45 protein-coding genes (1 of these 45 running past the window's edge) are annotated in these 57,087 nt (G+C 66.8%); 13 read left to right on the forward strand and 32 right to left on the reverse strand.

Features of this window, described 5'->3' with window-relative positions; translation table 11 throughout:
• Positions 1–90: 90 nt before the first annotated feature.
• From AC3WUT_RS02365 to AC3WUT_RS02380, 4 genes are all read right to left on the reverse strand, one after another.
• Positions 91–2,292, reverse strand: a complete 2,202-nt coding sequence (locus tag AC3WUT_RS02365; protein ID WP_492345448.1) for a diguanylate cyclase domain-containing protein — start codon at positions 2,290–2,292, stop codon at positions 91–93.
• A 104-nt stretch (positions 2,293–2,396) separates the two neighbouring features.
• Positions 2,397–3,281 (reverse strand): 3-hydroxyisobutyrate dehydrogenase, encoded by an 885-nt coding sequence (gene mmsB, locus AC3WUT_RS02370; protein ID WP_492345449.1) that lies wholly within the window; start codon positions 3,279–3,281, stop codon positions 2,397–2,399.
• Positions 3,282–3,333: 52 nt separating this feature from the next.
• Entirely contained in the window at positions 3,334–4,494 is a 1,161-nt protein-coding gene (locus AC3WUT_RS02375; RefSeq protein ID WP_492345450.1) for an acyl-CoA dehydrogenase family protein, read from the reverse strand.
• Positions 4,495–4,595: 101 nt separating this feature from the next.
• Positions 4,596–6,095, reverse strand: coding sequence for a CoA-acylating methylmalonate-semialdehyde dehydrogenase (locus AC3WUT_RS02380; protein WP_492345451.1), 1,500 nt, complete (start codon positions 6,093–6,095; stop codon positions 4,596–4,598).
• A 164-nt stretch (positions 6,096–6,259) separates the two neighbouring features.
• Here AC3WUT_RS02380 and AC3WUT_RS02385 point away from each other — a divergent pair, with 164 nt between their 5' ends.
• On the forward strand, positions 6,260–7,153 hold the full coding sequence (locus tag AC3WUT_RS02385; protein WP_492345452.1) for a LysR family transcriptional regulator: 894 nt from the start codon (positions 6,260–6,262) through the stop codon (positions 7,151–7,153).
• 119 nt (positions 7,154–7,272) lie between these two features.
• Complete coding sequence (locus AC3WUT_RS02390) at positions 7,273–8,805, forward strand: methyl-accepting chemotaxis protein (RefSeq protein WP_492345453.1); 1,533 nt, start codon at positions 7,273–7,275, stop codon at positions 8,803–8,805.
• A 62-nt stretch (positions 8,806–8,867) separates the two neighbouring features.
• Here AC3WUT_RS02390 and AC3WUT_RS02395 read toward each other — a convergent pair whose 3' ends face one another.
• The 4 genes from AC3WUT_RS02395 to AC3WUT_RS02410 form a co-directional block, all read right to left on the reverse strand.
• Positions 8,868–9,287, reverse strand: coding sequence for a type II toxin-antitoxin system VapC family toxin (locus AC3WUT_RS02395; protein ID WP_492345454.1), 420 nt, complete (start codon positions 9,285–9,287; stop codon positions 8,868–8,870).
• Positions 9,284–9,532, reverse strand: coding sequence for a type II toxin-antitoxin system Phd/YefM family antitoxin (locus tag AC3WUT_RS02400; protein WP_492345455.1), 249 nt, complete (start codon positions 9,530–9,532; stop codon positions 9,284–9,286). Before AC3WUT_RS02400 ends, AC3WUT_RS02395 begins: the two co-directional genes overlap by 4 nt.
• 99 nt (positions 9,533–9,631) lie before the next feature.
• On the reverse strand, positions 9,632–10,072 hold the full coding sequence (locus tag AC3WUT_RS02405) for a nuclear transport factor 2 family protein (protein ID WP_492345456.1): 441 nt from the start codon (positions 10,070–10,072) through the stop codon (positions 9,632–9,634).
• A gap of 19 nt (positions 10,073–10,091) precedes the next feature.
• On the reverse strand, positions 10,092–12,116 hold the full coding sequence (locus AC3WUT_RS02410) for an oxidoreductase (protein ID WP_492345457.1): 2,025 nt from the start codon (positions 12,114–12,116) through the stop codon (positions 10,092–10,094).
• 127 nt (positions 12,117–12,243) lie between these two features.
• Here AC3WUT_RS02410 and AC3WUT_RS02415 point away from each other — a divergent pair, with 127 nt between their 5' ends.
• Positions 12,244–12,834, forward strand: coding sequence for a PadR family transcriptional regulator (locus AC3WUT_RS02415; protein ID WP_492345458.1), 591 nt, complete (start codon positions 12,244–12,246; stop codon positions 12,832–12,834).
• Here AC3WUT_RS02415 and AC3WUT_RS02420 read toward each other — a convergent pair.
• The 3 genes from AC3WUT_RS02420 to AC3WUT_RS02430 all read right to left on the reverse strand — a co-directional run bounded on the left by AC3WUT_RS02420 (position 12,807) and on the right by AC3WUT_RS02430 (position 16,220).
• Positions 12,807–13,598 (reverse strand): citryl-CoA lyase, encoded by a 792-nt coding sequence (locus AC3WUT_RS02420; RefSeq protein ID WP_492345459.1) that lies wholly within the window; start codon positions 13,596–13,598, stop codon positions 12,807–12,809. The two genes, AC3WUT_RS02415 and AC3WUT_RS02420, sit on opposite strands and share 28 nt — an antisense overlap.
• A 21-nt stretch (positions 13,599–13,619) precedes the next feature.
• Positions 13,620–15,119 carry a class I adenylate-forming enzyme family protein gene (locus tag AC3WUT_RS02425; protein ID WP_492345460.1) on the reverse strand — a complete coding sequence of 500 codons (1,500 nt, stop codon included), beginning with the start codon at positions 15,117–15,119 and terminating at the stop codon, positions 13,620–13,622.
• A 75-nt stretch (positions 15,120–15,194) separates the two neighbouring features.
• Positions 15,195–16,220 carry a Bug family tripartite tricarboxylate transporter substrate binding protein gene (locus tag AC3WUT_RS02430; protein WP_492345461.1) on the reverse strand — a complete coding sequence of 342 codons (1,026 nt, stop codon included), beginning with the start codon at positions 16,218–16,220 and terminating at the stop codon, positions 15,195–15,197.
• Between the two features lie 83 nt (positions 16,221–16,303).
• Between AC3WUT_RS02430 and AC3WUT_RS02435 the strand changes: the two genes are divergently transcribed.
• Positions 16,304–17,143: an IclR family transcriptional regulator gene (locus AC3WUT_RS02435; protein WP_492345462.1), complete on the forward strand. Its 840-nt coding sequence runs from the start codon at positions 16,304–16,306 to the stop codon at positions 17,141–17,143.
• 18 nt (positions 17,144–17,161) lie between these two features.
• Here the strand turns inward: AC3WUT_RS02435 and AC3WUT_RS02440 are convergent, their stop codons facing one another.
• From AC3WUT_RS02440 to AC3WUT_RS02460, 5 genes are all read right to left on the reverse strand, one after another.
• The gene (locus tag AC3WUT_RS02440) at positions 17,162–18,673 is read right to left on the reverse strand and encodes a chemotaxis protein CheW (RefSeq protein ID WP_492345463.1); all 1,512 of its coding nucleotides are present in this window, start codon (positions 18,671–18,673) and stop codon (positions 17,162–17,164) included.
• The gene (locus tag AC3WUT_RS02445) at positions 18,670–21,516 is read right to left on the reverse strand and encodes a PAS domain-containing protein (RefSeq protein ID WP_492345464.1); all 2,847 of its coding nucleotides are present in this window, start codon (positions 21,514–21,516) and stop codon (positions 18,670–18,672) included. Before AC3WUT_RS02445 ends, AC3WUT_RS02440 begins: the two co-directional genes overlap by 4 nt.
• Positions 21,517–21,766: 250 nt before the next feature.
• Positions 21,767–22,765, reverse strand: a complete 999-nt coding sequence (locus tag AC3WUT_RS02450) for a Bug family tripartite tricarboxylate transporter substrate binding protein (RefSeq protein ID WP_492345465.1) — start codon at positions 22,763–22,765, stop codon at positions 21,767–21,769.
• A 43-nt stretch (positions 22,766–22,808) separates the two neighbouring features.
• Entirely contained in the window at positions 22,809–23,519 is a 711-nt protein-coding gene (locus AC3WUT_RS02455) for a fumarylacetoacetate hydrolase family protein (protein ID WP_492345466.1), read from the reverse strand.
• Positions 23,520–23,577: 58 nt separating this feature from the next.
• On the reverse strand, positions 23,578–24,624 hold the full coding sequence (locus AC3WUT_RS02460) for a cupin domain-containing protein (protein WP_492345467.1): 1,047 nt from the start codon (positions 24,622–24,624) through the stop codon (positions 23,578–23,580).
• A 129-nt stretch (positions 24,625–24,753) separates the two neighbouring features.
• On the opposite strand from AC3WUT_RS02460, the gene AC3WUT_RS02465 reads away from it, so the two are divergent.
• Positions 24,754–25,260 carry a MarR family winged helix-turn-helix transcriptional regulator gene (locus AC3WUT_RS02465; RefSeq protein ID WP_492345468.1) on the forward strand — a complete coding sequence of 169 codons (507 nt, stop codon included), beginning with the start codon at positions 24,754–24,756 and terminating at the stop codon, positions 25,258–25,260.
• 134 nt (positions 25,261–25,394) lie between these two features.
• The gene (locus AC3WUT_RS02470) at positions 25,395–25,709 is read left to right on the forward strand and encodes a HigA family addiction module antitoxin (protein WP_492345469.1); all 315 of its coding nucleotides are present in this window, start codon (positions 25,395–25,397) and stop codon (positions 25,707–25,709) included.
• 28 nt (positions 25,710–25,737) lie between these two features.
• Here the strand turns inward: AC3WUT_RS02470 and AC3WUT_RS02475 are convergent, their stop codons facing one another.
• From AC3WUT_RS02475 to AC3WUT_RS02515, 9 genes are read right to left on the reverse strand one after another with little or no spacing between them, the layout of a single operon-like run.
• Complete coding sequence (locus AC3WUT_RS02475) at positions 25,738–26,829, reverse strand: CMD domain-containing protein (RefSeq protein ID WP_492345470.1); 1,092 nt, start codon at positions 26,827–26,829, stop codon at positions 25,738–25,740.
• A gap of 11 nt (positions 26,830–26,840) precedes the next feature.
• Positions 26,841–28,172, reverse strand: coding sequence for an acyl-CoA thioesterase/bile acid-CoA:amino acid N-acyltransferase family protein (locus tag AC3WUT_RS02480; protein ID WP_492345471.1), 1,332 nt, complete (start codon positions 28,170–28,172; stop codon positions 26,841–26,843).
• Between the two features lie 3 nt (positions 28,173–28,175).
• Entirely contained in the window at positions 28,176–29,744 is a 1,569-nt protein-coding gene (locus AC3WUT_RS02485; protein WP_492345472.1) for an ABC transporter substrate-binding protein, read from the reverse strand.
• A gap of 27 nt (positions 29,745–29,771) precedes the next feature.
• A complete protein-coding gene (locus AC3WUT_RS02490; protein ID WP_492345604.1) occupies positions 29,772–30,788 on the reverse strand; it encodes an ABC transporter ATP-binding protein in 1,017 nt (338 codons plus the stop codon).
• 17 nt (positions 30,789–30,805) lie between these two features.
• Positions 30,806–31,843: an ABC transporter ATP-binding protein gene (locus AC3WUT_RS02495; protein ID WP_492345473.1), complete on the reverse strand. Its 1,038-nt coding sequence runs from the start codon at positions 31,841–31,843 to the stop codon at positions 30,806–30,808.
• A gap of 5 nt (positions 31,844–31,848) precedes the next feature.
• Positions 31,849–32,766 carry an ABC transporter permease gene (locus AC3WUT_RS02500; protein WP_492345474.1) on the reverse strand — a complete coding sequence of 306 codons (918 nt, stop codon included), beginning with the start codon at positions 32,764–32,766 and terminating at the stop codon, positions 31,849–31,851.
• The gene (locus AC3WUT_RS02505; RefSeq protein ID WP_492345475.1) at positions 32,763–33,737 is read right to left on the reverse strand and encodes an ABC transporter permease; all 975 of its coding nucleotides are present in this window, start codon (positions 33,735–33,737) and stop codon (positions 32,763–32,765) included. Before AC3WUT_RS02505 ends, AC3WUT_RS02500 begins: the two co-directional genes overlap by 4 nt.
• Positions 33,734–35,236 carry a SidA/IucD/PvdA family monooxygenase gene (locus AC3WUT_RS02510; RefSeq protein WP_492345476.1) on the reverse strand — a complete coding sequence of 501 codons (1,503 nt, stop codon included), beginning with the start codon at positions 35,234–35,236 and terminating at the stop codon, positions 33,734–33,736. Before AC3WUT_RS02510 ends, AC3WUT_RS02505 begins: the two co-directional genes overlap by 4 nt.
• Positions 35,237–35,252: 16 nt before the next feature.
• Complete coding sequence (locus tag AC3WUT_RS02515; RefSeq protein ID WP_492345477.1) at positions 35,253–36,242, reverse strand: LysR family transcriptional regulator; 990 nt, start codon at positions 36,240–36,242, stop codon at positions 35,253–35,255.
• 338 nt (positions 36,243–36,580) lie between these two features.
• Here AC3WUT_RS02515 and smc point away from each other — a divergent pair, with 338 nt between their 5' ends.
• From smc to AC3WUT_RS02545, 6 genes are all read left to right on the forward strand, one after another.
• Positions 36,581–40,108 carry a chromosome segregation protein SMC gene (gene smc / locus AC3WUT_RS02520; protein ID WP_492345478.1) on the forward strand — a complete coding sequence of 1,176 codons (3,528 nt, stop codon included), beginning with the start codon at positions 36,581–36,583 and terminating at the stop codon, positions 40,106–40,108.
• Between the two features lie 33 nt (positions 40,109–40,141).
• Complete coding sequence (locus AC3WUT_RS02525; protein WP_492345479.1) at positions 40,142–41,227, forward strand: cell division protein ZipA C-terminal FtsZ-binding domain-containing protein; 1,086 nt, start codon at positions 40,142–40,144, stop codon at positions 41,225–41,227.
• A 151-nt stretch (positions 41,228–41,378) separates the two neighbouring features.
• Positions 41,379–41,717 carry a DUF1016 N-terminal domain-containing protein gene (locus AC3WUT_RS02530; protein ID WP_492345480.1) on the forward strand — a complete coding sequence of 113 codons (339 nt, stop codon included), beginning with the start codon at positions 41,379–41,381 and terminating at the stop codon, positions 41,715–41,717.
• 138 nt (positions 41,718–41,855) lie between these two features.
• Positions 41,856–42,485 (forward strand): hypothetical protein, encoded by a 630-nt coding sequence (locus AC3WUT_RS02535; protein WP_492345481.1) that lies wholly within the window; start codon positions 41,856–41,858, stop codon positions 42,483–42,485.
• A 315-nt stretch (positions 42,486–42,800) separates the two neighbouring features.
• Positions 42,801–45,350, forward strand: coding sequence for an NAD-dependent DNA ligase LigA (gene ligA / locus AC3WUT_RS02540; protein ID WP_492345482.1), 2,550 nt, complete (start codon positions 42,801–42,803; stop codon positions 45,348–45,350).
• Between the two features lie 2 nt (positions 45,351–45,352).
• Positions 45,353–45,898 (forward strand): peptide deformylase, encoded by a 546-nt coding sequence (locus tag AC3WUT_RS02545; RefSeq protein ID WP_492345483.1) that lies wholly within the window; start codon positions 45,353–45,355, stop codon positions 45,896–45,898.
• Positions 45,899–45,928: 30 nt separating this feature from the next.
• Here the strand turns inward: AC3WUT_RS02545 and AC3WUT_RS02550 are convergent, their stop codons facing one another.
• The 7 genes from AC3WUT_RS02550 to AC3WUT_RS02580 all read right to left on the reverse strand — a co-directional run bounded on the left by AC3WUT_RS02550 (position 45,929) and on the right by AC3WUT_RS02580 (position 55,970).
• A complete protein-coding gene (locus tag AC3WUT_RS02550; RefSeq protein ID WP_492345484.1) occupies positions 45,929–47,884 on the reverse strand; it encodes an acyl CoA:acetate/3-ketoacid CoA transferase in 1,956 nt (651 codons plus the stop codon).
• Positions 47,885–47,974: 90 nt separating this feature from the next.
• A complete protein-coding gene (locus tag AC3WUT_RS02555) occupies positions 47,975–49,366 on the reverse strand; it encodes a GntP family permease (RefSeq protein ID WP_492345485.1) in 1,392 nt (463 codons plus the stop codon).
• Positions 49,367–49,613: 247 nt separating this feature from the next.
• Complete coding sequence (locus AC3WUT_RS02560; protein WP_492345486.1) at positions 49,614–50,021, reverse strand: response regulator; 408 nt, start codon at positions 50,019–50,021, stop codon at positions 49,614–49,616.
• 251 nt (positions 50,022–50,272) lie between these two features.
• Entirely contained in the window at positions 50,273–52,867 is a 2,595-nt protein-coding gene (locus tag AC3WUT_RS02565) for a [protein-PII] uridylyltransferase (protein ID WP_492345487.1), read from the reverse strand.
• A gap of 55 nt (positions 52,868–52,922) precedes the next feature.
• Positions 52,923–53,741, reverse strand: a complete 819-nt coding sequence (gene map, locus AC3WUT_RS02570) for a type I methionyl aminopeptidase (RefSeq protein ID WP_492345488.1) — start codon at positions 53,739–53,741, stop codon at positions 52,923–52,925.
• 69 nt (positions 53,742–53,810) lie between these two features.
• Positions 53,811–55,103: a YncE family protein gene (locus tag AC3WUT_RS02575; RefSeq protein ID WP_492345489.1), complete on the reverse strand. Its 1,293-nt coding sequence runs from the start codon at positions 55,101–55,103 to the stop codon at positions 53,811–53,813.
• Positions 55,104–55,133: 30 nt separating this feature from the next.
• Positions 55,134–55,970, reverse strand: coding sequence for a creatininase family protein (locus tag AC3WUT_RS02580; RefSeq protein WP_492345490.1), 837 nt, complete (start codon positions 55,968–55,970; stop codon positions 55,134–55,136).
• A gap of 220 nt (positions 55,971–56,190) precedes the next feature.
• Between AC3WUT_RS02580 and fic the strand changes: the two genes are divergently transcribed.
• Positions 56,191–57,087, forward strand: the 5' portion of a protein-coding gene (fic, locus tag AC3WUT_RS02585; RefSeq protein ID WP_492345491.1) for a protein adenylyltransferase Fic. It continues 222 nt past the right edge of the window; 897 of the gene's 1,119 nt are visible here — the first part of the coding sequence; it begins with the start codon at positions 56,191–56,193; its stop codon lies off the right edge, out of view.

A 57,087-nucleotide genomic window follows, 5' to 3' on the forward strand; every position in this document is an offset into this window, starting at 1 on the left:
CCACATTATCCCGGAGTGCCGCAGACCTTCGTTGAAACCGGGCTTGAAATCGCCCTGCAGCGCTGGCGCAGGTGCCTTTTTGCTCGGGTGTCAGTTGACCATGACGGTATTGCCCAGGCTCTTATACGGGCCGGCGTCGCGCGGATGCGGCAGCTCGCTTTCGGTCACCAGCGGTTTGGCGAGGTCACGGGCCATCGCCACGATGGCCTGCAGCAGCGCCTGGTGGGGGCCTGGGTGTTGGGCTGCGCTCAGCAGGCCGGGGGCCAGCAGCCACTCGTCCACGGGCCACTGGGGCAGTTCAAGCACCCCCGGGTAGCCCAGCCCGACGTCTTGCAGGCACAGGCGGAACCCGGCCGCCCGCAAGCTCTGCAGTCGACGCCATGCGCTGGTCGGGTCGCTGGCGGCCCAGGCCAGGTCATGGGTGCTCAGGGCCAGGCCCAGCACCTGCCCCGGCAGGGGGTGCCGCTGCAGGCAGTCTTGCAGCCAGCGCACCGCATGGTCCTGGCGCAGCAAGGGGGTCAACAGGGCCAGTGTCAGCGGCAAAGGGGCCGAGGTTGGCGGTGCCGGGCCCTTTTCAAGGTGTTGCCATCGGCTGACCCGGGCGATCAGTTCTTCGTCCAGTTCAAAGCTCAGATCGGCGCGGCGGGCCACTTCCTGCGGCGGCGCTCTGGGGCCGGCGGTTTCAATCCATCGCAGGGCCGCCCGATGGCCCCCTGGCTGGCCGTCGGAGCGTTGGCGATGGCGCAGGTCCAGGCTCAGCCAACGGGTCAGCGCCGAGAGGCCGAGGTCACTGCGGGCCAGCAGCCTTTGCCGGGCCTGCTGGCCCAGCCCGGGGGCGTACCAGCAGGGGCGACCCGGTGCTTCGTGGCGGGCCTGGCGCACGGCCAGGCTGACGCGGCGCAAGCCCTGGGTGAGGGGGTCGTCTTCGTCGCCGCTCAGCGGGGTGGCCGCCAGCAGCACCCTGACCTCGCTCAGGGGCCGGGTGGGGTGGCCGGCGTACCCCATCAGGGCCTGGTACACGCGCCAGGCGCAGGCCTCGACTTCAGATGCCGTCAAGTGGGCCGGTAGCAGGGCCACGAATTCGCTGCCACCCAAGCGGAACAGGTCGGTACCGGCTTCGGGCAGGTGCTGGCTCAAGGCCTGTCCCAACTGCTGCAGGCAGGCGTCGCCCGCCTGCGGACCCCGCAGTTCATTGAGCTGGCCCAGGCCATCGAGTTTCACCATCAGCAGGTTCCAGGCTTGGCCTTGCACCGCCTGGCCCGCCATCAGGCGATCGTGCAGTGCCGCGCGGTTGGGCAGGCGGGTGAGCGTGTCCAGGTACACAAGGCGCTCGATCTGATCAGCCGCCCAGCGGCTGGCGGTGATGTCCTTTTTGAGTTCAAACCAATGTGTGATGTCGCCATTGGCGCGTCGGATGGGACCGATCTCGACGTCTTCCAACACCCGGCGACCATCGGGCAGCAGCACGGATTGCTCACCCCGCCAGGTTTGGCCCCGGGCCATGGCTTCGTGCAGGCTGTGGCGTTGCTGGGTGCTCAGGCCCGGGGTGGACAGCAGGTCGGCAGGCAGGTTGTGGAAGGCGGCCGCATTCAGGCCGGCCCGGCCAATGAAGGCGGGATTGACGTATTCGATGCGCCGCTGGGTGTCCGTGATCACGATGCCGATGGGGCACTGCTCGATCAGGCTGACCAGTTTGTGGATTTCTTCATCCTGCGCCTGCCAGGCACTCAGGGTGGCCTGGGCCCGCAGCAACTGGCGCTGGTAGCTCAGGCGCGACAGCAGCGCAATGCTCAGGGCCACGGCCATGTTGGTGAGCACCACCAGGTGCGGGGCGTATTCGCGCTGAAAGCGGGCCGGCGGCAGCCAGCCCCGGGCTTCAAACCAGGGCAGGGCCAGCATGTAGCCCGTGTTGAGGGCCGCCACGGCCAAGGCGCTGCGGGGCCCCAGCAACCAAGCGGCGCTGGCGACCTGGATCGGCAGCGAGAGGATCAGTGGTCCGTTCAGGCCGCCGTTGTGGAAGACCACCTCCAGTGAAATCAGCCATTGCCCCCAGATCAGCACATGGGCTGCTGCCTGCACATGGCCGAGATTGACCAGCAGCAGGCAGCTTGGCAGCACCAGCAGGATGGCCAGGCGGATGCGGGCGATCTCTTCGAAGAAGCGGGTGTCGTAGACATAGCTCATGGCCAGACACGACGAGACCATCAGCAAGCCGGTGATCCAGATCATCAGAACCGTGTCCTGACGGGCGAAATCAGCCTCGGGCTGGAGATGGGGGGGCAGATCGGACATGGGGCGGCGCAATGAAAGAGGGCCCACTTTAGAAGTGGACCCTCCCGTGAGGCCGCACCATTGCCAGGTGCTGAACAGTTAAATGGATTCAGCCCGATGGGGCTTCAACCCTTCTGAAACAGACGGATCACGCTGGAGAAGTCCAGTGCCCCCTGGCCGCCCAGGCTGTGGGCGGCGTAAAGGCTGCGCGCCAGGCCGCCCAACGGCGTGCTGGCCTTGACCGCGGTGGCGTTTTCCTGGGCCAGGCCCAGGTCCTTGAGCATCAGATCGGTCCCAAAGCCGCCCGCGTAGCCCTTGGAGGCCGGGGCCGTCTCCATCACGCCGGGCATGGGGTTGTATTTTTCGAGGGCCCAGTTGCCGCCCGAGCTGCGGCGCATGATCTCGGACAGCACTTTGGGGTCCAGCCCGTTGGCCACGCCCAGGGCCAGGGCCTCGCTGGTGCCGATCATCAGGATGCCCAGCAGCATGTTGTTGCAAATCTTGGCGGTCTGGCCGGCGCCTGCGCTGCCGGCATGGAAGATGTTGGCGCCCATTTTTTCGAGCAGAGGCCGGGCCAGTGCCAGGCCCGCGTCATCCCCCCCCACCATGAAGGTCAGGGTGCCCGCGATGGCGCCACCCGTGCCGCCCGACACCGGGGCGTCGATGCAGGGCAGGCCGAGGGCTGTGGCCGCCTGGGCCACTTTTTGCGCGCTGGCGGCGGCAATGGTCGAGCAGTCGATCACCAGCGTGCCCGGGTTCAATTGCTTCAGCAGGCCGGTGTCGCCCAGGTACAGCGACTCGACGTGCTGGCTGGCGGGCAGCATGCTGATCACCGCCTGGGCACCGCGCACGGCCTCGGCGGCGCTGGTGGCAATCGTCAAACCCTCTGCCGCAAACTTGTCGCAGGCGGGTTTGGACAGGTCAAAAGCCTGCACGGCGTGGCCGGCCTTGAGCAGGTTCAGGGCCATCGGGCCGCCCATGTTGCCCAGGCCAATGAAAGCGATCTTCATGTGTGTGTCTCCGTCGTCGTTGGGTTGTCGCGGTACCGTGGTTCGGTGGGGGTCAGCGGATGGCGTCCGGGGCATCGCCGTCAAGCATGCGGCGCGAGATGATCACGCGCATGATCTCGTTGGTGCCTTCCAGGATCTGGTGCACCCGGGCGTCGCGCAGCAGGCGCTCCAGCGGGTACTCGCGGATGTAGCCGTAGCCGCCATGCAGTTGCAGGGCCTCGTTGCAGACCGTGAAGCCCACATCGGTGGCAAAGCGTTTGGCCATGGCGCAGTAGGTGGTGGCATCGGGGGCCCCGGCATCGAGTTTGCTGGCGGCCAGCCGCACCATCTGGCGAGCGGCCACCAGTTCGGTGGCCATGTCGGCCAGCTTGAACTGCAAGGCCTGAAAGCTGGCAATGGGTTTGCCGAACTGCTGGCGCTCCTGCATGTAGCGCTGGGCCTGGGCCAGCGCCCCCTGGGCGGCACCGACCGAACAGGTGGCGATGTTGATGCGCCCGCCGTCCAGCCCCTTCATGGCGATCTTGAAGCCCTCGCCCTCGGCGCCCAGCAGGTTGTCGGTCGGGATGCGCACGTTGTCAAAGCTGATGGTGCGGGTGGGCTGGCTGTTCCAGCCCATCTTGTGCTCCTTCTTGCCGTAACTGATGCCCGGCGCATCGGCGGGCACCACCAAGGCCGACACACCTCCTGCGCCAGGGCCGCCAGTGCGGGCCATCAAGACCAGCACATCGGTGCTGCCCGCCCCCGAAATGAAGGCCTTGCCGCCGTTGATCACATACTCGAAGCCCACCCGCTCGGCCCGCGTCTTGAGCGAAGCCGCGTCGGAGCCGGCGCCGGGCTCGGTCAGGCAGTACGAGGCCAGCTTCTGGCCGCTGCACAGCAGGGGCCCCCAGTGATCGCGCACCGCGGGGGTGGCCCAGGTGCCCAGCATCCAGGTGGCCATGTTGTGGATGCTGATGAAGGCCGTGGTGGAGGGGTCGACCGCGGCCATCTCCTCGAACACCAGCGTGGCATCGAGGCGGGGCAGGGCCAGGCCGCCGGCGGCCTCGGGGGCGTACAGGCCGCAAAAGCCCAGCTCGCCCGCCTTGGCGATGGCCTCTTTCGGAAAAATGCCAGCCTCGTCCCAATGCGCCGCATGCGGCGCGAACTCGGCTTCGGCAAAGTCGCGGGCGGTTTGTGCAAAGGCCCGCTGTTCTTCGCTCAGTTCAAAATCCATGGAAGACTTTCAGAACCCAAAGTGCTGTTTTACCCCGAGAGGGACAGGAAAACGGCGGGCGGCCCGGCGTTTTCCTGCGAGGAAGTTCCAACAGGGTGGTCTCACTTCAAGCTGATGGTCGTGTTGACGCCCTGGCTCACCGTGCTGTCGTCGAACCAACGTGCGGTGATGGTCTTGGTCTGGGTGTAGAACAACACCACCTGCTTGCCATAGGGGCCCAGGTCGCCCAGCTTGGAAGCGCGCGAACCGGTGAACGAGAACATGGGCACCGGCACCGGGATCGGCACGTTGATGCCCACCTGGCCGACGTCGATGTCCTCCTGGAACTTGCGCGCCGCGGCACCGCTTTGCGTGAAGATGGCCGTGCCGTTGCCGTTCGGGTTGCTGTTGATCAGCTCGATGGCTTCATCCAGGGTTTCGGCCCCGGCCAGGCAGAGCACCGGGCCGAAGATTTCCTGGTCGTAGATGGCCATGCCGGGTTTCACACCGTCAAAAATGGTCGGGCCTACGAAGTTGCCTTGTTCATAGCCGGGCACCTGGGGCTTGCGGCCGTCCAGCACCAGGGTGGCGCCGTCGGCCACGCCGCGCTCGATCAGGCTTTCGACCCGGTCGCGGGCTGCGCAGGACACCAGCGGGCCCACATCGGTGCCTTTTTCGGTGCCGGCGTTGACCTTCAGCGTCTTGGCTTTGTCGGCCAGGTCGTTCACCCACTGCCGTGCTTCACCCACCAGCACCACCACCGACAGCGCCATGCAGCGTTGACCGGCGGCGCCGAAGGTGGCACCGGCAATGGCGTTCAGGGTCTGCTCCTTGTTGGCATCGGGCAGCACGATGGCGTGGTTCTTGGCGCCCATCATGCATTGCACCCGCTTGCCGGCCAGGCTGGCCCGGTTGTACACATGGGTGCCGACCTTGGTCGAGCCCACGAAGCTGATGGCCTTGATGTCAGGGTGATCGCAGATCGCGTTGACCACCTCTTCGCCGCCATGCACCACGTTCAGCACGCCAGCCGGAATGCCGGCCTGCAGCGCCAGTTCGCACAGGCGCATGGTCACCATGGGGTCTTGCTCGGAGGGCTTGAGGATGAAGGTGTTACCGGTGGCGATGGCCATCGGGAACATCCACAGCGGGATCATGGCCGGAAAGTTGAACGGCGTGATGCCGGCGCAAACGCCCAGCGGCTGCAGCAGGGTGTAGGTGTCCACGCCACCGGCCACGTTGTTGGCCAGCTCGCCCAGTTGCAGGTTGCCGATGCCCGCTGCGTGCTCCACCACCTCCAGGCCACGGAACACATCGCCTTCGGCGTCGGGCAGGGTCTTGCCTTGCTCGGCGGTCAGGATGGCGGCCAACTCGGCCATGTTCTCGCGGATCAGTTGCTGGTACTTCAGGAAGATGCGGGCCCGGGCCCCGATGGCCGTCTTGCGCCAGGTCTTGAACGCGGTCTTGGCGCTGGCCACCGCGGCGTTGATCTCATCAGGCGTGGCAAAGGGCACGCGAGCCAGCACCTCCTGGGTGGCCGGGTTGACCACATTGCGCCACTGGGTGGTCTTGGACTCGACGAATTCGCCGTTGATCAGCAGTTTGACGGTGGGGGTGCTCATGGTCGCTTGTCTCCAATGTAGGTAGGCGGTTGCTTTGCCGTGCATGTTAGGTTTGCGAAATTATTCAGGCAAGAGGTAAATTCGCATCACATCATTGCAAATTTGCACAACACGGACGGGCGTCAATTCAGCCGACGTCCTCCAAAAAAGGCTCGCCTTTCACCATGGACTGGAACAACCTTCGTTATTTCCTCGAACTGGCCCGCACCGGCACCCTGGTGAATGCGGCGCGGCGCCTGGAGGTGGACCACACCACGGTGGCGCGGCGCCTGCAGGCGCTTGAAAAAGAAGTGGGCACGCCTTTGTTCGCCCGCGAGGCGGGCGGCCACCGCCTGACCGAGGCCGGCCGGCAGTTGTTGCCCCAGGTCGAGGCCATGGAGGCCGCGGTGGCCCAGGTCGAGCGGGCGTCGCTGTCGACGGCCGAGGGCCCTTCGGGCCTGGTCAGGCTGGGGACCACCGAGGGCTTTGGCACGGTGGTGCTGGCCCCTCAACTGGCCCGGCTCAGCCGCCAGTACCCGGCCCTGTCGATCGACCTGCTGGCCCTGCCACGCCTGGTGCACCTGTCGCGGCGCGAGGCCGACATCGTGATCTCGCTGGAGCGGCCCAAGCGCGGGCCGGTGGTGGTGACCAAGCTCACCGACTATGTGCTGCAGCTCTATGGCTCGCGCGACTACCTGGCGCGCCAACCGGCCATCGAAAGCCGGGACGACCTGCGCCTGCACACCTTCATCAGCTATGTGGACGACCTGCTGTTTTCCAAGGAGCTGCAGTTGCTGGACGAGTTGTACCGCCCCGAGCGCTTCGCCCTGCGCAGCACCAGCATCCTGACCCAGTACGAGGCCGTGAAGGCGGGCGCCGGCTTGGCCGTGCTGCCGGCCTTTGTGGCTGCACGCGACCCGGCGCTGTTGCCGGTCTTGCCAGGGCAGGCCCGCTTCACCCGCACCTTCTGGATGTCCATGCCCGCCGAGGCCAAGCACCAGGCCCGCATGCAGGCCACCTGGGCCTTTGTGCGCGAGACGGTGCAGGGCTTGCAGGACTGGATCAACCCGTCCGCTTGACAGCGGGGGCTGGTGAGGGTTTGCCACGGGTGGACAGGCGGGCACGCTCGTGACATCTTGTGACAACGCGTCGCGCAGTTGCAGCGCGGTTCATTCCCAAGAAGATAGGAGCCTCGGCCATGAAGACACGCCAGAGAATCCTGCTGATGAGCCTGGCCTCGCTGCTGGGCATGGCCTTGATCAGTGCCACGGGCCTTCAAGCTCTGCGCCAGACCCTGGTGGAGGGCAAACAGGAGCAGATCCTGAAAGTGGCCCGATTGGCCCAGGGCGTGGTGGCGCAGTACCAGCAACTGGAAAGCGCCGGCAAGCTGAGCCGTGAACAGGCTCAGACCCAGGCCCGCGAGGCGCTGACGGGCATGCGCTTTGAAGACGACTACCTGTTTGTGCGCACCCTCGACAACGTGATGCTGGTGCACGCCGACCCGCGTCGCGTGGGCAAGGTGGACAAGGGCTCTCGCACCGATGATGGCCGCCTGACCTCCGAGGTCTACCGCGACGGCCTCAGCCGCGCCCGCCAGGTGTTCATGACCGCCTACGTGGCCCGGCCATCCGCGACCGACAAGAGCGAAGTGCCCAAGCTGCTGGGCGCCATCCTGGACGAGCGCTGGGGCTGGGTCATCGGCAACGGGGTGTTCATCGACGACATTGACGCGATCTACCGCAGCTACCTGTTGCGCTTTCTGGGTCTGGGTGGCGTGGTGCTGGCCGTTTTGCTGGGCCTGGGCTGGCGCACCCATCGCGTGCTGCAGCGGCAGCTTGGGGGCGAGCCCGATTACGCGGCCACCATTGCCCGGGGCATCGCCGCAGGGCGGTTGGACCAGTCCATCGTGCTGGAAGGGCCCGCTGAAAGCCTGTTGGGTCAGATGCAAACCATGCAGCGCTCGCTGCGCGACGTGGTGCAAGAGGTTCAGCAGGGGGCGTCCACCATCCGCCAGGCGGCCGAGGAGGTGGCCCAGGGCAGCCAGGACCTGTCCAACCGCACCGAGCAGGCGGCGGCCAGCCTGGAGGAGAGCGCCTCGTCGATGGAACAACTGACCGACAACGTTCAGCACAACGCCGAGGCGGCACAACAGGCCCGTCAACTGGCCTTGCAGGCCAGCGATGTGGCCAGCCGAGGGGGCTCGGTGATGGCCCAGGTGGTGAGCACCATGGCCGAGATCAATGATTCATCGCGGCGCATCGGCGACATCATCGGCGTGATCGATGGCATTGCATTCCAGACCAACATCCTGGCGCTCAACGCGGCTGTCGAGGCGGCCCGTGCCGGTGAGCAGGGGCGCGGCTTTGCCGTGGTGGCCAGCGAGGTGCGCAGCCTGGCAGGCCGCAGCGCCCAAGCCGCCCGCGAGATCAAGGCCCTGATCGCCGATTCGGGCAGCCGGGTCGAGAACGGCAGCCACCTGGTCCAGCAGGCGGGCTCCACCATGGACGACATCGTGAAAGCGGTGGACCAGGTCAGCGTCATGATCCAGGACATCTCGGAGGCCGGCGCGCAACAAAGCCGCAGCCTGGGCGAGATCGGCAGCGCGGTGTCGCAACTCGACCAGATGACGCAGCAGAACGCGGCCCTGGTGGAGCAAAGCTCTGCTGCAGCCGCCAGCCTGCAGGAGCAGGCCCAGCGGCTGACGGGGACGGTGGGGCATTTCCATTGCTGAGGTGGATGGCCCGCCGATGCCCGGCTGATGGCCGGGTGTGCGCCCACCGCGAGAACAGGCTCTCAGGCTGACCCGGACCAGGGGTTGAACAGATCGATGCCCAGGCCTTCGAAATCACGGGTGTGGCGTGTCACCATGCACAGGCCGTGAGCGGCTGCGGTGGCCGCCAGCAGCGAGTCGATGGTCGGCAGGGGTCGGCCAGCCTTCGCCAACAAGCGGCCCCAACGATCGCCGACAAGCTGATCCACCGGCAGGATGCGCCCTTGGAAGTAGGCCGGAAGCTCGGTCTCCAGCCAGTCGTTCAAGATCTGCCTTTTCGGAAGGTCCTGCAGGCTGTCGATGCCTTTGCGGATTTCTCCGAGGGTGAGGACGCTGAGGAACAAGGCGCGAGACGGGCGTTGTGATATCCAGTGGGCGACGGCGGGGTTGGGGGCCTTACGCCGCAACTCGGACAGCACATTGGTGTCCAGCAGATAGCTCACCAGGGAACCTCGGGTACGGTGTCCTGTTGCCGTGTCAGGTCCAACTCCAGGTCCGGAAACGGCGCCTGCTGCATGAATTCCACGAGAGACTGATGTCGACCTGAGAGCGATTCATATTGCTTTTGGGATAGCAGAACCGCCACCGGGCGCCCGTGCAGGGTGATGTCCTGTGGGCCTTCGGTTTCGGCCTTCTTGACGACTTCGGAGAAGCGGGCTTTGGCTTCTTGAACTTGCCAGATGGACATGGGTGCCTCCGTGAATTCTGACCAGACAGGTCATAGTTTATCGCCATGCCATGGGCAGGTGATTTCGGTGCCCTGTCCGTCGGTCAGTTCGTCAGTTCGTCAGCCTTTCAGCTTGTGCGCCGGCAAGCGTGCCGCCAGTCGCTCGCCCATCTCCGCGCCCAGTGCCTGCAGGCCGCTCAGCGGGCGCACCATCACCTCAAACTCGGTGATCAGCCCTTGGGCGTCAAACTGGATCAGGTCGATGCCCTTGAGCGCCTTGCCCTTCACGTTGGCGCTGAACTCCAGCACCACGCTCAGGCCATCGTCGCTGGCCAGTTCTCGGTGGTAGGCAAAGTCTTCAAACACTTGCATCACCGTGCCCAGGATCATCTCCAGCGCGGCCGCCGGGCCATACGGCGTGTGCGCCATCGGCGAGCGGAACACGGCGTTGGGGTGCAGCAAGGCGCTCAGGCCGCTGAGGTTTTTGGTTTGCACCATGGCGTGCCAGCGGGCCAGGGAGGCCTGCACGGTGGGGTTCAGGTGGGTCAAGGTGTTGATCATCGCAGTCTCCTTTGAGGGTTCAGATTTGGGCGGCGAGGGTGGTGCCTTGGTGGATGGCGCGCTTGGCATCCAGTTCGGCGGCCACATCGGCACCGCCGATCAGGTGCACGCTGCAGCCGGCGGCCCGCAGCCCTTCGTACAACTCGCGCTGGGGTTCTTGGCCGGCGCAGACCACCACGTTGTCCACGGGCAGCAACTGGGGTTGGCCGTCCACGGTGATGTGCAGGCCTTCGTCGTCGATCTTCTGGTAGGCCACTGAATTCGTCATGGCCACGCGGCGCGCCTTCAGGGCGCTGCGGTGGATCCAGCCCGTGGTCTTGCCGAGTTGGTCGCCCACCTTGCTGTCCTTGCGCTGCAGCAGGTGCACCTGGCGTGGCGAGGCCTCCACCTGCGGGCGGGCCAGGCCGCCGGCCTGGGCATAGCTTGGGTCGATGCCCCATTCGGCATAGAACTTGGTCGGGTTCTGGCTGGCGCTGTCGCCCGCATGGGTGAGCACCTCGGACACATCAAAGCCAATGCCGCCGGCCCCGATCACGGCCACCGAGCGGCCCACGGGCTGGTGATCGCGCAACACATCGAGGTAACCGAGCACCTTGGGGTGGTCGATGCCCTCGATCGCCGGGGTGCGGGGCACCACGCCGGTGGCCAGCACGATCTGGTCAAAGCCCCCAGCCTTCAGGCCGGCCACATCGACGCGGGTGTTCAGGTGCAGAGCCACCTTCGTCAACTCAAGCTGGCGTTGGAAGTAGCGCAGGGTTTCATGGAACTCCTCTTTGCCCGGCACCTGCTTGGCGATGTTGAACTGGCCGCCGATCTCGGCCGCGGCATCAAACAGGCTGACCTGGTGGCCACGCTCGGCGGCGGTGACCGCAAAGCTCAATCCGGCCGGGCCGGCGCCCACCACGGCGATCTTCTGCGGCTGGGCCGTGGGCTCGATCAGCAACTCGGTCTCGTGGCAGGCCCGGGGGTTGACCAGGCAGGAGGTGATCTTGCCGCCAAAGGTGTGGTCTAGGCAGGCCTGGTTGCAACCGATGCAGGTGTTGATCTCGTCGGCGCGGTTGTCGGCGGCCTTTTGCACAAAGAAAGGGTCGGCCAGCAGGGGGCGGGCCATCGACACCATGTCGCAGACGCCGTCGGCCAGCAGTTGTTCGCCGACCTCGGGGGTGTTGATGCGGTTGGTGGCCACCAGCGGGATGCCCACATGGCCCTTGAGCTTGCCGGTCACCCAGGCGTAGGCCGCGCGCGGCACCTTGGTGGCGATGGTGGGGATGCGGGCCTCGTGCCAGCCAATGCCGGTGTTGAGGATCGTGGCCCCGGCGGCTTCGATGGCCTGGGCCAGGGTGATCACCTCGGCCAGGGTGGAGCCGCCCTCGACCAGGTCCAAGGCCGACAGACGGTAGATGATGATGAAGTTCGGGCCCACCCGCTCACGCACCCGCCGCACGATTTCGACGGCAAAGCGGATGCGGTTTTCGTAGGGCCCCCCCCATTCGTCGCTGCGGTGGTTGGTGCGCGCCGCAATGAACTCGTTGATCAGGTACCCCTCCGAGCCCATGATCTCGACGCCGTCATAGCCCGCCCACTGGGCCAGGGCGGCGCAATTCACAAAATCGGCGATGGTCTGCTCCACCTCTTCACCTGACAGGGCCTGGGGCACAAAGGGGTTGATGGGCGCCTGAAGTGCACTGGGGGCCACCAGGCCTTTTTGATAGGAATAGCGGCCGAAATGCAGGATCTGCATGGCAATCTTGCCCCCCGCCGCGTGCACGGCCTCGGTCACCGTGCGGTGCTGCAGGGCTTCGGCCTCGGTGCTGAGCTTGGCGCCGCCCTTCATGGGGCGGCCCGCGTCATTCGGGGCGATGCCGCCGGTCACCATCAAGGCCACGCCACCGCGGGCGCGCTCGGCGTAGAAAGCAGCCATGCGCTCAAAGCCGTTCGGCACCTCTTCGAGGCCCACATGCATGGAGCCCATCAACACGCGGTTCTTGAGGGTGGTGAAGCCCAGGTCCAAGGGCTGCAGCAGGTGAGGGTAGGGGTGGCTCATCGTCGGTCTCCGTTTTAATTGCAACTGGTTGCATAAAATTCTAGAGGCAAAATTGGTCTTTGTGCAACCGGTTGCATAAACGGTGGCCCAAGCGCCCCAAAAGCTGTGTTGAGGCAAAATCTTCCCCATGTCCCTGCCCCATGCCTTGCTCACGGCCCTGATCGAGCGACCCAGTTCAGGTTTTGACCTGGCGGCCCGTTTTGACAAATCGATGGCCTATTTCTGGCAGGCCTCACACCAGCAGATCTACCGTGAACTGGGCCGGCTGGAAGAGGCGGGCTGGGTGCGCTCCAGTGCCGACGAAAGCGCCCGGGGCGGGCGCAAGGTCTACGAAGTGCTGGACGCGGGGCGTGAGGAACTGCGCCGCTGGGTGGCCGAGCCCGCCGACCCGCGCCCCCTGCGCGAGGAACTGATGGTGCGCCTGCGGGCCGATGCCGCCGTCGGCCCCTGTGGCCTGGAGCCCGAAATTGCCCGTCGGCTGGCCCTGCACCAGGCCCAGTTGGCGGTCTATCAGGCCATCGAACAACGCGACTTTCCAGTGGGCGGTGACCAGCGAGCCCAGCGCCTGCAGCACCTGGTCCTGCAGGCCGGCATCATGGTGGAGGCCATGTGGTGCGAGTTCTCAGAGCGCGCCCTGGCCATCCTGAATGAACCCGAGCCTGAGGCCGGCGAGGGCTCACCTGCAGCGGATCAGGCAGCAGGCCCGCCATCCCCGTGAACAAAGGGGATCGCGTGCTCCACCGTGTCCCAGATGAAGCGCCCTGAGGGCGATTTCTGTTCTTCCACGATGTGGGCCACCAGCCCGGCCGCACGCGAGATCACGGCAAAGCCGCGCATCACGGCGGTGGGCACGCCCAGTTCGCCCAGCAGGGCGGCCACGGCGCCGGTGGCGTTGATCGTGACGGGGCGGCCCCAGACCTCGTCCACCGCTTGGGACAAGGTCATCAAGGCATCCAGATGGGCCCCCTTCAACTCGGGCTCGGCCCGGCCCAGCTCGATGAGCTTGTAGGCGCGCGGGTCCACCGGTTTGTGCAGGTGGTGGCCGAAGCCGGGCACGGCCTGTTTGCGCGCGCGGTGCTCACGGGCGATGGCCAGCGCTTCGGCGGGCCCATCCGGGGCGGCCAGGATGCGGTCCAGCAAGCGGGAGCCGTTCTCCATGGTGCCCACAAAAGAGCTGCCCACGGCCAGTAGACCGGCCGCCACCGCGCCCTGCAGGTTCTCGGGGGCGCTCATGTAGATCAGGCGGGTGGCAATGGCGCTGGGGGTCAGGCCGTGCTCCATCAGCACCACCAGCACCACGTCGGTGATGCGCACATCCACCGGTCGCAGCGGGCGCCCCAGGATTTGCATCAGCATCACCTCGGTGAAGCCTTTTTGGCCCATCAGGTCTTCGACCAGATCCGCATCGCGGTAATGCAGGCTGGTCAGGGTGTGGCGGCACAGGCCGGTGGTCGGGGTGTTCTGGGCTTGGGGGGTCGTCATGGGGATTCCTTTGGAACAGTTTCAGGCAGCGGGGCTCAGCGCTTGCTGGCGCACCTCGGTCTTGAGCACCTTGCCCACGGGTGAGCGGGGCAGGCTGGCATGGAAGTGGATGCGCTTGGGGGTCTGCACCGGGCCCAGGCGCTCACGCACATAGGCGATCAGCTCGGCCTCGCTGGGCAGGGGCAGGGCATCGGGGCGCAGTTGCACTGCGGCCTGCACCGATTCGCCCCACTTGTCGTCGGGCACGCCGAACACCACGCATTCGTGCACGGCCGGGTGCTGACCCAGGGCGTTTTCCACATCCACCGGGTAGACGTTGAAGCCACCGGTGATCACCACGTCACGCAGGCGGTCCTTCAGGAACAGGTAGCCCTGTTCGTCGATCAGGCCCCGGTCGCCGGTGTGCAGCCAGCCTTCCACCAGAGTTTCGGCGGTCTTTTCGGGCAGGCGCCAATAGCCGCTCATGAGCAGGTCGCCGCGCGCCACCACCTCGCCGATCTCGCCGGGCGGCAGGATCTCACCGCTGGGCGACATGATGGCCACGTCGCTGAACCAGGCGGTGCGCCCCACCGCAGCCCAGTGACGCTCGTCCTCGAAATCGTCCGGGCGCATCACGGTCAGGATCTGCGGCGCCTCGGTCTGGCCATAGGTGGTGCCCAACACCGGGCCGAAGAATTCGCGCACGGCGCGGATCTTCTCGGGCGGCATGGGGGCCCCGCCATAGATCAACTGGCGCAGTTGCGGGTAGTCGGCCCGGCTGCTGCCGGGCAGGGCCATCAGCATGTAGATCAGGGTCGGGGGCATGAAGCACACCGTGCCGCCACGCTCGAGAAAGGCCTGGCGCACCGCCTCGGCCCCGCCCTGGGCCAGCAGCACATGGCAGCCGCCCTGGGCCAGCACGGGCAGCAGGTAGGTCGAGGTGCCGTGCGTGATCGGGGCGGCCACCACATAGCGCGTGTGCTCGTCAAAGCCCCAGGCCTGGATCTGGTTGACGATGTTGGCCATCCAGGCCCGGTAGGGCTGCATCACGCCCTTGGGCAGGCCGGTGGTGCCCCCCGTGAACTTGATGGCCTGGGTGGCCTGATCAGGTTGATGGAAGTGAGGCTCGGGCGCTTGGGCATGGCGCTCGATCAGACGGGTCAGTGCGGCCCCACCCAGGGCGATGCGGTGGCCCGGGGCCTCGCCCAACAGGGCGGTGCCGGCCTCGTCGAGCACCAGCACGCTGGGCTCGGTGGCGTCGACGATGCGGCGGATTTCGGGCGCAGTGCTCTTGGGGTTCAGCGGCACCCAGGTCTTGCCGCAGGCCAGCACGGCCAGCAGGGCCACGATGTGGTCGGCGCTGTTGTGGGCACAGATGGCCACCCGGCTTTGCTCGTGCGGGTCGGCCGCCAGCAGGGCGGCGGCGACGGCGCGCACGCGGCGGGCCAACTCGGCATAGGGGATGCATTGATCCGGGGCATCGATGGCGATGCGCTCGGGCCAGCGCCGGGCGGCGCGCCAGAAGAAATCAATGGGGTACATATCGGGTTCTCGTGAACGGTGATCAGTGAACGGTGATCAGTGAGTGGGGGCAGAGAGTGGAGGTTGGTGCGCGGCTCAGTCGGCCTTGGCCCCGGAGGCCTTGACCACCTCGCGCCAACGCTTGATCTCGTTGGCGACGGTCTGGCGCATCTGCTCGGGCGTGCCGGGCAAGGGGGTGGCCGCCATCTCTTGCAGACGCTGGCGCAGCTCGGGCTGGGCCAGCGATTTGTTCAGCGCCTGGTTCAGGCGCTCCAGCACGGCGGCCGGGGTGCCGGTGGGCGCGGCCAGGCCAAACCATGACTGCACCTCCAAGCCCGGGTAACCCGATTCGGCCAGCGTGGGCACATCTGGCAGCAGCGGCGAGCGCTGGGCGCTGGTGACGGCAATGGCCCGCAGACGCCCGGCCTTGATGTGGGGAAGCGCCGAAGGCATGTTGTCGAACATCGACTGCACCTGGCCACCGATCAGGTCGCTGATGGCGGGGGCGCTGCCTCGGTAGGGCACATGCAGCAGGTTCAGGCGGCTCTGCATCTTGAAGATTTCCCCCGACAGGTGGATCGACGAGCCGCTGCCCGATGAGGCAAAGGTGATGCCCTCTTTGTTCGCCTTGGCAAAGCGCTGGTAGTCGCCCACCGATTGGATGGGCAGAGTCGGGTTGACCACCAGCACGTTGGGAATGCTGGCGATCAGCCCGATGGGCTCGAAATCCTTCACCGGGTCATAGCCCAGGCGCGGATACAACGACGCGTTGATGGTGTTGGCAATCGTGTAGACGTAAAGGGTGTAGCCATCGACTGGCGCGTGGCTGACGGCCTCGGCCCCCACATTGCTGTTGGCGCCGGTGCGGTTGTCGATGGTCACCGGCTGGCCCAGCTGTTCGCTCAAGCGCTGGCCGACCTGGCGTGCGATCAGGTCGGTGGCGCCGCCGGCTGAATAACCCACCACCAAGCGGATTGGTTTGACCGGCCAATTGAGGGTTGGTGTCGCGGTGCCCGGCTGGGCGGCCACCAGGCCGGGCAGGCCGCTCAGAGCAGCCTGGGCGAGCAGGCCCACGATCAGGCGGCGGCCAGACTTGCGGGGGCACAAGGGTTTGAGGTTCATGGTTTTGTCTCCGAGGGTTCAAATCAGCCGCTGGCGTGTCTGGGGCACACTGCGCGGCTGGGCTCAACACCGGATTGTTCTGAATGTCCACGAAACGCATGCATGAAAACGTTCACCTGGTGGACGAAGAACCCCCGCCGGCCTCCCTCCAAACGCCGGGCAAGGGGCTGGCCGACGAGGCCGGCAACCGCACCCTGCGCCGGGGCCTGCAGGTGCTGGACCAGGTGCTGGCCGGCGGCCGTGAAGGCGTGCGGGTGGTCGACCTGGCTCGTGCCACCGGCCTGGAGCGGGCCACGCTGTACCGCCTGTTGGCCCCTTTGATCGAGGCGGGCTACGTGGCGCGGCAAGGGCGCTACCGCTACCAGCCCGGGCTGCGCCTGGCCCCCTTGCAGCCGCAGCCTGGCAGCGCCAACTGGGCGGTGCGCCTGGCGCCGGTGCTGGCCCAGGTGAGTGCCTGCGGTGGCGACGCCACCTTTGCGATCGTGCGTGAGGGCGCGCTGTCACGCTGCATTGCCCGGCATGTGGGCACGCACCCGGTGCAGATCCTGGTGATCCAGGTCGGCACGGCCCAACCCCTGGGGGTGGGCGCGGCAGGCCTGGCTTTGCTGTCGGCGCTGCCCGAGTCTGAGGTCGAGGCCTGCATCGCCGCCAATGCCGGGCAGTTGGCGGCGTATGGGGGCATGAGCCCGGAGCGCCTGCGCCTGCTGGTGGCGGCCAGCCGTGAGCGGGGCTGGTCGGTGGTGGGCAACCACGCCACCCGCGGCGTGCTGGCGGTGGGCTGCGCCGTGCGCAATGCCTTGGGCGAGCCGGTGGCCGGCATCAGCGTGGCCACCACCCTGGCGCGCCTGCCCAAGGCGCGTCAGCAACTGATGGCACGGGCGATGCAGGAGGCCTTGCAGCAGCACCTGCCCGAGGGCTTGTGAGGAACTGCGGTGGGCGGCTCAGGCACTCAACGGGGCCTGGGGGGAACGCAGACCGCGGGCCAGCTTGACCAGGTCGATCAGGCGCAGCACGCGTTCTTCGGCCGCCGTCCCGACCAGCACGCGGTCCTCGCGCTGGCCAGCGGGCAGGCGCCCGTGTTCGATGTTGACCAGCGCCGGCACCTTGAATCCCAGCCACTGCCCGTCGTCTTCCAGCACCAGCACCTGCCCGGCGTCGGTCGGGTCTGCCGCCAGACCCAGCAGCGGCGCCAGGGCCAGCACCGGAATGGCCCGGCCCCGGTTCATCAGCAGGCTGCCCTGTCCCAGACCATGCACTGCAGAGCCTGGCTCCCAGGGCAGAATTTCTGCGATCTGCGGCAAAGGGCTGGCCACATCGCCCCCCAGGCGGTAGATCAGCAAGGGGCCGCTGTCACGAGGCGGGGCGACCTGGGGTTCACCCCCACGCGCTTGCTGGCCACCGGACTGGCTCAGCCGGGTCAGGTCCAGCAGGCGCGCATCGGTTTGCAAGGCCTGCGCGTCGAGCAGCAGAAAAAAGCCGATGCAACTCGGCTCGGGCCGGCCCGGTGTCGCCGCCAGGGCCTCCACCGGCAGGGTGCCGGCAAACAGGGCCGAGCCCGTGAGGCTGTAAGCGGGCAGGGGAACGCGCTGGCGGCAGTCGGCCGCCACCACGTCGGTGATGCTGTCGACCAGGCAGGCCACCAACCCGCCCGCGGTGGGAACCAGAAAGGCCTGCTGATCGGCGCTGACCTGATGGCCTGCCTGGGGGCTCAGCCCGCAAAGCTGGCCCAGGTGGACGGCCGGCACGTCGTGTCCATTGAATCGCATCATCCCCAGGAAGGCCCCCGAGGCATTGCGCACGTCCTGCAGCTCCGGATTGACCACGGTGGTGTGAACGGCCTCGGTGCCGATCGCCATCGGAATGCCCTGGCAGCGGAACAGCATCAGGGGCTGGGCGTCCACCACCGGCAAGGCAGATCCTGCCGGCACGGACGGGCTTGCGACGGGTGCCCTGGGCGACTCAGTCTGGCCGTCTGCGGCTGGTTCGGGCGTCGCTGGCCAGGTCATGGGCAGATGGGGCTGGCTGATCAGGCGTTGCACATTCAGCAGGCTGACCTGGCTGCCATCGTCCGGGCGCTCAAAACCGCCCATCAGAACCGAATCGCTTTGCTGCGCTGGCCCGAGCCGGCGCATGTGGGCCGGGGGCAAGGCGTACACCCCCACCACCCCATCGGCCGCCAGTCCGAGCAGGCGCTGCTCCCATTCAACCACCACCACATAGGGGGCTGGCCTGTGTTGGGGCATGCCGGGTTGCAGCAGGTGGCGCAGGTCCATCACCGGCACCATCAGGCCGCGCAAGGAGAGCGCGCCGATGATGCTGGGGCACTCGGTGGGCAAGGCGCTCAGGTTCCCGGTCTGCACCACCTCCTTGAGGTGGTGCTGGTACAAGGCCAGTGACATCCCCGCCAGGTGGAACACCCCCACGTGGAGCGGGTCGGCGGCGGCGGGGCTCATGCGCTGGCGGCTGCGGTCAGCTCGTGGATCAGGTTGGCCACACCGTCGGCCAGGCGGGCCTGGGCCTCCGCTGCCTGGGCGATGCTCTCCACCCGGCTCACGGTGAGGGTCACATTGCCCAGGATGCCCTCGAAGCTGGTGGAGGCGGCCCGGCTGACTTCTGCCCCCTCATTGACTTCGCGAGAGGATTGCTCGATCAGGTTGGCGATCTCCTTGGCGGCCCCGGCGCTGCGCTCAGCAAGCTTGCGCACCTCGGCCGCCACCACGGAGAAACCCACCCCGTGGGCGCCGGCGCGGGCTGCCTCGATGGCCGCGTTGAAGGCCAGCAGGTTGGTCTGGCTGGCAATGTCACTGATCACGCGCACGATCTCACCCACCTTGGCCGAGCTGGCCTCGATGCGGTCGATCGCGCTGATGGACTTGCGCAACGAGTCATGGCCCAGTTCGGCGGCCCGAGCGGTCTCGGTGGCACGTTCGGCGGCCACCCGGGTGTTGTCGGTGACTTGGTGGATGCTGGTCAGCAGGCTTTCGATGCTCTGGTTCATCTCGTCGGCCCGCTTGGCAATGCTTTGTTCCAGCTGGATCTCCTTGGTGACGTCGAATGCGTATTTGACGATCTTCACCACCTTGCCATTCAGGTCCAGGATGGGGTTGTAGGTGGATTGCAGCCAGACATTGCGCTGGTATTTGCCCACCCGGTGGAAGCGCCCGGAGAGGAATTGACCCTCGCCCAGGCGCAGCCAGAAATCGCGGTACTCCAGGCTTTGCGTGTACTCGGGTGTGCAGAACAGGCTGTGGTGCTGGCCCTGGATCTCGCGCAGCGTGTAGCCCATGGCGGCCAGGAAGTTGCGATTGGCGGTCAGTACATTGCCGTCCAGATCAAACTCAATCACCGCCTGGCCCTTGTCGATGGCTGCCACCTTGGCTTCGTACTCGGAGGTGCGCACCTTGGATGCCGTGATGTCAGAGGCGAACTTGACCACCTTCACCGGTCGCCCCAGGGCATCGAACACGGGGTTGTAGGTGGCATGGATCCAGACTTCGCGCCCCTCGTTGCCGATGCGTTTGAACACATCGGTGATGTACTCGCCGCGCCCCAGGCGCTCCCAGAGCTGGTGGTATTCGGTACTGTTGGCCATGTCGTGCTCGACAAACATGCGGTGCGGGCGGCCCTGGATGTCCTCCAGCGAATAGCCCATCAGGCCCAGAAAATTGCGGTTCGCGGCCAGGATTTTTCCGCTCAGGTCGAATTCGATCACAGCCTGAGCCCGGTCGATGGCCACCAGCCTGGCATCCGCCTCGAGTTGGCGTGACTTGCTGTCGGTGATGTTGTTGGCCTGCACGATCACCTTGGCCAATTGGCCGTCCAGCCCCAGGACCGGGGTCAGGGTGGCGGCCAGCCAGATTTCCTTTTCCGCATGGCCTTTCAGGCGCATCTCGCCAGACCAGCTTTCACCGCGCCGCAGCGTGGGCCAGAGGGCCTGGCGGGCCGGGCTTGGCTTGTCTTCATCAAAGACCAGGCTGCTCTCCGGGCGTCCGAGCAAATCCTCGCGCTGGAGCTCCAGCGCATTCAGCATCGGCTGGTTGGCACTGAGGATGAGGCCCTGGGCGTCGAAATCCATGACACAGGTGGTTTTCTGCAGGGTGTCCATGCGAGCCTGGATGTCGAGGCTGGCCAGCTTCTCGGCCGTCACGTCGCTGCAGAACTTGATCACCTTGATCGGCTGACCGTCCAGGTCAAAGATGGGGTTGTAGGTGGCGCGCAGCCAGACCCGCTTGAGGTTTTTGCCAATGCGCAGGTACTCGCCACCCTCGAACTGGCCTTGTCCCAGCTTTTGCCAGAAGGCCCGGTAGGCGGCCGGGTTGAAGGTGTCGTTGTCGACAAACATCCGATGGTGCTGGCCGGCAATCTCGTCCAGCGTGTAGCCCATCAGGTTCAGGAATTGCTCATTCGCGGTCAGCACGGTGCCGGCCATGTCGAACTCGATGGTGCCGTGCGAGCGTGTGATGGCACTGACCTTGCCATCGTCCTCCAGGGATTTGAGCATGGCCTGGGTCACGTCGGTGGCGAACTTGACCACCCGCACCGGCTTGCCGTCCAGCCCCACGATCGGGGTGTAAGTGGCCTGCAACCAGACGGGGCGGCCCTTCAGGTCGCGTCGCCGGAACGAGCCGGTCTGGGGCTGGCCGGCGCGCAAGGCAGTCCAGAATGCCGGGTACTCCGGGCTGTCCACATACGCCTTGTCACAGAAAAGGCTGTGGCTTTGGCCTATCACCTCGTGGCGGCTGCACTGCATGGCCTGCAGGAACAGGTCGTTGGCCTCCAGGACCTCGCCCTCCAGATTGAATTCGATCACGGCCTGGGTCTGGTCGATGGCCCGCATGCGGACCTCGGCCTCGATGGCCTTGAGCCGGGTGCTGGTGATGTCGTGGGCAAACTTGATGAAGCGCTCGGGCTTGCCATCGGGGCCGATCACGGGTGCAGCAATGCCGTAGATGTGGATGCGGCGACCCTGGGCATCCATGCGCTCGAACTCCCCACATACCGAGCGTCCGGCATGCAGCTCTGACCAGTAATGGTCGTAGGCCGGGCTTTCGACGAGCTCTGCCGGGCACATCACGCGGTGGTGCTGGCCCTGCAGTTGCTCCAGTGGGTAGCCGTACAGGGCCAGAAAATGGTCATTGGCTTCGGTCAGAAAGCCATCGCGGTCAAATTCGGCCAGCGACTGGGCCTGGTCAATCGACTTGCCCAGGCTGATCAACTCGCGGGCTTCGCCCGGCGTGAGGCTTTCGCCCCGCATCAGTTTTTCGGTCAGCAGGTCGTAGAACGCATTCTTGAACATCCGGAGCTCCTTCGATCGTGGTGCACAGGCCTTTGCCATGCACTTTGAATCAACACTTAGGAGCGAATCTATCAGATGAACCCATATTTATCAATAAAAATTGTATTTGTGAGTCTGGATGGTGGCGGATATCGTATTTATCGAATTAGTTCGAGCATTCGGGCTTGCGGCTCTGGCAGGTAGGCACTCGGCGCCAGGTGGCGCGCTCAGGCCAGGCGCCTGGTGGCAGGGGGGATGGGGCATGGGCGCCTCAGTCCAGGCTGATGTTGGCCTTCTTGATCAGGGCCTGGTACTGCTGCGACTTGGTGTCGGCGTTCTTCAGGATCTCTTCGACTGACCAGTTCAGCGGCTCGAAGGCAAAGGTGTTGAAGCGCTCGCGCACCTCGGGCTCTGCCAGCACCTTGAGCACATCGGCGTGGATCTTGGCTCGCACCGCGGCGGGCACGCCCTTGGGGCTGAGCAGGCTGACAAAGGAGTTCACGTCCAGACCCGCCGGGCCACCGGCTTCGGCCACGGTGGGCACCTCAGGCAGTTGGGGGATGCGCTTCGGGGCGGCCACTGCGAGGTAGCGCAGCTTGCCGGCCTTGTACACCCCCTGGCTGGACGGGATGCTGGCAAAGCTCCAGGCCACATCGCCATTGGCCACCGAGGTGTAGAGCTGGCTGACCTCCTTGTAGGGGGCGTGGACCATCTGCACCTCGGTCAGCGACTCCAGCCATTCGGCCCCCAGGTGCCCCGGGCTGCCCACCCCCCAGGATCCATAGCTGATGGAACCGGGCCGGGCCTTGGCAGCGGCCAGCAGGTCTGCCATGGTCTTCCAGGGCGACTGGGAGGACACCGCCACCATGAAAGGGGTGCGGAACAAGGGCGCTACCGGGTCGAAGGCCTTGAGGGTGTCGAAATTGCGCGATTTGTACAGGTAGGGCAGGGCGGCCAGGTGCTCGCTGTCGAGTTGCACCAGGCTGTAGCCGTCGGCGGCGGCCCGGCGCGCCGCCTCGATGGCAATGAAGCCGCCGCCGCCAGGCCGGTTGTCTACGGTCACGCTTTGCTTCCATTGGGCCGACAAGCGATTGGCCACCAGACGCAGCACGGCGTCGGGGCCGCTGCCCACGGCGAAGGCGGTGAACACCGTGACCGGCTTGGTCGGGTAGTCGGTGCTGCCTTGGGCCGCCACCGGTGCGTTCAGGCCCAGCCCCCCCAGGCTCAGGGCAGCCACCAGGGCGAAGCGGCGTGTGATGTGTTGGCTCATGCTTGTCTCTTTTCTGAGGTTGGGATGGGATCTGGCGGTGGGTTCAGTCGGCCGGACCGACCTTCAGGGTGACGCGGCCCACGCCGGCCACATGGCCTTCGATGCGGTCGCCGGGCAGCACGGCTCCCACGCCCTCGGGGGTGCCGGTGTAGATCAGGTCGCCCGGCTGCAGGTGGTAGAACTGCGACAGGTCGGCGATGATTTCACGCAGGTTCCAGATCAGTTTGTCGACGTCGGACTGCTGCCGGGTGGTGCCGTTCACGCTGAGGGCGATCTCGCCGTGTTCAATCACCTGGCCCGGCAGGGGCACGATCTCACCGCACACCGAAGATTCTTCGACATCCTTGCCCAGGTCCCAGGGGCGGCCCTTGTCACGGGCCAGCAACTGCAGATCGCGACGTGTCATGTCCAGGCCCGGGGCGTAGCCATAGATCAGCTCATGGGCGTCTTCTGCCCTGACCCGAAAGCCTGGCTGGCCGATGGCCAGCACCAGCTCCATCTCGAAATGGTAGTTGGCCGTGCCGGGGGGGTAGGCCACGGTGGCCCCGCTTTGCACCAGGGTTTGCGGGGCCTTGGTGAAGTAGAAGGGGCGTTCCACGCGCTTGTCCACCGGCTTGCCCATCTCGACCGCATGGGCGTGGTAGTTGCGGCCGACGAAGAACAGGCGGTTGATCGGCAGGCGCCGGGTGCTGCCCTGCACAGGCAGCGACATGACGGCGGGCGGGTTCCAGAGGTAACTGGGGGTCGGGTTCATGGCAGATCGACGGGTTGGGGGCCGCAGGTGAGGTGGATGAGGCGGGAGAGGACGCGGTTCAGCGCACCTCGTAGACGCCCAGTTTCTGGTGCAAGGGGGATTCATCCGCCATGAAGACAAAGGCCGGGGCGTCGGGGCGTGGGTTGACCAGCGTGACGGGCGTGTACCCCGGCGCGCAGCAGGTGTCGGCCTCGGCCAACTGAAAGGACTGATCGTCGACCTGCCCCTGTACCCGAACCTCCAGCGCCCCCTCGATCACATGGAACACGCAGGCGGGCGAGCGTGCCGGCAAGGCCAGGGTCTGGCCTGGGCGCAACATCAAGGCGTAAAAGCCCAGGATGTTCTCGGCATGGCCGCCGGTGGCCGGGTTGGTGTAGGTGAGTTGCACCGCGTCGAGGCCCGGCTGGTCCTCGGCCAGGGCCTGCAGCGCGGCGTGGGCCTCCGCCCAGGGGTAGCGCAGCATGGGGTAGGCCCGGGGGCTGCGTTCGAACACCGGGGTGGGCAGCAGGCCCCCGCGGGCGTGGGTGCGCTCACCGTGGCCGGGTTTCACGGCCTGGCGCGGGCCATCCACGTGGTAGGACGCCTCCATGTAATGCACCAGGGGCAGGTCCAGCACGTCCAGCCACACCACGGGCTGGTCTCCGTCGTGGCCGTGCTCATGCCACAGCCCGGTCGGGGTCAGGATCAGGTCGCCCCGGCTCATGGGGCACTTTTCGCCGTCCACCGTGGTGTAAGCCCCTTCCCCCTCAACGATCATGCGCACCGCGTTGGGCGTGTGACGGTGCGACGGGGCCCACTCACCGGGCAGCAGCAGTTGCATGCCCAGGTACATGGCGGCGCTGGCTTGCATCTTGTCCAGCCCATGGCCCGGGTTGGCCAGCACCAGCACGCGGCGCTCGGCTTTTTCGATCGGGGTCAGTTCACCCGCCTGCAGCAACAGCGGTCGCAAGGCCTGGTAAGACCAGGCTGTCGCCCGGGTCTGGGGCCGAGGCTTGCCCGGCGGCAAGACCGCCCGCAGGCTGGGCCACAAAGGCACCAGGTTCTGCGCCTTCAGCGCATCGCGGTAGTCCTGGGGCAGGTCTTCCAGGCGTCCAAGTTCATTCATGAGGGGCTCCAGGCCGGCTTGCAGGGGCTGGCGGGTGTTTCAAATGCATACTGATAGAAAGTGTGCTGACGAAAAGTGTAGGTTTAGAATTTGACGCCCATCACCCGTGCAAACCCTGAACCCTGTCCGATGTCCGCCCTCCCGCCCAGCCTGAGCCCCGATCTCGAGGACCTGCCCGGTTTTCACATCCGCCGACTGCAGCAGATCGCCGTGGCGGTGTTTCTGGAGGAAACCCAGGAACACGGCCTGACACCGGTGCAATACGCGGCCATGGCCGCCGTGCAGCGCCAACCCGAGCTGGACCAGCGCACCCTGGCCCGCACCATCGGCTTTGACACCTCCACCATCGGCAGCGTGATCGACCGCCTGGAAGCCCGCGGCCTGATGCGGCGCAATGCCTCGCCCACCGACCGGCGCGTGCGGCTGCTGACCCTCACCCCCGACGGCGACACCTTGCTGGCCGAGGTGCAGCCCGGCATGCTGCGCGCCCAGGCCCGCATGCTGGATCCGCTGCCCCCCGAGCAGCGAGAGACCTTCATGCAGATGCTCAAGGTGCTGGTGGACGGCAACAACGAGTACAGCCGGGCGCCCAGCGTGCCGCTGGAGCCCGCTGTGGAGGGGCGGCGGGTGGGTTGAATGGAACGCAGGGGTGATCGAGGCCTGCAACACTTTGCTGCGCTTGATACCCCGTCGACGACACTTGTTATTAACGGGTGCCGTTATTAATATCGGATGATCAACCTGGACTCCCACTGAAAGGTATGCCAGTCATGGCCCGTGAAATTCCCTGGCCCCATCCGGGTGAGATTCTTTTGCATGACTATCTGGAGCCCATGGGCATCAGCCAATACGCCTTGGCCAAGGCGATTGGCGTGCCCCCTCGGCGCATCAACGAGATCGTCAAGGGCTTGCGCGGCATCACGGTCGATACGGCATTGAGGTTGGCGGTGTTCTTTGGCACCGATGCCCAAAGCTGGATCAATCTGCAGACGGACCACGATCTGATGCGGGCACGGGAAGACATGGCCGATGTGTTGGCCAGCATCCAGAGGCATACCGGTGTCGCGGAAGCGAACTCTGCGTGAGATCGCCACTGCGAGCCTCAACCACCCCTCAAACCGGCTCCCCCAGATTCAGCATCAGCCGGTTGGCCCAGGCAAAGATGGCGACGGCGTGCAGCATGTCCAGCACCTCCAGGTCGCTCAGGCCCTGGTCGCGCAGCGACTGGATGGCGGCGGGGCCGAAGTCGGCGGGGGCTCGGGTCAGGGCGATCGAGGCGCGCACGATGGCGCGTTCGCGCGGCGTGGTGCCGGCCGTGTCGGGGTCTTCGAACACCTGGGCGATCACGTCGTTGCGCTTGGTCAGTTGCTCGAAGCGCTGCGCATGCACCGAAGCGCAGTACACGCAGCCGTTCACCCGCGACACCACCGCGCTGGCCAGCTCGCGTTCGGCCCGCGACAGGCCGCCCGGCGCGTACATGATGGCGTTGAACACGGTGGAGCGCTCTTGCAGGATGCGCGGCTGCTGGCTCAGCAGCAGGTAGTAGTCGGAGCTGCGGGCCTTGGGGTGGCTGCTGTCGAGCACGGCCAGTTGTTCGGGCGTGGCCTGGGCCAGGTCCAGCACCGGCAGCCAGGCCTTCCAGCCCAGGGTGGCGCTGGTGAAACCCTTGATGTTGAGCGGTTCGCCCGGGGGCGGCAGGTTGGCCGGGTGCACGAAGGGGGCGTCGTCGGCCGCCGGGGGCTGGGCGGTGGTGGCGCCCAGGGCCTTCATGGCCTGCAGGCCGGCCAACACGCGCACCTGGTAGCTCACATAGGCGATCAACTGGGCCAGTGCAATCGCTTCCGGGGTCGAAAAACCCGCGGCTGGGAGGCTCAGCAGGGCCTCGCGGTCGCCGGCCACCGGGTTCACGGTCAGGGTGTGGGCAAAGGCCCGGGCCGCGGCCAGCCGGCCCGAGTCCTGCACCGGTCCGTGCTGGCGCAAGGCCTGGGCATAGTGGGCCGTCAGGCCTTCATGGCCGACGGTCTGCGCCATGGACAAGGCCACGTGCAGGCGCTCGCCCAGGCTCAGGCCGGGCAGGGCCGGGTCGAACAGGGCGTCGTGGCTGCCCTGGGTGGCGGCCACCACCTTGTCGCGCTGGTGGCGGGTGGTGTACAGGGCCTCGGCGGGGGCCAGGGGCACCAGGGTGTCGATCAGGTCAGTGCTCATGATGGGCTCTCTCAGGGGTGGGCGTGGGCGGCCTGCGCAGCATGGGCGTCCACGGCTTGTTGTAAAAAATCCAGCACGCCAGCCCAGGAGGCCTGGTCGGCTTGTGCATTGGCGGCGGGGTGGCCCCCGGTGGTGCTGAGGCGGCCCGACACCGGGTGGGCATAGACCAACTGGGTGGTGGGCACCGTCGGAAACAGAACGCTGTGGCCGGCCTCGGGCCAGTCGAGCTGGCGCACGGGCCAGGGATGCCCGGCCTGCGCCAGGTGATCCACCACCATGCGCCCGTAGAGGCTGGAAGGCCACGAGCCATCATCCCCCGCGGTCAGCAACAGCACCGGGCCGCGGATGCGCTCCACCCGGATGCGCGCGCGCTCCACGGCCTCGGCATCCTGCAGCGAGGTCAGCAGGGCGTTCGTGTGGCGGCGTGGCTCCGGGCCTTCATCCCAGGGGGCCCAGGTGGCGTGGCGGTTGTGCTCCCAGACATGCGGGATCGGGCGGCCCCGGTAGAGCCAGGCCCAGCCCTCGCGCCCCAGGGCTGGGTCGCAGGCGTTCTGGGCGCAGTTGACCACGGCCGAAGGCACATAGCCGATCACGGCCGACACCAGATCGGGGAACATCGCCCCCAGCAGCAGCACCAGTTCACCGCCGCGCGACTGCCCGCTCAGCGCCACAAAGCCCTGCGCGGGTTGCAACTGCTGGTGCATCCAGTGCAGGGCGGTCTCGAAGTACTCCAGCGGGGTGTTCGAGATGTAGTCGGACAAGCCGGGCGCCTTGAAATAACCCAGCGCCAGAGCGGTGTAGCCGCGCGAGGCATACAACGCGCCCCGGGCTTCGTTGATGCCGCCGCCCGAGCCATTGAGCACCAGCACCGCTGGGTGCGGCCCCGGGCCGGCGGGCGTCCACAGGCTGCCCACCAGGCCTTGCTCGCGGATTTCGCGGCGTTGCACGCCGGGAGCGGCCAGTTGCTGCACCAGCCAGGCCTGCGCCACGACCTGATCGTCGCGCAGCAAGGTGATGTGGGTCCGCAGCGCGGCCCCGGGCTCGGTGCCGAACACCTCGCGGGAGGCGCCGGGCTGTTCGGGCGCCTGGGCCCAGATCAGGCCCATGGCGTCCACGCCCTCGTAGGCCGAACCAGCCAATGGGGCGTCGCGGCCCAGGTCGACCTGACCGGCGGCATCGGCCTGGTACCGGGCCGTGGCCACCCAGGCCACACCGGGCCCGCGCACGGTGCGGCTTTGCAGCGTGATGGCTTCGCCGGGTGCTAGGCCCTGGACCAGGATCTGGCGCGGCACGTCGATCAGTGCCTCAGCCGGGAGGATGCTCAGGTGGACGGCGGCGCTCATGGCTTACTTGCCCACGCGGCTGACCTGCATGGCCGTGGTGCGGTCGCTGAGCAGCGGCACCACCTTCAGGCCCTTCTTGGCGGCCCAGATGTTCTGGTAATGGAACAGCGGGATGGCACCCACATCGTCGCTCACCAGCTTGGCCGAGTGGCGCAGGATGGCCTCGCGGCGGCGGGCATCGAACTCGACCGTGGCCGCGTCCAGCGATTTGTCGACCGATTCATTGCCGTAGCGGCCCCAGTTCGAGGCGCCGCGGCCGCGCTTGGCGTCCACGCTGGCAAAGGCGTTCAGCAGGCCGTAGCTGGCCTCGCCGGTGCCATTGCCCCAGGCCAGCACGCTCACCGCGTACTCGTTCTTGTTGGCCTTGCCGGCATACACCGACCACGGCACCACCTCGACCTTGGTCTTCACGCCGATGCGGCTCCAGAACTGGGCCACCGCCTGGGCGGTCTCGGGGCCTTGCGGGTAGCGGTCGCCAGGCACATGGATGCTGATCTGGAAGCCTTGCGGAAAGCCGGCCGCGGCCAGCAGCTTTTTGGCCTGCTCGGGGTCGTTGGCGATCTCGGGGATGTCGGGGTTGAAACCAAAGCTGCCCTTGGGCATCCATTGGTTGGCGACGGTGACCGTGCCTTGCAGGATGCGGTCGGCAATCGCTTTGCGGTTGATGGCCAGCGACAGCGCCTGGCGCACCCGCACATCGAGCAGCGGGTTCTGGGCCAGCGGCTTGCCGGCGTTGTCGGTGATGAATTCATTGGGCCCCGTGCGGAAGCTGGGCTGCACCAGCAGCACGCGCAGGCCAGGGTAGGTGTAGACGCTGAAGGCCGGGTTTTTGCGCAGCTTCTCGACATCGGTGACCGCCACCTTGTCGATCACGTCCACGTCGCCCGCCAGCAGGGCAGCCGTGCGGGCCGCCCCATTGTTGATGAAGCGGTAGTTCACCTTCTCCCACTCGGGCTTGGGGCCCCAGTAGCTGGGGCTGCGCTCGAACACCGTGCGGTCGCCCGGCACGTACGACACCCATTTGTACGGCCCGGTGCCCACCATGGCCCGGCCGGCGTTGTAGTCCTCGGTCTTGGATTTCTCGCCCACGTGCTTGCTCACGATGTAGACCGAGGCGATCTCCAGCGGCAGCATGGGGTTGGGGGTGGTGGTCTTGATCACCACCGTGTGGGCATCGCGGGCCGTGGCCGATTCAACCGAGCGCAGCGCCCCGGTGTACGAGGCCACGCTGCCCGGCACGTTGCGGGCGCGCTGGAACGAAAACACGATGTCGTCGGCGGTGAAGGGCGTGCCGTCCTGCCATTTGATGTCGGTGCGCAGCTTGAACTCCCAGGTGCGCTCGTCCAGGCTCTTCCAACTGCTGGCCAGGGCCGGCTCCAGCTTGCCGCCATCGCGCGAGTTGATGATCGAATCCCAGAAATGCAGGGCCAGCGAGCGGTCGCCGGCATGGTTGTTGAGCTGGGGGTCCAACGAGGACAGGGGGTCGGCGTAGCCGATCGACAGGGTCTGGGCGCCGGCCAGGGGGCTGGACAGGCTGGCGGCCAGAGCCAGGGCGGTGAGGGTGGTTTTCATGGGCGTCTTTCCGGGTGGGGGTGGGGTTCAGACCGTGTCGTGCAGATGGCAGGCCACCTGATGCCGCACGGCAATGCCTCGCAGCGTGGGCGCCTCGGTTCGGCAGCGCTCGGTGGCTTGGGGGCAGCGCGGGTGGAAATGGCAGCCCGGCGGCGGGGCCAAGGGGCTGGGGATTTCGCCGGCCAGGGCGGTGAATCGGGTGCGACGCTGGGCGATGTCGGGAATCTCGGCCAGCAAGGCCTGGGTGTAGGGGTGGGCCGGCCGGGCAAACAGCTCTTCGGCCGAGGCGCTTTCCACCACCCGGCCCAGGTACATCACCACCACCCGGTCACACAGGTGGTGGATCACGCCCAGATCGTGGCTGATGAACAGGTAGGCCAGGCCCAGCTGGTCGCGCAGGTCCATGAACAGGTTCAGGATCTGGGCCTGGATCGACACATCGAGCGCAGCCACTGCCTCGTCGCACACCAGCATGGCCGGTTGCACCGCCAGGGCGCGGGCGATGCCGATGCGCTGGCGTTGCCCGCCGCTGAACTGGTGCGGGTAGCGGTGGCGCAGGCTGGGGTCCAGCCCGGCGCGCTGCAACTGGGCACACACATAGTCATCTAGCCCGGCGGCATCGGTGAGGCCATGGTGGCGCGGTGCCTCGCCCACGATGCGCGACACGCGCAGGCGCGGGTTCAGGCTGGCATGGGGGTCCTGGAACACCATCTGCACCCGCAGCCGGGCGGCCAGGCGCTCGGCCGGGTTCAAGGCCTCCAGCGACTGACCCAGCACCTGCACCTCGCCCGAGGTGGGGCGCAACAGGCCGGCGGCGATGCGGCCGAGGGTGGATTTGCCGCAACCCGATTCACCCACCACCCCCACCACTTCGCCGGGCTGCACGCTCAGGCTCACGCCATCCACCGCACGGGTGATGCGGGGTGGTGCGGGGGGCAGCAGCCGGTCCAGGCCACGGCCCAGCCAGCCGCGGGGGGCGCGATGGCCAAAGTGCTGACGGATGTCGCTCAGGGCGACCAGGGGCGGCGAGGTCTGGGGCGTCATGTTGGAAAGTGGCGCGCTCATGCATCGGCCTTGTCTGAGGGGGCGGCCAGGGTGGTGGGGCCGGGGTGATGGCAACGCACCGTGTGGTCGGGGGCTTCCGGGCGCGCCGGGCTGATCTCGGGCCGGGTCTGCTGGCAGGTGGCGGTGGCGCGTGGGCAGCGCGGGGCAAAGGCACAGCCCGCGGGCATGTCCAGCAGGCTGGGGGCCATGCCGCTGATCTGGCGCAGGCGGGTGCCGCGCTGGTTGGCGCTGGGCAGGCTGCCGATCAGGCCCTGGGTGTAGGGGTGCTGGGGGTGGTCCAGCACCTGGTCGACCGTGCCGTGCTCCACGATGCGCCCGGCATACATCACCGCGATCTGATCGGCCAGGCCGGCCACCACCGACAGGTCGTGGCTGATCCAGATCAGCGCCGTGCCGCGCTCGCGCACCAGGGCCTGCACCTCGGACAGGATCTGGGCCTGCAAGGTCACGTCCAGGGCGGTGGTGGGTTCGTCGGCAATGATCAGGTCGGGCCCGTGCAGCAGCGCAATGGCAATCGCCACCCGCTGCCGCATGCCGCCTGAGAGCTGGTGCGGGTAGGCATCGAGGCGCTCGTCGGGGCTGGGAATGCCCATGCTGGCCAGGGTGTCGCGCGCCAATTGCCGGGCCTGGGCCCGGCTCACGCGGCGGTGCGCCTGAACCGCCTCGATCATCTGGGTGGCAATGTCCAGCACCGGGTTCAGCGTGGCCATGGGGTCTTGAAAGATCATGGCCATGCGGTCGCCTTGCAGGCTGCGGCGCTCGCGCGGGCTCAGGTCGCGCAGCTCGCGGCCCTGGAACAGCAACTGCCCGCCTTCCACCCGGCCCGGTGGGTCGATCAGGCCCATGATGGAAAAGCCGGTCACCGACTTGCCCGAGCCGGATTCGCCCACCAGCCCCAGCACCTGGCCGCGCCGCAGGGTGAACGAGACCCCGTCCACCACGGGCAGCACGCCCTCGCGGGTGTGGAAGCGGGTGCGCAGGTTGCGTACCTCCAGCGTGATGTCGCCCGCGTCTGTCGAAATGGGAGATGCCATGGCGTTCACTTCATGAGGCGGGGGTTGAGCACATCGCGCAACTGATCCCCCACCAGGTTGATGGCCACGATGGTGGCCAGCAGGGCCAGGCCCGGGAAGACGCTGATCCAGTATTCATTGGACAGCAGGTACTGGTAGCCATTGGAGATCAGCAGCCCCAGCGAGGGCTCGGTGATCGGCACGCCCAGGCCCAAAAAGGACAGGGTGGCCTCCAGCGTGATGGCGCGCGCCACCTGCAAGGCACCGATCACCAGCAGGGGCGGCAGGCAGTTGGGCAGGATGTGGCCCAGCAGAATGCGCCAGTCGGGCAGGCCCAGGCCGCGAGCCGCCTCCACGTAGTCACGGCGCGCCTCCACCAGGGCCTGGCCGCGGGCGGTGCGGGCGTAGTAGGCCCATTCGAGCAGCACCAGGGTCAGCACCACATTGCCCACGCCCTTGCCCGTCCAGGCCAGGATCATCAAGGCCATCAGCAGGGTGGGGAACGACAGCAGCAGATCGACCAGGCGCATGATCAGCGCATCGATGCGCCCACCCGCATAGGCGGCCAGCAGGCCCATCAGCGTGCCCACCACAGCCGCCACGGCGGCCGAACCCACGCCCACCAGCAGGCTGATGCGCAGGCCATACACGATGGCCGAGTACAGATCGCGCCCCTGGCCGTCGGTGCCCAGCCAGTAGGTGTACTGGCCGCTGCCCTGCGGGCTGCCTGGCGGCAGGCGGGCGTCCAGCACGTCGAGCTGCATCAGGTCGTAGGGGTTCTGCGGCGTGATCCAGGGGGCCACCAGGGCCACCAGCAGCACCGCCAGCAGTAACAAAAGGCCGGCCAACGCGATGCGCGAGCGCGCAAAGTCGGCCGCCATGCGCCACCAGATCGAGTGTTCGCGGGCCGCCAGCGCGGGTTTGACCAGACGGGTGCCGCTCATGCCGCCCCCTCCAGCCGCACCCTGGGGTCCAGCAACTTGTAAAGCACGTCCACCAGCAGGTTCAGGGTGACGAAGATCAGTACCACCACCATCAGGTAGGCCACCACCACGGGGCGGTCCAGCGAGTTGATGCTGTCCAGGATCAGCTTGCCGGCGCCGGGCCAGGCAAAAATGCTTTCGGTGACCACCGCGTAGGCGATGGTCGAGCCCAACTCCAGGCCCAGCACCGTCACCAACGGGATCAGGGTGTTGCGCAACACATGCCACAGCAGCACCCGGGCCGGCGACAGGCCCTTGGCGCGGGCAAATTTCACAAAATCCTGCGGCAGCACCTCGCGCACGCCGGCCCGGGTCAGGCGCAGCACCAGCGAGATCTTGAACAGCGCCAGGTTGATGGCCGGCAGCAACAGATGCTGCAAGCCGTCCAGCGTGAGCCAGGACCAGGCCACGCCCAGCCACTCGCGGGTGGTGCCACGGCCGCTGGCCGGCAACCAGCCCAGTTGCACGCTGAACACCATGATCAGCATCAGCGCCACCCAGAAGGCGGGCAGCGAAAAGCCCACGATCGAGCCCGCCATCAAGGCCTTGGACAGCGGGTGCTCGGGCCACATGCCCGCCACCAAGCCCAGGGGCACGCCGATCACCACCGCCAGCAGCAGGGCCGACACCGCCAGTTCCAGGGTAGCGGGCAGGCGCTGCAGGATCAGGTGGAAGGCGTCTTCCTGGTACACAAAGCTGCGCCCCAGGCTGCCATGCAGGGCGCCGTCGACAAAGGCCAGGTACTGCCGCCACAGCGGCTGGTCCAGGCCCAGGCGGGCAATGGCCTGCAGGCGCTCCTGCTGGTTCAGGTCGTCGCCGATCAGGATGTCGACCGGGTTGCCCACCGCGTGCAGGCCCACGAACACGATCACCGTCATGGCCAGTACGACCAGGGCCGCCTGACCGATGCGGCGCAGCAGCCAGCCGCTCATGCCACGGTCGCAGCGGCTGCCACGTCGTCGTAAGGCGGCAGGGCCGGGGCCGGGGTCCATTCCTGACCGTCCAGTTCGGGGTCGGCATAGGCTTCCATGGCGGCAAAGTGCTGCGCGGCGTCCTCGCTCAGCAACTGGGCGGCCAGGCCGCGGGCCAGGCGCTGGGCGCCTTCGCTGATCTGCGGGATGTCACCGGCGCCGGCGCCCTGCGACAGCGCGGCCGCATAACAGAAGCAGTGCACCCGTTCCAGGCCCGGCAGGCTGCCCGGCGTGCGTTGCTGAAATTCGAACAGCGGGCCCAGGTCGGGCGACTGGTCGAGTTCGCTGTCCTCCTGCCCGGCCGGGGCGGTGAAGCGGTCCTGCCAGGTGCGCACATGGGGCGCCAGGCGGGCGTACTCGGGGCGTTGGCTCCAGTCGGTGCGAAAGCCCGTGCTGAAGATCAGCACGTCGGCGGCCAGCGGGCCCTTGGCGGTGTCCACCCGCAGCACGCCGTCGCTGCGCAGGCTGGCACCCAGGATGGGGGTGCCCAGATGAAAGTGGGCGTTGGCGTGGCGCGACACCCGCAGCGTGCTGCCGTGTGGCGGCGGCACCTGCTGCACATTGATGTAGTGGCGCAAACGCCACTTCCATTCGTCCGCCAGCGTCGGGTAGCCATGCACCATGCCGGGATGGCCAGCGCCCTTGCCTTTGTTGACGCGGGGCAGGTCGGGGCGGCGGATCAGCAGGTCGACCCGCTGCGCGCCGTGTTCCAGCGCCGTGGCCGCCACGTCCATGGCCGACGAGCCGCCGCCCACCACGGCCACGCGCAGGCCGCGCATGCGCTCGCCGTCCCAGACGTCAGAGGAATGCACCCAGCGGTCTCGCGGCACCTGGTGGGCCCAGGCCGGCACCCAGGCCCCGCCCAGGCCATCCCGCCCGGTGGCCAGCACCAGGTGGCGGGCCCGTACGGTCAGCGTGCGGGCCGGTGTCTGCCGCTGGTCCTGCAGTTCGATCTGCACCGTGCCGTCGGCTTGGGGCAGTACATCGGTCACCCGGTGCTGGTTGAGCACCTCCAGATCCAGCACCTGGCGGTACCAGCGCAGGTAGTCTGCCCATTGCAGGCGTGGGATCTTGTCCAGTTCGTTCCAGGCGTCCAGGCCGAATTGGGCCTCGAACCAGGCGCGAAAGGTCAGGGCGGGCAGGCCCAGCGCCGGGCCGGTCAACTCTTTGGGGGAGCGCAGGGTCTCCATGCGCGCCGTGGTGGCCCAGGGGCCTTCAAAACCGGCCGGCGCCTGGTCATAGATGCGGTTGCGGATGCCCAGGTGACGCAGCGAGGCCGACAGGGCCAGGCCGGCCATGCCGCCGCCGATGATGGCGACATCCAGCACCTCGGGGTCGGCCTGTTGAGGTACCCAGGGCTTGGCGGGCAGGCACAGCCATTGCAGGTCCTGCTTCAGGCGGGCCTCCAGGGCGGCCAGGCCGGCGGGGGAAACAGCGGAGGACACAGGGTTAGCGCTCATGGTCGAGCCTTTCTAGTCAAAGTGAAATCGGGTTGTTCGTCGGGGACTGGGGCGCCAGGCCATGCTCTGCATCGAGCAAGTGGGCGTGGGCCGAGGGCGGGTGTTCCTGGAACCCGGGCAACTGCCGAGCCTGCGCCAGCAAGGCCTGCACCAGGGCCTCGGTGCGCTGCTGTTGGGCTGGCGCTACGGGCCGGGTCGGCAGGGTGATCACGCCAAAGAAAAAGGGCACTTCGGTGTCCAAGGGGCGCACGGCCACGCCGCTGGGCTGCAGGCCGTGCGCGGTCAGCGGCTCCAGCACGGCCACGCCAAGCCCGGACCGCACCAGGGCCATCGCGCTGGCCGAGGCATTGGTTTCGATCAGCGCGGGCTGTTGGGTCGGCCCGAGCGCATGTTCGAGCCGATGCCGCAGCCGGTAGGGGTTGCCCATGGTGATGAGGCGGCGCTGACCCAGTGCCTGCAGGGGCACCACCGCATGACGCGCCAGTTCATCGTCGGCCGGCAACACCGCCACGCAGGGCAATTGACCGATCCAGTGCACCTGCAGGCCCCGGTGCTCCAGCGGCAGGCTGCACAGGCCCAGGTCCACCTCACCCAGCAGCACCGCCTGCAAGACCTGCTCGGGCACGCCGGTGTTCAGTTGCAGTGGGCTGGGGCCCAGGCCTTGCTCCAGGTGGGCCAGGGCAGGGGGCAGCAGGCCCAGGGCCAGGGCTGAGGTGGCGGCCACTTCCAGGGCCGGCAGCTCACGGCTGGCAATCTGGCGGGCCCGCTCGCCGACCTGGCGCAGGCCGGCGAGGGCACGCTCCACATCGCCGCGCAGGCCAAAGCCGTGCTCGGTGGGGGTGACCCGCGGGCCATGGCGCTGGAACAGCGGGTGGCCGATTTCAGCCTCCAGCTCCTGGATCAGCCGTGTGACCGCCGGCTGCGAACGCGCCAACAGCCGAGCCGCACCGGTGATGCTGCCGCTGGACATGACGGCCGAAAAGGCTTCGAGGTGGCGAGTTTCCATGCCAAGAATCTACATTGCGCATTAATGCAGGTCAATCATTCAATATTTATATGCTTATGAGTTCAGCGTGCCTGGCATGCCGGTCAGCTGCTGATAGGCACCCTTGATCGCGGTGGTCAGGCCTGACGACCGCTGAAATTGCCTGCCCGTGACCCAAATCACGCGGGCGAGGGCGCAAAAAGCGGTGCTGTGGCCCGCTGCACCGCGGAACCAGAGTGCGCTCGGGTAACATCGTGCCCCGCGGATCATCCGGACCGAAGCCCTGCGGGGTGCTGTCGGTCCCATGCCATCAAGCTGCCTGCGGCGCCCCCGTGGCGACAGGCCGAACAGGGTTTCTCGTGCGTCTCAATTCAATCAAGCTATCAGGGTTCAAGTCGTTCGCCGAGCCGACCAACTTCCTGCTGCCCGGGCAGCTGGTGGGGGTGGTGGGCCCGAACGGCTGCGGCAAATCCAACATCATGGATGCCGTGCGCTGGGTGCTGGGCGAAAGCAAGGCCAGCGAGTTGCGCGGCGAATCGATGCAGGACGTGATCTTCAACGGCACGACCACGCGCAAGCCGGCCAGCCGATCCAGCGTTGAACTGGTGTTCGACAACATCGACCACCGCGCCGGTGGGCAATGGAACCAGTACGAAGAGATCGCCGTCAAGCGCGTGCTGACCCGCGACGGCAACAGCAGCTACTACATCAACAACCAGCCGGTGCGCCGCAAGGACGTGCAGGACGTGTTCCTGGGCACCGGCCTCGGGCCCCGGGCCTACGCCATCATTGGCCAGGGCACGATCAGCCGCATCATCGAATCCAAGCCTGAGGAACTGCGCCTGTTCCTCGAAGAGGCGGCCGGGGTGTCCAAGTACAAGGAACGCCGCCGCGAGACCGAAAACCGCCTGTCGGACACGCGTGAGAACCTGACCCGGGTCGAAGACATCCTGCGCGAGCTCAATGCCAACCTGGACAAGCTCGAAAAGCAGGCCGAGGTGGCCCGCAAATACAACGCCTTGCAAAGCGATGTCACGCTCAAGCAGCACCAGCTGTGGTTCCTGAAACGGCGCGAAAGCGAAGGCGACCAGGCCAAGGTGCGGGCCGACGCGGCCCAGGCCGTGAACGACCTGGAGTCGCGCACCGCCGACCTGCGCCACATCGAAGCCGACCTGGAAACCATCCGCCAGGCCCACTACACCGCTGGTGACCAGGTCAACCAGGCCCAGGGCGCCCTGTATGAAGCCAGCGCCGAAGTCGGCCGCCTGGAGGCCGAGATCCGCTTCGTGGTGGAAGGCCGGCAACGCGTGGAGCAGCGCCTGGCCACGCTGCGCGAGCAGATCGGCCAATGGTCGCTGCGCCGTGAAGACGCCGAAGCCCAACTGGAAACCCTGGCCGAGGACGACATCAGTGCCGAAGAAAAGGCCGAGCTGCTGGCCGCCCAGGTTGAAGAGCAGGCCATGCGTCTGCCCGAGCTGGAAGACGCGCTGCGCCTGAGCCAGCAACGCGCCAATGAACAGCGCGTGCTGGTCAGCCAGGTGCAGCAGCAGATCCAGGTGCTGGCCGCCGAGCAGCGCAGCCTGGATGAGCAAAGCCGCAACCTGAACCAGCGCCACGACAAACTCAGCACCGACCGCAAGGCGCTGGCAGTACCCGATGAGGCCTTGCTGAACACGCGCCGCGCCGAATTGGAAGAAGCCCAGGCCGTGGCCGAAGAGGCCGAGGCCCGACTGCACGAACTGCAGGAAAGCGTGCCCGCCCTGGACGAAGACAGGCGCAGCCGCCAGCAGGCCGTGAACAGCGAGAGTGCGCGCCAGGCCGACCTCTCGGCCCGCCTGGAGGCCCTCAAGGCCTTGCAGGAGAAGGTGCGCACCGACGGCAAGCTCAAGCCCTGGCTGGCCAAGCACGGCCTGGATCACCTGCAGGGCCTGTGGAACCGGTTGCACATCGAGGCGGGCTGGGAAAACGCCCTGGAAGCCGCCCTGCGCGAACGCCTGGGCGCCCTCGAAGTGTCGCGCCTGGAGCTGGTGCGGGGCTTTCTGGGCCAGGCGCCGGCCGATGCGCCGCCCACCCGACTGGCCTTTTTCAGCCCGCCGGCAGCCGCCGTACCCGCGCCCGCCGGGGCCTGGCCTCGCCTGTCGGAGCTGTTGCGCCTCAACGATGCCGGCCTGAGTGCCTTGCTGGCCGATTGGCTGCACGGCTGTTACACCGCGCCCAGCCTGGACGAAGCCCTGGCCCAGCGCGCCAGCCTGAAGCCGGGCGAGGTGGTCTATGTGGCCGGTGGCCATGCCGTGTCGGCGCATGGCGTCACCTTCTACGCCCCCGACTCCGAGCAGGCCGGCCTGCTGGCCCGCGCCCAGGAGATCGAGAACCTCGACAAACAACTGCGGGCCCAGGTGCTGCTCGGTGAAGAAGCCCGCGGCGCCCTGGTGCGTGCCGAGGCCGCCTATGCCGATGCCTCGCAACGCCTGGTGGCCGTGCGGCGCGAGGCAGCCGAGGCCCAGGGCCGCCGCCACGAGCTGGACGTGGAGACCCTGAGGCTCAGCCAGCAGGCGGAGCAGGCCCGCCAACGCAGTGAGCAGTTGCAGGCCGATCTGGCTGAAGTCGATGCCGCCCTGGAGGAACTGCAAGAGCGCCGCATCACCGCCGAGGCCCGTTTCGAAGAACTGGACCTGCAACTGGCCGACACCCAGGAGCGGCACGCCCAACTGGACGAACGTGTGATCGAAGCCGAGCGCAAGCTGGCCGAGAGCCGTGAGCAGCAGCGCACCCTGGAGCGCCAGGCCCAGGAAGCCACCTTTGCCCGCCGCTCACTCGAAGCGCGCCGTGGCGAGTTGTCCCGCACCATCGACACCGCCCGCCAGCAGGCCGAAAGCCTGGTCGCCGAGCAGCAGCGCGCCCACGACGAGTTGGCCCGCCTGTCCGACGCGGCCGCCCAGGGGGGGCTGCAGGATGCCCTGCACCTCAAGCTGGAGCGCGAGAAGAACCTGGGCGCCCGGCGCAGCGAATACGACGACCTCACCACCAAGCTGCGCGCCAGCGACGAGATGCGCCAGAAGCTGGAGCGCGAGTTGGAGCCGCTGCGTCAGCGCATCACCGAGTTCCAGCTCAAGGAACAGGCCGCCCGCCTGGGCTTTGAGCAGTACGAAGGCCTGCTGGCCGATGCCGGTGCCGACCTGGCCGTGGTGGCCGCCTCGATCGAGCAGGGGGCCGTGCGCCTGACCGGCCTTCAGTCAGAGATCGACCGCCTGAACCGCGAGATTGCCGCCCTGGGGGCTGTCAACCTGGCGGCGCTCGATGAACTGACCGTGGCCCGCGAACGCAAGACCTTCCTCGACGCCCAGTCGGCCGACCTGACCGAGGCCATGAACACGCTGGAAGACGCCATCCGCAAGATCGACGGCGAAACCCGCGAGTTGCTGGCCGGCACCTTCAACACGGTCAACCATCATTTCGGGCGCATGTTCCCCGAGCTGTTCGGCGGCGGCAATGCCAAGCTCATGATGACCGGCGAGGAAATCCTTGATTCGGGCGTGCAGGTGCTGGCCCAGCCCCCGGGCAAGAAGAACCAGACCATCCACCTGCTGTCCGGCGGCGAGAAAGCCCTGACCGCCATTGCCCTGGTGTTTGCCATCTTCCAGCTCAACCCCGCGCCGTTCTGCCTGCTCGACGAGGTGGACGCCCCGCTGGACGACGCCAATACCGAGCGCTATGCCAAACTGGTGGCCAGCATGAGCAAGGAAACCCAGTTCCTCTTCATCAGCCACAACAAGATCGCGATGGAAATGGCCGAACAACTGATCGGCGTGACCATGCAGGAGCAGGGCGTCTCGCGCATCGTGGCGGTCGACATGGAGTCGGCCCTTTCGATGGCCGACCACGCCTGATCCGGCCCAGAGACCCAGGAACCCCAAGCAACCATGAGCAATTTGCAAATCAGCCTGGCCATTGCCGGCGGCGCCATCCTGGCGGCGGTGGTGGCCTACAACACCTGGACTTCGCGCAAGAACGAACCGCGCAAGCCCGAACCAGAGCCCGACAGCCAGCATGCCGGCACCGACCTGACCGATCCCCTGGCGCGCCGTGAGCCTGGCCTGGATGCGGCCCTGGTCGACCCGCTGGAACCCGCCCAGGCCAGCGATGCCTCTCCCGGTCTGGGCATGCCGCTGCCCGTGCTGGAGCGCAAACCGGGTCTCGACTCGCTGATCGACGTGATCGCCCCCATGTCCCTTGAAGGGGTGGTGTCGGGCGATGCCGCCCTGGCCGCGTCGCCGCACACCCGACGCGCCGGCAGCAAGCCCTTTGCCATCGAGGGGCTGAACGAAGCCAGCCAGCACTGGGAAACGCCCGTGCCCGGCCAGCGCTACGGGGCCTTCCAGGCTGGCGTGCAGCTGGCCAACCGCACCGGTGCGCTCAACGAGATCGAGTTTTCCGAGTTTGTGATGAAGGCCCAGGCCTTTGCCGATGCGGTGAACGCCTTGCCCGAGTTCCCCGACATGCTGCATGAGGTGGCCCGCGGGCGCGAGCTGGACCAGTTCGCCAGCGACCACGACGCCCAACTGACCTTCAGCCTGCGCGCCCGCCAGGCTGCCTGGAGCCCCGGCTATGTGCAGCAGAACGCTGCGCGGCTGGGCTTTGTGCCCGGCGTGATCCCGGGGCGCATGGTGCTGCCCTCGACCGTGGCCGGCCTGCCGCCCATGCTGGGCCTGACCTACGACGCCCAGGCCGCCATGGCCGACGACCCCGAGCAATCGGCCCTGCGCGACATCTCGCTGCACCTGGACGTGCCCCAGGTGCCGCGCAGCGAACAACCCTTCCGCCAACTGCGCCAGGTGGCCCAGGCCCTGGCCGAAGCCATGGACGGCGTGGTCACCGACCAGAACGGCAACCTGATCCCCGAGCAGGCCATGGACGCCATCGGCGTCGACCTGGAACAGCTGTACGACGCCCTCGACAGCCGCGACCTGGCCGCCGGTTCGCCGCAGGCGCGGCGTCTTTTCAGCTGAGGCTGTTCAACTGAGCCGATCAGCCCCACCGCCGGGCTGTTTCAGGGCTGCATTGATGCAGCTTCTGGCCAGGCTGGCCCCCCCCGGTCTCTGATGGCTTGCATGCTGTTCTTCCCGCCGCGCCCGCGGCGCCTGCCGAAGGACGCATTCCATGCCTTTGCCCATCCCCTCAGCCGCTCCGGCCGATCTGCCGGATGGCCTACTCGTTGATCTGAAGCGCTTGATCGATGGCGCCCGGCAACGTGCCGTGGCCGCGGTCAACAGTGAGTTGACTTTGTTGTATTGGTCTGTTGGGCAAAGAATCCATGCCCACGTTTTGGCGGGCCGACGTGCGGAATACGGGCAGGAGGTACTACCCAAACTGGCCCTGCAGTTGGTGCGCGACTATGGCCAGAGCTTTTCTGAGAAAAACCTGCGCCGCATGGTCCAGTTTGCAAGCCAGTTCAGCGACGAAAAGATTGTCGTATCACTGGTACGACAATTGAGCTGACATTACCGCTTGGGCGGAGTATGTCATCAGACCATTCGGGCAACCTTGCTGAGAGCCCAAAGCTTGAACCCTGCAGACTATTTTTTAGCGGTCTCGTTTTTCGTCATCAAGCAAGAAAATGGGTCGAATTGACCTGGGATGCTCGAATTTTATGGCAATAATGTTTGCCTTCAAAAACACACAGGGATTAATGAATTGACTCAAGATCAGGCAGAAAGGCTTGCGTATTCCATCTTTAACTCGGCTGTAACAGTTCTGAAAATTCATGGTATCGGTGGTAAGCGCTGGCGTCGAAATGTACCGAGCACCGATTCAAGATATGGGCCTTGGTTACAGGCCGACTATTCAGTCGTTAATCCCACTCTTTGGGGCGCGAGAGAACCTTGCATGTATTTGATTGCAGGGCAGCGCGATGGAATCATCAGGTATGTGGGAATATCCCGAAATCGAATGCGCGACCGATGGCGTGAGTCACCGGCCTTGGATCACGAAACAGGTGCAAAGATAGAGAATCAGCTTTTCCACAGTCAATGCTGGAAGTACATCGAAGGTGAGCTGATCAACAAGCATGTGACTGAATACGAGGTTCGCTGCATCGGTGGTCAAGAGCTTAGAAAAGTACTCGAAAAGTTGGGGCCCCCGTTGTCAGCATTTGCAGCGTTGGGGGATGACTCTGAAGGTATCGCCGCAAGCATTGAACGGTGGATGTGCAATAACCGAAGCCATAGGCTGGTTTCATGGAACGTGGCTATGACTACCCGAAAGTAGGTACCTCAACAGTGGGCATTCAGTTCCGTTTAACCGAGTACGACAAGTGCTTCGGGTCAACGGAATTGGGTGGTACCCACTTCCGATATGGGTTAGCTCGGATGTCCATGAGGCTTAGATCAGAAAACACTAACCTCTTGCGGGAAATGAGTTTTCAAGTCGGTGTCCTGCCGCTGCGTTAGGATGGGCAGCCGCTTGGGCGATGGCCTGAGCCATGGCCGGGCAAGCCGGCACCGAGCCCCGAGCCACCCCCATCTTGGATAAAATTTTTGCCGCATGCGGCCCAGCGTCTGGGCCCGCCGCCGGACGTTTTTCATGACCACCCTTGACCCGAACGGGGCTGCCACGGCGCCCGCGGATGCCGCCACCGTGGCGCAGGCCCAGGCCTTGCGCGAGCAACTGCACCACCATGCCCACCGCTATTACGTGCTCGATGCGCCCGAGATCCCGGATGCCGAGTACGACCGCCTGTTTCGAGCCCTGCAGGCCCTGGAGGCGGCCCACCCCGAGCTGCTGACGCCCGACTCGCCCACCCAGCGCGTGGGCGGGCGTGTCTTGGAGGCCTTTGCCAGCGTGCGCCATGCCGTGCCCATGCTCAGCATCCGCACCGAGACCGACACCGAAGCCAGTGGCGCCGAGGCCTTTGATGCCCGCATCCGGCGCGAGCTGGGCCTGGGGGAGGGGGGCGATCCGGTCGAGTACGTGGCCGAACTCAAGTTCGATGGCCTGGCCATGAACCTGCGTTACGAGGCCGGCGTGCTGGTGCAGGCCGCCACCCGGGGCGATGGCGAGCTGGGTGAAGACGTGACCAGCAACATCCGCACCATCGGCCAGATCCCGCTGCGCTTGCCGGCGGGGGCCCCGCCCGTGCTGGAGGTGCGGGGCGAGGTCTACATGCGCCGTGCCGACTTTGAGCGCTTGAACGAGGCCCAGCGGGCCCGAGGCGACAAGCTGTTCGTCAACCCGCGCAATGCCGCAGCCGGGGCCGTGCGCCAACTCGACTCCAACATCGCAGCCCAGCGGCCGCTGAGCTTTTTTGCCTATGGCCTGGGCGAGGTCACGCCGCCGGAGCAGGGCGGGCCGGCCTGGCAGACCCATTTCGAGATTCTGCAAACCCTGAAATCCTGGGGCTTTCCGGTCGAGGCACTGGACCAGACCGCCCGGGGGGCCGCCGAACTGGTGGCCTACCACCAGAAGATCGGGGCCCTGCGCGACCAGTTGCCTTACGACATCGATGGCGTGGTCTACAAGGTCAACAGCCTGGCCCTGCAGCGCCGGCTGGGCTTCGTCACCCGCGAGCCTCGCTGGGCCGTGGCCCACAAGTACCCGGCGCAGGAGCAACTGACCACCGTGCTGGGCGTGGATGTGCAGGTGGGCCGCACCGGTGCGATCACCCCGGTGGCCCGTTTGGAGCCGGTGTTTGTGGGCGGCGTGATGGTGTCCAACGTCACTTTGCACAACCAGGACGAGATCGCCCGCCTGGGCCTGCTGGTGGGTGACACGGTGATCGTGCGCCGAGCCGGCGATGTGATTCCACAGGTGGTGGCGGTGGTGGCCGAGCGCCGCCCGGCCGACCTCGATCTGGGCGCCGAGCCGCTGCCCGAGCCCTACAAGCGCTTTGTCATGCCCACCCAATGCCCTGTCTGCGGCTCGCACGTGATGCGCGACGAGGGCGAGGTGGTGGCCCGCTGCACCGGCGGCCTGTTCTGCAAGGCGCAGCGCAAGGAGTCGATCCGCCACTTTGCCAGCCGCCGCGCCATGGACATCGAGGGCCTGGGCGAGCGTCACATCGACAACCTGGTCGAGTACGACCAGATCGGCAGCGTGGCCGACCTGTACAGCCTCACGCTGCAGCAGTTTCTCGATGTGAAGCGGCGGGTGGACGAGCGCGACGGCGTGGCCGCCGAGCTGCAAGGCCGCGACGAGGTGCCCACCAAGTGGGCGCAGAACATCCTCGATGGCATCGCCGCCAGCAAGCAGCGCCCCCTGGGCCGATTCCTGTTTGCCCTGGGCATCCGCCACGTGGGCGAATCCACCGGCAAAACCCTGGCCGACTGGCTGGGGCGCCTGGCCTGGGTGCGCCGCGCGCCCTTGCCCCTGTTGCGGGTGCTGCCCGACGTGGGCGACGTGGTGGCCACCTCGATCTACGAGTTCTTGCAGGAAGACCACAACCGCAAGGTCATCGACACCCTGATCGCCCAAGGCGTGGTGCCGCCCGACACCGGCCTGCCCAACCCGGCGCTGGCCGACAAGCTGAGCCTGCCCAGCCTGCTGGGGGCCTTGAAGGTGCCCAAGCTCACCCCGCTGCGCGCCGAGCAACTGGCCCCGCACCTGCAGGCCCTGAGCGATCTGCTGGATGCCCAGGGCGCCTGGCAGGCCGCGGCCGAGCTGCCGGCCGAGGTGCTCAAGTCGCTGCAAGCCTTTGTGGCCGAGCCCGGCCAGGCCGCGGTGCTGCAGGACCTGGACCAGATCCGCACCGAGCTTCTGGCCGCCTTGCCGGCCCCCAGCACGGGGCCGCGATCGTCCTTGGCGGGCAAGACCGTGGTGCTGACCGGCACATTGCCCACCCTGGGCCGCGATCAGGCCAAAGACTTGCTGGAAGCCGCCGGCGCCAAGGTGACCGGCTCGGTGAGCAAGAAGACCGACTACCTGGTAGCCGGTGCCGAGGCCGGCAGCAAACTCGACAAGGCGCTGAGCCTGGGCGTGCCCGTGCTCGACGAAGCCGGCATGCTGAGCCTGCTGGCCCAGACCGACGGCGGGCCCGAGCCCGTGACACCGGCGACCCCCACCGTGGCGGACGCTGCGTCGCCCCCTGTGGCCGAGCCCCCCCAGGGCCAACTGCCCTTCACCCTGACCGGAGACTGAACATGGCGATCCGAGAGATCCTGAAAATGGGCGACCCCCGCCTGCTGCGCATCGCCCAGCCCCTGGCCGATGCCGATTTCGACAGCGACGCCCTGCACCTGCTGGTGCGCGACATGTTCGAGACCATGGCCGCCGTCAACGGCGCCGGCCTGGCCGCACCGCAGATCGGGGTGGACCTGCAACTGGTGATCTTCGGCACCGACGCCCCCAACCCGCGCTACCCGGATGCGCCGCCTGTCCCCCGCACCGTGCTGTGCAACCCGGTGCTCACCCCGCTGGGCGACGAAGAAGAAGACGACTGGGAAGGCTGCCTGTCGGTGCCCGGCCTGCGCGGCGTGGTGCCCCGCTACAAACGCCTTCACTACCGCGGCCTCGACCCCTATGGCGACCCGATCGAGCGCACCGTGGAGGGCTTTCACGCCCGGGTGGTGCAGCACGAGTGTGACCACCTGATCGGCAAGCTCTACCCCATGCGCGTGCGCGATTTCTCGCGCTTCGGCTTCACCGAGGTGTTGTTTCCGGGGCTGGACCCGAAGCAGGATGATTGAGCACGGGCTTTCTACAGTCCTGTTCGGGGCTCAGGTCCGCTCGGGCCTGGCTTGAGCAGCTCCTTGCGACGTCGCTTGTGAAGTCGCCTGCGCCAGGCTGTCATACACCGGCAACTGGGCGTCGCGGTGCAGCAGGGCGGGCAGGGTCAGGCGCTGGAAGGGCTTGCTGGCGTAGCGGGAGGCGCTGCGGTAGAAGCGCTGCTCCAGCTCCAGGCCCATGCGGGCATAGGCCTCGGCCGCCTGCTCGTCGAGCTTGAAGCCGTCGTAATTGATCACGGCACCCACCTTGTGGCCCAGCGGGGCGCACAGTGCGGTGACGGCGGCGCGGATGCGCTCCACATCGGCTTCGGTGCGCACGCTGAGGTGCTGGAAGTTCAGGAACAGCAGGCCTTGTGCGGCGTCGTACCGGAAGCGGGCCTCAAAGGCCATGTTCAGCAGGCGCTCACGCAGGCCCATGGGTTCGGGGCGGAACAGGGCCGGGTCCATGAGGCGGGGCTGCTCGATCAGGGGGCGAAAGCCCATGTGGGCCACGATGTCGCGCTCGATGTCCACACCCGGGGCCACTTCCGTGAGGCGCAGGCCCTGCGGGGTCAGTTCGAACACGCAGCGCTCGGTGATGTACAGCACGCGTTGGCCCTGCCCGGCGGCGCGCCGGCCGGCAAAGGTGATCTGCTCGACCTGGGGCAGAAACTTGCGCGAGCGACCCTCCTGCAGGATGCGCAGTTGACCGTCGGCTGCGGCCACCTTCAGGCCGCCGGCGGTGAAGGTGCCGGCAAACAGCACGGTGCGCGCGTTCTGCGAGATGTTGATGAAGCCGCCGGCACCGGCCAGCTTGGGGCCGAAACGGCTCACGTTGACATTGCCGGCCGCGTCGCATTCGGCCATGCCCAGGCAGGCCAGGTCCAGGCCACCGCCGTCGTAGAAGTCGAACTGCTGGTTCTGGTCGATGACGGCCTCGACGTTGAAGCCGGCGCCAAAGTCCATGCCGCCCGCGGGCATGCCCCCGACGATGCCGGGCTCGGCGGTGAGGGTGAACAGGTCCAGCACGCGCTCTTCATTGGCCACGGCCGACACGCCTTCGGGCATGCCGATGCCCAGGTTGAGCACGCCGTCCAGGGGCAGCTCCAGCGCGCAGCGGCGCGCGATGATCTTGCGCTCGTCCAGGGGCAGCGGGGCCAGGCTGTCGAGCGGCACCTGCAGTTCGGACGAAAAAGCCGCCGAGTAGCGCGTACCGTAGGTCTGCATGTGGTTGTCAGCTTGGGCCACCACCACACAGTCGACCAAGGTGCCGGGGATGCAGACCTGGCGCGGGTTGAGCGAGCCGGCCTGGGCCACTCGCTCAACCTGGGCGATCACGATGCCGCCTGAGTTGCGGGCCGCCATGGCCATGGCCAGGTTGTCCAGGGTCAGGGCCTCGCGCTCCATGGTGATGTTGCCGTGGGTGTCAGCGGTGGTGCCGCGCACCAGGGCCACGTCGATGCCGAAGGCCTTGTAGAAAAGCCATTCCTCGCCATCGATGTCCATCAGGCGCACCAGGTCTTCGTGGGTGCACCGGTTGATCTTGCCGCCCCCCAGGCGCGGGTCGACGAAAGTGCCCAGCCCCACCTTCGACAGGGTGCCGGGCTTGCCCGCCGCGATGTCGCGGTAGAGCTGCGAAATGCAGCCTTGAGGCAGGTTGTAGGCTTCAATCTGGTCGGCCAGGGCCATTTGGCCCACCTTGGGGATCAGGCCCCAGTGCCCGCCGATGGCGCGCCGCACCAGGCCCGGATGCCCCAGGTGGTTGAGCCCGCGTTCACCGCCGTCGCCCTGACCGGCGGCAAACACCAGCGTCAGGTCGCGTGGGGTCTGGCTGGCGGTATAGCGTTGCTCCAGGGCCAGCAGCAACTCCTCGGGGGTGCCGATGCCGACAAAGCCCGAGGTGGCCACCACGTCGCCGTCGCGGACCAGGGCGGCCGCCTCGGCGGCCGAAACGATCTTGTTGCGCATGTCTTGTCTCCGGTGTCTTGTTTTGTTGGCGCAGCCCCGGGGTGGGCCCCGGGCTGCGGCTTTCGGGTCGCAGATCTCAGATCTCAGGTCTCAATAGAGGCCGGTCAGGTAGTAGGTGGCAATGATCACGCCCACGGCGGCCGTCTTGATCAGGGTGATCGCGAAGATGTCCTTGTACGAGGTCTTGTGCGTGAGGCCGGTGACGGCCAGCAGCGTGATCACGGCGCCGTTGTGCGGCAAGGTGTCCATGCCGCCGCTGGCCATGGCGGCCACACGGTGGAACACTTCCAGCGGGATGTGGGCTGCGTTGGCGGCCTGGATGAAGGTGTCGGACATCGCGGCCAGCGCAATGCTCATGCCCCCCGAGGCCGAACCGGTGATGCCGGCCAGTGCCGAGATCGAGATGGCCTCATTGAGCAGCGGGTTGGGGATGGCCCGCAGGGCATCGGCCACCACCGTGAAGCCGGGCAGGGCGGCGATGATGCCGCCAAAGCCGTACTCGGATGCGGTGTTCATGGCGGCCAGCAGGGCCCCACCGACGGCGGCCTTGGTGCCATCGGCGAAACGCTTCTTCACCGGGCCCCAGGCAAACACCACCACGGTCAGGATGCCCATCAGCAGCGCCGCCTCGACGGCCCAGATGGCCGCCACTTTGCTCACGTCGGTCACCACCGGCTTGGCCATGGTGGGCAGGGCTGCGGTGTGCACCGCGCCGTAGAACTGCGGGATCAGCACCGTGAACACCTTGTTCATCACCCCCACCACCAGCAAGGGCGCCAGGGCCAGCCAGGCGTTGGGCAGCTTTTCGGCGGCATAGGGTTCGGGTTCGTTGCTGTGGCCGCTGCCATAGCCTTCGCCGGCCTCACGTGCACGACGACGGCACCAGGCGAGGTAGGCCAGGCCTGTCACCAGGATGAACACCGTGCCCACCACGCCCAACCAGGGCGCGGCCCAGGTATTGGTCTTGAAGAAGGTGCTGGGGATGATGTTCTGGATCTGCGGGCTGCCCGGCAACGCATCCATGGTGAAGGTGAAGGCGCCCAGTGCGATGGTGCCCGGGATCAGGCGCTTGGGGATGTCGCTTTGACGGAACATTTCGGCCGCGAACGGGTAGACCGCGAACACCACCACGAACAGCGACACGCCGCCGTAGGTGAGCAGCGCACACACCACCACGATGGACAGGGTGGCACGCTCGCGCCCCAGCAGCCCGATGACGGCTGCCACGATGGACTTGGAAAAGCCCGACAGCTCGATCACCTTGCCAAACACGGCGCCCAGCAGGAACACCGGGAAGTACAGCTGCACAAAGCCCACGAGCTTGTCCATGAAGATGCCGCTGAACAGCGGTGGCACCAGAGTGGGATCCGTCAGCAGCACCGCCAACAGCGCGCAGACCGGCGCAAACAGGATCACGCTGAGGCCGCGGTAGGCCACGAACATCAGCAAAACCAGCGAAAGCAAAATGATCAAAAAGCTCATGCGGTCCTCCGCAGGGCGAGCTTGTGAGCCTGCGCGGATTGCAGCGCGGCACAGAAAGGGGTGGGGGTCACGGTGTCTCTCTCCAGTCGATATGAGAAGACCGTCGGGCTGTGGGGCGCGACGGTCCAAAGGTGGGGGGCAGATTGTGGGATCAGGAAGCCGTCGGCCTGGGCGTCGCTTGTGAGCGTGTGTTATTTGCGTTTTTTGGCTCAGCGCGCTGTTCAGTCCCGCTGGTGTGGGTGGCGGCCTACAAGGCCTCCAGCCAGCGCAGCAGGCGCAGAGGGCTGAAAGGCTTGCCCATGTGGGCCTGGGCCCCCAAGGCCAGGCTGGTCTCAATGTCGGCCTGGCTGGCGTGGGCCGAGATGACCAGCACCGGTGTGTCGGCCAGAAGGGCGTGGGCCCGCATCGCCTGCAGCAAGTCGTGGCCGCTCATGCCGGCACCAAAGCACAGGTCGGTGATCACCAGGTCGGGCTGTTCGCGCTGAGCCAGGGCCCAGCCCGAGGCGGCGTCGGCGGCCAGCAGCACCTCGCTGTGCTGGTGCAGCACCAGCCGCAGCAGTTCGATGATGAAAGCGTTGTCCTCGACCAGCAACACACGCCGTCGGGGCCGTACTGGGGGGCCTGGCGTTTCGAGGGGCTGGGGGACTGCGTTCATGGCGATCTTTCGGGGCTGCTGCTGCATGGGCCATCCCACCGCGTGCCGCGCCGTGGCTGGGCGGACCTGGGCTGTCGGAAGGATTTGTTGCAGTTTGATGCAGTCCCCGAAGGGGCTGTGCAGGCCACAGACGGCACGCCCTGTAGGAGGGCATCGATGTCCGGACGCGCCATTGCGCCAGGACAGGGCCAAGGCACTCAGCGGCGCCCGTCAGCCGTGCAGGGGGCTGCCCGGCCGCTGACGGCTTGGTTTCAGACCGTGCCCAGGGCTTTCAACAGCTCGGTCTCGATCTCGATCTGCTTGCGGTTCTGCTGCAGTTCGGGGCCCTGGATCAGGAAGGTGTCCTCCACCCGCTCGCCCAGGGTGCTGACCTTGGCCATCTGCAGGCTGATGTGGTGCTGGGCCAGCACCCGGGCCACCATGTACAGCAGGCCCAGGCGGTCGCTGGCCGAAATGCTGAGCAACCAGCGCTGGGCTTTTTCGTCGGGGCGCAGGTCGATGCGCGGGGCAATCGGAAAGCTCTTGACGCGGCGCGACACCCGCCCCCGGCTGGGGGGGGGCAGGGGGCCCGCTTCGGTCAGGGTGCGGGCCAGTTCACTTTGCACCATGCTGGTCAGCTCGCGGTAGTGCTCGGGCAGCATCTGGGTCACGACCTGGAAGGTGTCCAGGGCGTAGCCATTCGAGGTGGTGTGGATCTTGGCGTCCAGGATGCTGAAGCCGGCCTGGTCGAAGTAGCCGCAGATGCGGGCGAACAGGTCGGGCTGGTCGGCGGTGTAGACCAGCACCTGCATGCCTTCGCCCACCGGCGACTGGCGGGCCCGCACAATGGGGTCGAGCGAGGCCACGTGGCGCGACAGCTGCCGGGTGTGCCAGGCGATGTCGCCCGCGTCGTGGCGCATGAAATAGCTCACGTCCAGCGTGTCCCACAGCGGCTTTTGCACCTCGTGGGGCAGTGCGTACAGGGCCAGCTGCACCAGCGCCTCACGCTTGCGGGCCTCGATCTCGGCGCGGGCGTCGGGGGCGCGGCCGCCCAGCACGCGCAGCGTGTAGCGGTACAGGTCTTCCAGCAGCTTGCCTTTCCAGGCGTTCCAGACCTTGGGGCTGGTGCCGCGGATGTCAGCCACCGTCAGCAGGTACAGCGCTGTCAGGTTGCGTTCGTTGCCCACGCGTTTGGCAAAGGCCTGGATCACTTCGGGGTCGCTGAGGTCTTCTTTCTGGGCAATGCGGCTCATGGTGAGGTGTTCACCCACCAGCAGCTCGATCAGCTCGCTGTCATCACTCGCAATGTCATGGTCGCGGCAGAAGCGGCGTACCTCGGCACGCCCCAGCTCGGAGTGGTCGCCCCCTCGGCCCTTGGCGATGTCATGGAACAGCGCCGCCGTGTAAAGGATCCAGGGCTTGTCCCAACCGGCCGCCAGTTGCGAGCAGAAAGGGTATTCGTGCGCGTGTTCGGCCATGAAGAAGCGGCGCACGTTGCGCAGCACCATCAGGATGTGCTGATCCACGGTGTAGACGTGGAAAAGGTCGTGCTGCATCTGGCCCACGATGCGGCGGAAGACCCAGAGATACCGCCCCAGCACCGAGGTCTGGTTCATCAGGCGCATGGCGTGGGTGATGCCCTCGGATTGCTGCAGGATGCTCAGGAAGGTGCGGCGGTTCACCGGATCGCGGCGGAAAGCCCCGTCCATCACATGGCGGGCGTTGTACAGGGCGCGCAGCGTGCGGGCCGACAGGCCCTTGAGGCCCACCGTGGTCTCGTACAGCAAAAAGGTTTCGAGGATGGCGTGCGGCTGGTTCAGGTACAGGTCGTCGCTGGCCACCTCGATCATGCCGGCCTTCTCGAAGAAGCGCTCGTTGATGCGCCGCGGCTCATGGGTGTTGGGGTGCAGCCGCTCTTCGATGTTGAGCATCAGGATCTGGTGCAACTGCGACACCGCCTTGGCGGCCCAGTAGTAGCGGCGCATCAGGGCCTCGCTGGCCCGCACGGCCAGGCGCGAGCCATCGGGTGCATGCGACTGGTAACCAAAGGTCTCTGCGACCGCTGTCTGAAGGTCGAACACCAGCCGGTCTTCGCGGCGCTTGGCCACCACGTGCAGGCGGGCCCTGATCAGGCTCAGCAAGGCCTCGTTGCTCTTGATCTGACGGACCTCGAACGGCGTGGCCAGGCCCTTGGCGGCCAGGTCGTCCCAGGTGTCGCCAAACCCGGCCGCCTTGGCCACCCACAGGATGGTCTGCAGATCGCGCAGGCCACCGGGCGACTCTTTGCAGTTGGGCTCCAGCGAGTAGGGCGTGTTCTCCGACTTGTTGTGGCGTTGGCGTAGTTCCAGGCTCTTGGCAACAAAAAAGGCCTGGGCATCCAGATGGGCCCGGAAGGCCTGCTGGAAGGCCGTGAACAGATCGGTCGGGCCGATCAGCAGGCGGGCCTCCAGCAGCGAGGTCTGCACCGTGACGTCCTTGCCCGCTTCGGCCACGCACTCGCTCAGGGTGCGCACGCTGGAGCCGATCTCCAGGCCCACGTCCCAGCAAGAGCCGATGAAGGCCTCGAGCCGGGATTTGAGCTCCGGCTCGCTGTCCGCCACCACGCTGTCGGGCAGCAACACCAGCACGTCCACATCCGAATAGGGAAACAGCTCGCCGCGCCCGTAGCCGCCCACGGCCGCCAACGCAAAAGCGGGCGGAAATCCGGCGCGCCGCCACAGCTCGGCCAGCAGGTCATCGACCAGCCGGGCCAGCCGGGTGAGCAAGCCGTGGATGCCCCGGGTGGTGGCGCCCTCGGTCTGGAGTTGCTGCAACAGAGCCGCTTTCTGCTCTTTGTAGGACTGGCGCAAGGCCTGGAGGTCGGTCATGGCGGGGCGGGCGGCGCGGGGTGAACGGGGCGAAAACGGGACGAGGGCCTGAGGCTCAGGTCTTGGTGGTGGTGACGAAGCCCGGCAGCGGCGGGCTGCCGGCCGACAGCGTCAGCACCTCATAGCCGGTTTCGGTGACCAGGATGGTGTGCTCCCATTGGGCCGACAGGCTGTGGTCTTTGGTGACGATGGTCCAGCCGTCGTTGCCGTGCGACTTCACTTCGCGCTTGCCGGCATTGATCATGGGCTCGATGGTGAAGGTCATGCCGGGCTTCAGTTCTTCGAGCGTGCCGGGCTTGCCGTAATGCAGCACCTGGGGCTCTTCGTGAAAGCGCTGGCCGATGCCGTGGCCGCAGAACTCGCGCACCACCGAAAAGCCATGCCCTTCGGCAAACTTCTGGATGGCGTGACCGATGTCGCCCAGGCGGGCACCGGGCTTGACCTGCTGGATGCCGATCCACATGGCCTCGAAGGTCAGCGCGCTGAGGCGCTTGGCCGCGATCGAGGCGTCGGGCATCACGTACATGCGGCTGTTGTCCCCGTACCAGCCCTTGTCGGTGATCACGGTGACATCGATGTTCATGATGTCGGTCTTCTTGAGCGGCTTGTCGTTGGGGATGCCATGGCACACCACATGGTTCAGCGAGGTGCACAGCGAAGCCGGGTAGGGCGGGTAGCCGGGGGGCTGGTAACCGACGGTGGCCGACTTGGTGCCCTGCACATTGACCATGTACTCATGGGCCAGGCGATCGATCTCCAGCGTGGTGACGCCGGGTTTGACGAAGGGGGTCAGGTAGTCCAGAACCTCGGACGCGAGGCGGCAGGCCACGCGCATGCCCTCGATCTCTTCCGCGTTTTTGTAGGTGATGCTCATGACGCGGATTATCCCACCTGAGAATAGCCGCGTCGGGGCACGGCCTTGGCCGGCCCCAGGCTGCCGGTATCAGCGCAGGTTGCCGGTGTGGCCCAGCGAATAGCGGCCAGGTTGCGGCCACACGGCCAGGCCATGGGGCTCCTGCCCCACCTTGATCTGGGCCACGGCGCCGCTTTGGGTGTCAAAGCGGTACACCACGTCGTCAAAACGACCCGACAGCCACAGCCACTTGCCGTCGGCGCTGACATTGCCCATGTCGGGGCTGCCGCCGCCCTGGATCGGCCACTGCGCCGTGACCTTTTCGGTGGCAAAGTCGATCACCGTCACGCTGCCCGGGCTTTTGCGCGGGCCGTGGATGCGGTGCGAGCCCCGGTTGGCCACATACAACTGCTTGCCGTCGCGGCTCGGGTACAGCCCGTGCGCGGCCACCCCGGTGGCAATGAAGCCCACCTCGGTGAGCGAATCACCGTCGAGCACGTGCACGCCGTCGGCCTCCATGTCGGCCACGTAGAAATGCTTGCCGTCGGGCGAGATGCGGATGTCCTGCGGCATGCCCTTGGTGGCCGAGCAGACTTCGGTCTCCATCGGCGACACATTGGGGTCGCTGAGCTTTTGCCCGTCCTTGAAGCGGGTCTTGGGCATCTGCAGCTTCAGGTAGCCCAGCACCTCACGCTTGCCCAGGTCGATCTTGGCCACGCTGCCCTGAAACTCACAGGTGAAGATCGCGTAGCGCCCGTCGATCGAAAAGTCGGCATGGTTGATGCCGCCGCACTTGGGCACATCGATGGCGTATTGCAGGGCCAGGGTCTTGGGGTCGCGAAAATCCAGCCGGTGCTTGGCCTCGGCCACCACGATCAGCGAGGCGCCATCGGGCGTGGCGTACACGTTGTAGGGGTCGTCGACCAGGATCTCCTTGCCCGGCTTGCCGGTGCGCGGGTCGATCGGGGTCAGGCTGCCATCGGTGCGGCGCTCGGCATTGTTGGCCACCCACAGCGTGCGCAGGTCCCACGAAGGCACCACGTGCTGTGGGGCTGGCCCCACCTTGAACTTGTCGACCACCTTCATCTTGGCCGGGTCGATCACATACACATCGTTGGAGCGCAGATTGGGCACATAGATGCGCTCCAGGTCGTCGCGCACGGCCGGGGCCATGTGGTCAGCAGCGGTTTCGCTGTAAAGATTGGCCGGGTTGGGCACCGGCGGCATGCCGGGCACGGTGTTGACCGTCGCCGGCCTGGCGGCGCCATTCTTGCCGACCGCGTCGGCCCCCTGCACCCCGCTGGCCAGCAGGCCCATCACGATGACAGCCGAACTGACGGCCAAACCAACGGCGTTGCGGGCAAAGACTTTCCCGAGGGACATGAGAAGAACACTCCAGATAAAAGAGGCGGCTCAGGGCTTGATGGCCGCCTGGATCGCTGCGGCCGAAGTCTCCACGATTTGCTGCACCCCGACTTGACCCAGCGCAACGCTTGCGCGACGCGGGTCGCCGGTCACGCCCCGGGCCCGGTCGCGGGCGCCCGGGCTGGCCAGTGTGTCGGTGCGCACCAGGGCCGGGTCGGTGGCCAGCATCAGCGAGGTGTCGGCCAGGCCGGCGTGCTCGCCGATCTCGGCCGGGCTGAAGCCGCGCTGCTTCAACTCGGCCACGTAGGCGGTCTGGGTCACGCGGTAGTACTCGCTCAGGGCATGCACCCGCGCCGGCGGGCCGCCGTCACGGGCCCAGGCCTGGTTCAGGCGCTCGGCCACCCGCTCCAGGTTCTTGCGGTAGCCCCCGTGGTCACCCAGGAAGAACACATCGCGAAAACCATGCTGCCGAAAGCTGCGCGCCGAGCCCTCCAGCACGGCCTCAAAAGCCGGCTCGGGGATCGAGATCGTGCCCGCAAAGCGCATGTGCCCGGCCGGCGGGTGGATGCTGCCCTCGGGCACATAGGCCAACACCGGGGCGACCACCGTGTGTCCCACGCGCCGTGCAATCTGACCGGCCAGCACATGCACCCGCACGTTGTGCTTGCCCAGCGCCATCTGCGGCCCGCTCTGCTCGGTGCCGCCGATGGGGATCAGCACCGTGCGCGTGCCCGCATCGAGGCGGGCCTGCAACTCGGGGCTGCTCAGGTCTTCCAGAAAAGGGCTGTCTGGCTCTGCCGCCTGGGCCATCGGCCCCAGCGGGCCGGCCAGCAAGGCCATGAGGCCCAGGCAGGCCAGGGTGTGAGGAAGGTGGCGAAGCGGCATGCGAAGGAGGTCGGCGAAGCGGGAGTTGGGATTATGTGTTGGGTATGTCAACGGGCGGTGAATGGGCGGCATCCGGTCTGCTCATGTCGCCAATATGCAAAAATAGCGACATGATTTCTTGACGTGTTCCAACTTCGACAAAAAAAGAACATGTTGTACGGACATGTCGCCGGCAGCGACATGAACTCAGAACGTGTCGTCGAAACAGGCTTTTTGCATCATGACCAAGAACGTCTTCGCTTGGAATCCCGAGCAGCCACACAACCACTTGCCCGCACTGCCCCCGGCGCACGAGTTGGAAAGCCGCACCGTTCTCAAGGCATGCATCGAAGCCCGCGCCGCCCTGGCCGAACTCAAGCAAGCGGCCGAACTCATCCCCAACCAGGCGATGTTGATCAACACCATCCCGCTGCTGGAAGCCAAAGACAGCTCGGAAATTGAGAACATCGTCACCACCACCGACCAGCTCTTTCAATACGCCCAAGGCCATGAGCAGGCCGACTCGGCGACCAAAGAGGCATTGCGCTACCGCACCGCACTGCACCAAGGCTTTCGGTCGCTCCAGCAGCGCCCCCTGTGCACGGCGACCGCCGTCGAGGTCTGCCGCACGCTCAAGGGCGTGGACATGGACATTCGTCGAACGCCCGGCACTCAGTTGGCCAACGACCGCACTGGCGAGGTGGTCTACACCCCGCCAGAAGGTGAGACTCGTTTACGGGACATGTTGGCCAATTGGGAGCGTTTCCTGCACGAGGCCACCGATCTGGATCCTCTGATCCGAATGGCCGTAGGACATTACCAGTTTGAGGCCATTCACCCTTTCATCGACGGCAACGGGCGCACCGGGCGGGTGCTCAACATCCTGTACCTGATTCAACAAGACCTGTTGAATCTGCCCATCTTGTACCTCAGCCGCCATGTGATTGCGCACAAGGCCGACTACTATCGCCTGCTGCTCTCCGTCACCCGTGATGAGGCCTGGGAGCCCTGGCTGGTCTTCATGCTGCAGGCGGTCGCCGTTACCTCCAAGTGGACGACCGGCAAGATCGCCGCCATCCGCGCGCTGGCCGAGCACACCACCGAGCATGTGCGCACCCGGCTGCCCAAGATCTACACC

This window comes from Curvibacter sp. EU05-FHT14A10 (assembly GCF_058791075.1).

Coding starts and splice junctions, on each gene's coding strand:
- AC3WUT_RS02365 (WP_492345448.1), bottom strand. CDS start 2,292: ATGTCCGATCTGCCCCCCCATCTCCAGCCCGAGGCTGATTTCGCCCGT.
- mmsB (WP_492345449.1), bottom strand. CDS start 3,281: ATGAAGATCGCTTTCATTGGCCTGGGCAACATGGGCGGCCCGATGGCC.
- AC3WUT_RS02375 (WP_492345450.1), bottom strand. CDS start 4,494: ATGGATTTTGAACTGAGCGAAGAACAGCGGGCCTTTGCACAAACCGCC.
- AC3WUT_RS02380 (WP_492345451.1), bottom strand. CDS start 6,095: ATGAGCACCCCCACCGTCAAACTGCTGATCAACGGCGAATTCGTCGAG.
- AC3WUT_RS02385 (WP_492345452.1), top strand. CDS start 6,260: ATGGACTGGAACAACCTTCGTTATTTCCTCGAACTGGCCCGCACCGGC.
- AC3WUT_RS02390 (WP_492345453.1), top strand. CDS start 7,273: ATGAAGACACGCCAGAGAATCCTGCTGATGAGCCTGGCCTCGCTGCTG.
- AC3WUT_RS02400 (WP_492345455.1), bottom strand. CDS start 9,532: ATGTCCATCTGGCAAGTTCAAGAAGCCAAAGCCCGCTTCTCCGAAGTC.
- AC3WUT_RS02405 (WP_492345456.1), bottom strand. CDS start 10,072: ATGATCAACACCTTGACCCACCTGAACCCCACCGTGCAGGCCTCCCTG.
- AC3WUT_RS02410 (WP_492345457.1), bottom strand. CDS start 12,116: ATGAGCCACCCCTACCCTCACCTGCTGCAGCCCTTGGACCTGGGCTTC.
- AC3WUT_RS02415 (WP_492345458.1), top strand. CDS start 12,244: ATGTCCCTGCCCCATGCCTTGCTCACGGCCCTGATCGAGCGACCCAGT.
- AC3WUT_RS02420 (WP_492345459.1), bottom strand. CDS start 13,598: ATGACGACCCCCCAAGCCCAGAACACCCCGACCACCGGCCTGTGCCGC.
- AC3WUT_RS02425 (WP_492345460.1), bottom strand. CDS start 15,119: ATGTACCCCATTGATTTCTTCTGGCGCGCCGCCCGGCGCTGGCCCGAG.
- AC3WUT_RS02430 (WP_492345461.1), bottom strand. CDS start 16,220: ATGAACCTCAAACCCTTGTGCCCCCGCAAGTCTGGCCGCCGCCTGATC.
- AC3WUT_RS02435 (WP_492345462.1), top strand. CDS start 16,304: ATGTCCACGAAACGCATGCATGAAAACGTTCACCTGGTGGACGAAGAA.
- AC3WUT_RS02440 (WP_492345463.1), bottom strand. CDS start 18,673: ATGAGCCCCGCCGCCGCCGACCCGCTCCACGTGGGGGTGTTCCACCTG.
- AC3WUT_RS02445 (WP_492345464.1), bottom strand. CDS start 21,516: ATGTTCAAGAATGCGTTCTACGACCTGCTGACCGAAAAACTGATGCGG.
- AC3WUT_RS02450 (WP_492345465.1), bottom strand. CDS start 22,765: ATGAGCCAACACATCACACGCCGCTTCGCCCTGGTGGCTGCCCTGAGC.
- AC3WUT_RS02455 (WP_492345466.1), bottom strand. CDS start 23,519: ATGAACCCGACCCCCAGTTACCTCTGGAACCCGCCCGCCGTCATGTCG.
- AC3WUT_RS02460 (WP_492345467.1), bottom strand. CDS start 24,624: ATGAATGAACTTGGACGCCTGGAAGACCTGCCCCAGGACTACCGCGAT.
- AC3WUT_RS02465 (WP_492345468.1), top strand. CDS start 24,754: ATGTCCGCCCTCCCGCCCAGCCTGAGCCCCGATCTCGAGGACCTGCCC.
- AC3WUT_RS02470 (WP_492345469.1), top strand. CDS start 25,395: ATGGCCCGTGAAATTCCCTGGCCCCATCCGGGTGAGATTCTTTTGCAT.
- AC3WUT_RS02475 (WP_492345470.1), bottom strand. CDS start 26,829: ATGAGCACTGACCTGATCGACACCCTGGTGCCCCTGGCCCCCGCCGAG.
- AC3WUT_RS02480 (WP_492345471.1), bottom strand. CDS start 28,172: ATGAGCGCCGCCGTCCACCTGAGCATCCTCCCGGCTGAGGCACTGATC.
- AC3WUT_RS02485 (WP_492345472.1), bottom strand. CDS start 29,744: ATGAAAACCACCCTCACCGCCCTGGCTCTGGCCGCCAGCCTGTCCAGC.
- AC3WUT_RS02490 (WP_492345604.1), bottom strand. CDS start 30,788: ATGACGCCCCAGACCTCGCCGCCCCTGGTCGCCCTGAGCGACATCCGT.
- AC3WUT_RS02495 (WP_492345473.1), bottom strand. CDS start 31,843: ATGGCATCTCCCATTTCGACAGACGCGGGCGACATCACGCTGGAGGTA.
- AC3WUT_RS02500 (WP_492345474.1), bottom strand. CDS start 32,766: ATGAGCGGCACCCGTCTGGTCAAACCCGCGCTGGCGGCCCGCGAACAC.
- AC3WUT_RS02505 (WP_492345475.1), bottom strand. CDS start 33,737: ATGAGCGGCTGGCTGCTGCGCCGCATCGGTCAGGCGGCCCTGGTCGTA.
- AC3WUT_RS02510 (WP_492345476.1), bottom strand. CDS start 35,236: ATGAGCGCTAACCCTGTGTCCTCCGCTGTTTCCCCCGCCGGCCTGGCC.
- AC3WUT_RS02515 (WP_492345477.1), bottom strand. CDS start 36,242: ATGGAAACTCGCCACCTCGAAGCCTTTTCGGCCGTCATGTCCAGCGGC.
- AC3WUT_RS02525 (WP_492345479.1), top strand. CDS start 40,142: ATGAGCAATTTGCAAATCAGCCTGGCCATTGCCGGCGGCGCCATCCTG.
- AC3WUT_RS02530 (WP_492345480.1), top strand. CDS start 41,379: ATGCCTTTGCCCATCCCCTCAGCCGCTCCGGCCGATCTGCCGGATGGC.
- AC3WUT_RS02535 (WP_492345481.1), top strand. CDS start 41,856: ATGCTCGAATTTTATGGCAATAATGTTTGCCTTCAAAAACACACAGGG.
- ligA (WP_492345482.1), top strand. CDS start 42,801: ATGACCACCCTTGACCCGAACGGGGCTGCCACGGCGCCCGCGGATGCC.
- AC3WUT_RS02545 (WP_492345483.1), top strand. CDS start 45,353: ATGGCGATCCGAGAGATCCTGAAAATGGGCGACCCCCGCCTGCTGCGC.
- AC3WUT_RS02550 (WP_492345484.1), bottom strand. CDS start 47,884: ATGCGCAACAAGATCGTTTCGGCCGCCGAGGCGGCCGCCCTGGTCCGC.
- AC3WUT_RS02555 (WP_492345485.1), bottom strand. CDS start 49,366: ATGAGCTTTTTGATCATTTTGCTTTCGCTGGTTTTGCTGATGTTCGTG.
- AC3WUT_RS02560 (WP_492345486.1), bottom strand. CDS start 50,021: ATGAACGCAGTCCCCCAGCCCCTCGAAACGCCAGGCCCCCCAGTACGG.
- AC3WUT_RS02565 (WP_492345487.1), bottom strand. CDS start 52,867: ATGACCGACCTCCAGGCCTTGCGCCAGTCCTACAAAGAGCAGAAAGCG.
- map (WP_492345488.1), bottom strand. CDS start 53,741: ATGAGCATCACCTACAAAAACGCGGAAGAGATCGAGGGCATGCGCGTG.
- AC3WUT_RS02575 (WP_492345489.1), bottom strand. CDS start 55,103: ATGTCCCTCGGGAAAGTCTTTGCCCGCAACGCCGTTGGTTTGGCCGTC.
- AC3WUT_RS02580 (WP_492345490.1), bottom strand. CDS start 55,970: ATGCCGCTTCGCCACCTTCCTCACACCCTGGCCTGCCTGGGCCTCATG.